We start from the raw sequence: 57,671 nt of genomic DNA, 5'->3' as shown, positions 1-57,671 counted from the left end.
AGCAGCCGCGTACGGCGGAACAGCTGGCTAACGTTGCACGCGGCGGTTATGTACTGAAAGATTCTGACGGTACGCCGGAGGTGATCCTGATTGCCACCGGTTCGGAAGTGGGCATCACGGTAGAAGCTGCGGACATTCTGGCTGCCGCAGGCACCAAAGTACGCGTGGTTTCCATGCCGTCTGCCGATGTCTTCGACCAACAGGACGCGGCTTACCGCGAATCGGTTCTGCCGAAAGCCGTGACCGCAAGGGTTGCGGTTGAAGCGGGTATCGCCGATTACTGGTACAAATATGTCGGCCTCAATGGTGCCATTGTCGGCATGACAACCTTCGGGGAATCTGCGCCAGCCGAGCAACTGTTTAAAGCGTTCGGTTTTACCGCTGATAATGTCGTCGCTAAAGCGCAGGCATTGCTGAAGTAATTCTCTGTACTTGATTCCCTCTCCCCAGGAGAGGGATTTCCTCTTCATTGCGCATCCTATCTGACTTGATGAATCGCCCTCTCTCCGGTAAAGTCCCGTCCCTTCTTTGGCATGGGGAACAATGATGTTTATTGGATTTGACTACGGTACAGCGAATTGCTCCGTTGCAGTGATGCGTGACGATAACGCTCACCTTCTGGCGCTAGAAAATAACGATCCTTACTTACCCTCCATGCTTTGTGCACCGACACGTGAAGCGGTCAGCGAATGGCTGAACCGTCACGGGCAGGTTCCCGCAGGCAGTGATGAAAATCTGGCGCTGCTGCGTCGCAGTATCAGCTTTAACCGCGAGGAAGATATCCCGGTTAATGCCAACAGCGTAAACTTCGGTTTGCGGGCACTTTCGACCTATATGGAAGATCCGGAAGAAGTGTACTTTGTGCGTTCTCCCAAATCGTTCCTCGGCGCAAACGGCCTGAAGCCACAACAGATCGCCCTGTTCGAAGATCTGGTTTGCGCAATGATGTTCCACATCAAACGTCAGGCTGAGTCTGTCCTGCAGGAAAGTATTGAACAGGCGGTTATTGGCCGCCCGATTAACTTCCAGGGCATGGGCGGTGATGAAGCCAATGCTCAGGCACAAGGTATTTTGCAGCGTGCGGCAGAACGTGCGGGTTTTCGTGATATCGCTTTCCAGTTTGAACCGGTCGCGGCCGGTCTGGATTTCGAAGCCACACTGACCGAAGAGAAAACGGTGCTGGTTGTCGATATCGGCGGCGGCACGACTGACTGCTCGGTACTGCTGATGGGGCCACAATGGCGTGATAAAGCAGAGCGTCAGAACAGCTTGCTTGGTCATAGTGGTTGCCGCATCGGCGGTAATGATCTGGATATCATGACCGCATTCAAACAGCTGACTCCACAATTTGGTATGGGCAGTGAAACCCAGAAAGGTATCGCTATCCCGGCCCTGCCTTACTGGAATGCCGTCGCGACCAACGATGTTCCGGCGCAACTGGATTTCTATAGTGTGGCGAACGGCCGCATGTTACGTGATCTGATCCGTGATGCAGCGCAGCCTGATTTGATCAAACGCCTGCTGAAAGTTCAGCAACAACGTCTGAGCTACCGTCTGGTTCGTGCAGCGGAAGAAAGTAAGATTGCATTGTCTGAACGTGAAAGCGTGACGGCAGCCATGGACTTCATTGAATCGGGTCTGGCAGAAACCATTACCCAGCAGCAACTGAGTGACGCGATTTCTCAGCCCCTGGAACGTATTCAGGAGCAGGTCAGTCTGGCACTCGCCAGCAGCGAAATTAAACCGGATGTGATTTACCTGACCGGTGGCAGTGCACGTTCACCGTTGCTGCGCGCCGCTTTGCAGGCGCAGTTACCCGGGATCCCGCTGGTTGGAGGAAATGATTTCGGCTCGGTTACGGCAGGTCTGGCACGCTGGGCCCAAACGTTATTCCGTTAGGATTTAAAGAGACCGATAAACGCAAACCGCCTGAATCCAGGCGGTTTTTTATGGTTCAGAGCCAGGACTTACCAGGCACTGGCATCATTTAACGTCCTGATATCAGACTCATCCAGCTTCAGGGTCGCAGCCTGCGCCAGTTCGTTTAGCTGTTGCAGAGAGGTCGCACTGACAATCGGTGAAGTGATACCCGGACGGGCAATCTGCCAGGCCAGTGCTACCTGTCCCGGCTGAGCACCATGCTTACCGGCAACCTGATCCAATCCGGCCAGTATTTTCAGGCCACGCTCATTCAGGCAACGCGCAATAACACTTTCACCGCGTTTACTCTTCCCTGCATCGGCCCTGGTACGGTACTTCCCGGTCAGAAAACCGGCTGCCAGGCCATAGAAGTTGATGACACCTAAGCCGTTATCCGTCACGACTTTTTCCAGCGCTTCTTCATATACTTTACGGTCATACAAATTATATTGCGGTTGCAGCGTTTCATAACGCGCCAGTCCGTTTTCCTGACTGACTTTCAGCGCTTCAACCAGACGTGGTGCGCTGTAGTTGGATGCCCCAACGGCACGCACTTTCCCTTCTTTAATAAGCCGGTCAAACGCCGCCATGGTTTCAGCCAGCGGTGTATCGGCATCGTCATCATGTGACTGATACAAATCAATATAATCCGTTTGCAGACGCTTCAGCGAGGCCTCTACCGCCTCTTTGATATAGCGTGGCGACAACCCGACTTTTCCCTCACCCATCGGTTTTCCGACTTTGGTGGCGAGAATAATCTGGTCACGCTTACCGGTTTTTTTCAGCCAGTTACCGATAATGGTTTCGGATTCGCCCCCTTTATTACCTTCAACCCAGCTCGAATAGACGTCAGCTGTGTCAATGAAATTCAGTTGATGATCCAGCAAGGCATCCAGCAGGTTAAACGAGGCTGCCTGATCGACGGTCCAGCCAAATACATTGCCACCGAAGGTTAACGGCGGCACCTGGATACCTGTACGACCCAGTTCTCTTTTGTTCATCATTATCTCCCTTTTAAACGCTCAGATCAGACTTACTTTGCATGCGAACGGTTGATGGTCAAAGGTCAACCTTAGCATTTTGATATAAAATGTCAGGCTGAAAGCTATTCTTTATAGTCAGAAGTATTGTCAAAAAATGGGAAAGACTCTCCTTATTTCCTCCATTTTCTGCTGAAACATTCTGGCTACACTGTAAGCCGGTCTGCAGGTTAATTCCCGCCTGAAATACCGCAACAATGATTGTGCTGATGTGATGACTCATGAAATCTGAAAACACTGACACTTTACCTCCTTCCACGCCGCTGCCAGCTTCAGTTCGCTGGCAATTATGGATCGTCGCCTTTGGCTTTTTTATGCAGGCCCTTGACACTACGATCGTTAATACTGCCCTGCCGTCGATGGCCCGCAGTCTGGGTGAAAATCCGCTGCACATGCATTCGGTCATTGTGGCTTATGTGCTGACGGTCGCGGTGATGTTACCGGCGAGTGGCTGGCTGGCGGACAAAGTCGGGGTTAAGTGGGTATTTTTTTCAGCCATTGTGCTGTTCACGCTCGGTTCGCTGCTGTGCGCACAATCGGAAAGCCTGCGCGAACTGGTGATGTCACGCATCGTTCAGGGGATTGGCGGCGCGATGATGGTGCCTGTTGGCCGGCTAACAGTGCTGAAAATTGTCCCGCGCAGCGAATACATGGCAGCGATGACAATGGTGACATTGCCCGGTCAGGTCGGCCCGTTACTGGGCCCGGCGTTAGGCGGTTTTCTGGTGCAATATGCAAGCTGGCACTGGATTTTCCTGATCAATTTGCCGGTCGGTCTGGCCGGATGCATCGCCACATTAATGATCATGCCGAACTATAAAATGCAAACCCGGCGCTTTGATATCAGCGGGTTTGTTATGCTGGCAGTGTGTATGGCCACGCTGACGCTGGCGCTGGAAGGCAGCCGCAGCATGGGGCTGACGGCGCTGGAAATCGTATTACTGGTCATCGCCGGTGGTGCCGCGCTGGGCATTTACTGGTTACATGCTCGCGGTAATCTTTCAGCACTGTTTTCCTTGCGCCTGTTCCATACACCGTCTTTTAAAATTGGCCTGACCGGCAGCTTGCTGGGGCGTATCGGCAGCGGCATGCTGCCGTTTATGACACCGGTCTTCCTGCAACTTGGGATGGGCTTTACGCCCTTCCATGCCGGACTGATGATGATCCCAATGGTGCTGGGCAGCATGGGGATGAAACGCGTGGTGGTCCGGCTGGTTAATCAGCTGGGTTATCGTTCGGCACTGGTCAGCGCCACATTGCTGCTGGCATTGATTACCCTGATTTTTCCGCTGGTGGCGATTTACGGCGCCGTATGGATGATCCCGATTGTGCTGTTCTTCCAGGGAATGGTGAACTCGCTGCGCTTCTCGTCGATGAATACCCTGACACTTAAAGATTTACCGCCACGCCTTGCCAGCAGTGGCAATAGCTTACTGTCGATGATCATGCAATTGTCAATGAGCCTCGGTGTCAGCGTTGCCGGTTTACTGATTGGCCTGTTCGCACACCAGCAAGCAATGACACCTGACAGCAGTACCCTGCACACCGCTTTTCTGTATTGCTATATGTCGATGGCGCTGGTGATTGCCCTGCCTGCCTGGGTATTTTCCAAAGTGCCGCCTGACAGGCAGAAAAACGCCATCATTAACCGGCGTCGTGCGGCGGCCGCTTCCCCCGATCCGATGAGAAAATCATGAAACCTGGTATCACCGCCAAGCTGTTTATGGCCATCTTTTGTACCTGCGCACTGGTGTTGATCATCATGAACTGGGGCGTGCGGATGAGCTTCGAAAGAGGCTTTATTGACTATATCCGCCAAAGCAACGAACAGCGCGTCGAACTGTTAGCGGACACGTTGCAGGAGCAATACAAGCAGCATGGCAGCTGGGAGTTTCTGGAAACAAATGATCGGTTGATCTACCAGCTGATGCGCTCATTTGAACAAAACAGCAGTTCGAAAATGCCGCCACAGGGCTGGCGGACAAAATTCTGGATCCTCGACAGTCACGATCGCCGGATCGGCGGTTACGATCAACCGGTCCCGCCCGATCTGCAAGGGCCGCGTCGCGTGATGACCGTCAATGGCGTGATCATCGGTTCAGTGATTTCCACGCCCGCTGAGCGCCTGACCCGCGATGCCGATATCAACTTCGAGCGTCAGCAGAGCCGCACCAGCTGGATGATTGTCGCTTTTACCGCACTGCTGGCCGCCGTCGTAACCTGGGTGTTATCTCGCGGTATGCTCGCGCCGGTAAAACGGCTGGTTAATGGCACCCATCAGCTTGCTGCGGGAAATTTCAGCACCCGCGTGGAAGTCGACAGTGAAGATGAACTGGGGAAACTGGCGCAGGACTTTAACCAGCTGGCAATGACGCTGGAGAAAAACGAACAGATGCGCCGGGCATTTATGGCAGATATTTCCCATGAGTTACGCACCCCGCTGGCGGTATTGCGCGGTGAGCTGGAAGCCATGCAGGATGGTGTGCGTAAAATGACCGTCGGTTCACTGGAATCGCTGCAATCTGAAGTGGCGATTCTGACCAAACTGGTCGATGATCTGCATCAGCTTTCTCTGTCAGATGCCGGTGCGCTGGCTTATCGCAAAGTCGATACCGACGTTGTACATCTGCTACAACTGGCCGAGGCCGGCTCGCGTGAACGTTTCCACAGCAAACAGTTAACGCTCAACAGCCATCTGCCGGAAAGTGCTGAAGTCTTTGGTGACCCGCAGCGGCTGTCGCAGCTTTTCAATAATCTGCTGGAAAACAGCCTGCGCTATACTGATCCGAATGGCGGCCTGGAAATCCTGGGAGAAATCTGTGAAAAAACGCTGAATCTGATTTTCCAGGACAGCGCGCCGGGCATCAGCGATGAGCAGCTCATCCGTATTTTTGAACGGTTTTACCGTACCGAAGGCTCGCGTAACCGCGCCAGCGGCGGCTCGGGTTTAGGTCTGGCAATTTGCCAGAATATCGTCGAAGCCCACGGCGGGCAGATCAGCGCAAGCCACTCCCCGGCGGGTGGCGTACGCATTACGGTCGTCCTGCCTCTTTCTGTCCCACATGGCCCGAGAAACTGAATGAACGACTCTGCATTGTCCGGCCCTGCGCCGTTGAAAATCCTGATCGTGGAGGATGAGCCTAAACTCGCCCAGTTACTGATTGATTATCTCGAAGCGGCAGGTTATGCCACGCAGTGGTTACCCGACGGCAACGACGTGGTTACGCTGGTTAAAACCCAGCCCCCGGCACTGATTCTGCTGGATCTGATGCTGCCGGGCAGCAGTGGTTTAACGATATGCCGTGACATCCGCCAGTTCTCCGATGTGCCGGTCATGATGGTGACTGCCAAAACGGAAGAAATTGACCGTCTGCTCGGGCTGGAAATTGGCGCAGATGATTATATCTGTAAGCCTTATAGCCCGCGGGAAGTGGTCGCGCGCGTGAAGGTTATCCTGCGCCGTTGTGTGCGTCCGGATGAGCACGTGACAAAAGATACCGGCCTGCATATTGATGAGGCTCGCTTTCAGGCCACTTTTCAGGGACACGAACTTGAGCTGACTCCGGCGGAATTTCGTCTGCTAAAAACCCTGTCTGTGAAACCCGGTTATGTCTTTACCCGGGAAGTGCTGCTCAATAATCTTTATGACGATTACCGCGTTGTGACGGATCGCACCATCGACAGCCACATCAAAAACCTGCGCCGTAAGCTCGAATCACTTGATGGTGAAAAGGCATTTATCCGCGCGGTATACGGCGTCGGTTACCGTTGGGAAGCGGAGCCTTGCCATTTAGTTTAATGTTCTTCGGGCCGGCAACTCAGGTTTGTAAAGTTACTGGAAGTCTGTCGGCCAGCTCACATTTCATACCTTAAATTTCCGCTATCGCCGCGAAAAAGTCTCCATTAACTACACTTATTTCTGAAAAATAACCCCTCTTATGGAGATTACCTTTATGGCTAATAGCCACTATGAGCTGATTAAGGCGAGGAACGGGCAATATCACTTTATCCTTAAAGCCGGTAACGGAGAGATTCTTCTCACCAGTGAAATGTATGCCAGCAAAGCATCAGCGGAAAACGGCATCTTATCGGTACAAAACAACGTCTCAGAAGAAGCCCAGTACGAGATCAAACCCACGAAAGACGGGCAGTTTTACTTTGTCCTGAAAGCAAAAAATCATCAGGTCATTGCCATAAGCGAGATGTACACCGCACCCCGCACCGCTAAAAAAGGGGTGCTGTCCGTTATCAAAAACGGGCTAAGCCCGGAGATCCGTGATCTCATCCAGCAAATCGCCTGACCTCGTTATCCTGAGGTTGCTACATTTCCTGCTGCAACCTCAGGATCCAAAAATTGATCTGCCCCGGTAAAACTTCAAATACCCACACGAACTGGCTGCTTTTAAACAACTCAGACGTTACAATTCTGACCTTTCGTCGCCCCGCATCCGGGACGGCCCTGACTTGTGATCAGACTGAGATTGACTATGTTTACCCGCGATTCTTTTGTTCCGGAACTGCTGTCCCCTGCCGGCTCCCTGAAAAATATGCGTTATGCTTTTGCCTACGGTGCTGATGCGGTTTATGCCGGCCAGCCCCGCTACAGCCTGCGTGTGCGTAATAACGAATTTAACCACCAGAACCTGGAAACAGGCATTAACGAAGCCCACGCCCTGGGTAAAAAATTCTATGTGGTGGTCAATATCGCCCCGCATAACGCCAAGCTCAAAACCTTTATCCGTGATTTACAACCGGTGATAGATATGGGACCGGACGCCCTGATCATGTCCGATCCGGGCCTTATCATGATGGTACGCGAAGCGTTCCCGCAAATGGATATTCACCTCTCGGTGCAGGCTAACGCCGTGAACTGGGCAACAGTGAAATTCTGGAAACAAATGGGGCTGACGCGCGTCATTTTGTCCCGCGAGCTGTCGCTTGAAGAGATCGCTGAAATCCGTGCTCAGGTGCCGGACATGGAAATAGAAATTTTCGTGCACGGTGCACTGTGCATGGCGTATTCCGGCCGCTGTCTGCTTTCCGGTTATATCAATAAACGCGATCCGAATCAGGGGACCTGCACCAACGCCTGCCGTTGGGAGTATAAAGTTCAGGAAGGCAAAGAAGACGCCATCGGCAACATCGTGCACCAATACGAACCGATCCCGGTTCAGCAGGTAGAAGCCGCAGAACCCACGTTAGGCATCGGCCAGCCGACGGATAAAGTATTTATGCTGGAAGAAGCGATGCGTCCGGGTGAATACATGAGTGCTTTTGAAGATGAGCATGGCACTTATATTATGAATTCTAAGGACCTGCGTGCGATTCAGCATGTGGAAACCCTGACTAAAATGGGCGTACATTCGCTGAAAATAGAAGGCCGTACCAAATCCTTCTATTATTGCGCCCGCACCGCACAGGTTTATCGCCGTGCCATTGACGACGCAGTGGCCGGAAAACCGTTTGACCCGACGCTGCTGTCAACGCTGGAAGGCCTGGCGCATCGCGGTTATACCGAAGGTTTTCTGCGCCGTCATACACATGACGCACAACAGAACTACGAATACGGTTTCTCGGTCAGTGACCGCCAGCAATTTGTCGGTGAATTTACCGGTAACCGTAAAGATGGCTGGGCAGAAATCGACGTAAAAAATAAGTTCAGCGTCGGCGACAGCGTGGAAATGATGACGCCGCAGGGCAACGTTCAGTTCACACTCGACGCGTTACGCAACAAAAAAGGTCAGCCGACCGACGTGGCACCGGGTAATGGCCACTTCGTTTATGTTGCACTGCCGGAAGATGTCAGCCTGGAATTCGCTATTTTGTTGCGTAATCTGCAAGAAACCGACACCCGGAATCCGCATTCAAAATAAGGAATTCTTCGAAAATAAGAATTCGATCACATCTATTTTTAGAGTGGCTGGTTAATATGCATTCGCAATTTACTTCGAATGCAAAATAAAGCACCGGACTACACTAGGAACCACCTCCTTGGCCAGCTCAATCTCCCTTGAGCTGGCTTTTCTTTGAATATTCGGGCAACTTCTTGTACTTCCATTCATCAAACAAATAATCTCTTTCCTCCCTAAAAAAATAAAATATCTTTTGCAGATAAATAAGTATTTTATTGAATGACTTTAACTGAAATTATTTAATACCAAAGAGAACGCTTCACTGATTTATCCGATAGCCAAATACGGTCACAATCATCTATTGTTGTTATGTATAGATAAAAGGAGCATACATGACCACAGCACTGCTGATTTTAAACGGAAAAGGGGCCGCCATCGAAGAACTGCGCGAGGCGGTGAGCGCACTGCGTGACGAAGGCGTCAGACTGCATGTACGGGTCACCTGGGAGCAGGGTGATGCGGCTCGTTATGTCGCCGAAGCCGTTGGTCTTGGCTGTGAAACCGTGATCGCCGGCGGCGGTGATGGCACAATTAACGAAGTGGCGGGTGCGCTGGCGCAACTCAACGGTGTAAAGCCGGCGCTGGGAATTGTGCCGCTGGGGACGGCGAACGATTTCGCTACCGCCTGCAATATCCCCCCGGTGCCTGAGCAGGCACTACAGCTGGCGGTAAAAGGCAACGCTGTTGCTATCGATCTGGCACGCGTCAATAGTCAGCATTTCTTTATCAATATGGCCACCGGCGGCTTCGGGACGCGCATCACCACAGAAACTCCGGAAAAACTGAAAGCGGCACTGGGTGGCGTTTCGTATTTCATCCACGGGCTTTTACGTCTGGATACGCTCAAAGCGGATCGCTGCGAAATCACAGGCCCGGATTTTCAGTGGGAAGGCGATGCGCTGGTGATCGGCATCGGTAATGGCCGCCAGGCCGGTGGCGGACAACAGATTTGCCCGGACGCATTGATCAACGACGGCCTGCTGCAGCTCCGTCTTCTGACGTCAGAAGAGCTGCTGCCGTCATTCCTGCGCAGCCTGCTCAATAATGAAGAAAACAAAAATATCGTTTCCGTCAGCCTGCCATGGCTCGACATCACCGCGCCCCACGACATGACCTTCAACCTTGACGGCGAACCGCTGACCGGTAAACAGTTCCATATTGAGGTGTTGACTGGTGCCATTCAGTGCCGTTTACCCCCTCAGTGTGAGCTGCTCGGCTGATATCCCCCCTTCTCATTGTTCATTCTCTGTACTGTGATCCGTCTTGCAGTACAGAGGAATTCTGCTCTCCTTTTTGTGATCTGGTCCGATAAAACCCGTTTCGCATACTTGTATGGTAGATATACATTACTTAATTTTACGTGGCCGATGTCGCTGAATACTTCATTTATGAACTTCTGCGGGCACAAACGACGCATTTCTTTTTACGACTCTTATTTATCCGGTGACGGAATGCAGGGGTAGTATGATTAATCATCATAAAGAAAGACCGATATCGGTAAAAAATATGCTGGCCTACGGCGGGGGAGATTTCTTCGGCGGAGGATGTTTTGCGGTATTGGGTCTGTGGATAATGTTTTTCTATACCACCTATGCCGGATTAAGTCCCGCAGAGGCCGGTGCCGTTATTGCTACAGCACGCCTGCTGGACGCTTTTTTCGATCCGCTTATGGGGTATGTCACGGATAATTTCTACCGTAATGCGTGGGGTAAAAAATACGGCCGCCGAGGTTTCTTCTTCTTATTTGGTGCTCCGCTGATTATGGCAACCTACATTATTATGTGGGTCAGCGGCATGGGATTCTGGTATTACCTGCTCACTTATATTTTATTCTATGCCGCTTATACGCTGGCCATTGTACCTTATGAAACACTGGCAGCGGAAATGACCTCCAGCTTTAAAATGCGCACCAAACTGACTGGCGTGAGAATGTTTTTCTCTACCGGCGCCGCGATATTAGCCGCCTGGTTACCGGGTCGGATAATTGCCTATCTCGGTGAAGATTCATCATCATCGTTTCTGATTATGGGCGTCATTTTCGGCGTACTGTTTGCCGTGGTGATCCTGATGCTTTACTTTTACACATGGGAGCGCCCGATCCCGGTTGATGTCGCCGCGCCAAAACTCTCTTTTCGCCGCGACATGAAACATTTGTTTAAATCCCTGATCTCGACGATGAAAGTACGCACCTTCCGTCAGCACGTGGGGATGTATCTGGGCGGTTATGTCGCTCTCGACGTACTCGGTGCAGTGCTGGCCTACTACATTATTTTTGTCCTCGGACAAAACGCCGTGACGGCCTCGAATGCCATGACATTAATGACACTGGTACAGTTTGTCTGTGTCGCCCTGTTTATTTTCCTGTGCATGAAATTAGGTAATGGCGCATCTTACCGTATCGCACAGTTATTTATGTTAGCCAGTGTCGGGTTGTTTTTAGCCATCCATTTATTACAACTGCCGTTTAATATGGCGCTGATTTATCTCTCCGTCATTTTAATGGGTGTTGGCCGTTCAGGTACCAGTTATGTTTGCTGGAATATTTACAGTTTTATTCCGGATGTGGATGAAATGCTGACCGGAAAACGACGCGAGGGGATATTCGCCGGCGTCATGACTTTCGTACGCAAAGCCGTTCAGGCGGTGGCTTTATTTGGGGTTGGCCTGTTATTACAGCATTACGGATTTACCCCGAAAAGCGCAACACAACCTGCTGAAGCCGTGTACGGGATCACGCTGGTATTTGGTACAGGTTCAGTCATCTTCCTGCTGGTGGGTTTATACAGTTCAATGAAATTCCGTCTGACACGTCATAACCATGCGTTGCTGGTCAATGAGATTGAGCGCCTGAAAGCCGGCGGCAGTAAATATGATGTCACACCGGAAACCCGCTTAATTACCGAACAGCTGACCGGCTGGCCATACGAAAAATGTTGGGGTGATAATAATATTCTTAGCCAGACGGAAGAATTATCCACACTCACGCCAGATGATCTCTCAACCGGAGCCGACCATGCAAAGAATTGAATTCAGCCTGATGCAACAGACTATCTTTCACGCCCTGCAAAAAGCGGGACTTGATGAAGCAAGCGCACGTACCTGCGCACGCATACATACAGAGTCCAGTTGCGACGGCATTTCATCCCATGGCCTGAACCGTGTGGCGCGTTTTGTCGATTACGTCAATAAGGGCTGGATTGATATTCATGCCAAACCGGAGCTGGAAAAATCCCTTGGTGCCATCGCCATCTATAATGGCAACCGCGGTATCGGCATCACCAATGCCTTGTTTGCCGTTGATAAAGCGGCAGAGATGGCAAAGGAATACGGTGTCGGCATTGTCGCGCTGAAAAACAGCAGTCATTGGATGCGTGGCGGAAGTTATGGCTGGCATGCGGCACAACAAGGCATGGCGGCGATTTGCTGGACCAATACTGAATCCTGCATGCCCGCGTGGGGCGGCAAAAACACCCGAGTGGGCAACAACCCGTTCGTGATGGCCGTACCCCGTGCCAGAGGCCCGATCGTACTGGATATGGCAATGTCGCAATATTCCTACGGCAAATTACAGGTCACGCGGCTGAAAAATGAAAAACTGCCCTTCCCCGGCGGCTACGACAAAGAAGGTCATCTCACAGACGATCCTGGCCCTATCGAAGCCTCTATGCGTATTTTACCGACGGGTTACTGGAAAGGCTCCGGACTGGCCATTGTGCTGGATGCCATGGCCGCGCTGTTATCGGCCGGATCACCCACCAATGAGATCGACAAAATTGGCAAAGGCAGTTGCACCGGTGCCAGCCAGATTTTCATGGTATTTGACCCGACACAACTCGGGGGTGCCGAATTCACCGAACGCATGGCCGACAGCGTCGCAGACTACGTTAACCAGTCGGAACCTGCCGAAAACAGCCGCGATGTCCGTTATCCAGGCCAGACCGCTGCATCTAACCGTGAACAAAACCGCCGTCTGGGCATCCCGGTCGATGAAGCGGTATGGAACGAAGTTATGCGCCTGGCGGAATAGTCTCCGCTTTTTCCTGCCAAATAACGCCTGTTAACCGCAGGCGTTTTCTTTTTAATCCCTGCAACATTTCCCTCACAAAGTGTGATCCTCTCCGGCAAAAAACGCTAAACATACTTGTATGGTAGTTACCAAAAGGCGTATTTATAACCAAAGAAAATGCATCCTACTTTTACTGCAAAAGGTCGTAACCGATGAAAATCGTGAATGCTGAAGTTTTTGTCACCTGTCCGGGACGCAACTTTGTGACGTTGAAAATCACCACTGAAAGCGGGCTGACCGGCATTGGTGATGCCACACTAAATGGCCGCGAATTACCGGTCGCATCCTATCTGAAAGATCATGTGTGTCCGCAGCTGATCGGCCGCGATGCGCATCAGATCGAAGACATCTGGCAGTTTTTCTATAAAGGCGCTTACTGGCGTCGCGGACCGGTCACCATGTCTGCCATTTCTGCCGTGGACATGGCGTTATGGGACATCAAAGCCAAAGCCGCCAATATGCCGTTGTACCAGTTGCTCGGCGGCGCATCCCGCACCGGCGTCATGGTTTACTGTCACACCACCGGTCATTCCGTTGATGAAGTACTCGATGATTACGCCAAACATAAAGAACTGGGCTTTAAGGCGATCCGCGCACAATGCGGTGTACCGGGCATGAAAACCACTTATGGCATGGCGAAAGGCAAAGGTCTGGCCTACGAACCGGCGACGAAAGGCAACTGGCCGGAAGAGCAGTTATGGTCAACGGAAAAATACCTCGATTTCACGCCAAAACTGTTCGAAGCCGTGCGTAATAAATTTGGTTTCGATGAACATCTGCTGCACGACATGCACCACCGCCTGACGCCCATCGAAGCGGCGCGTTTTGGCAAAAGCATTGAAGAATATCGCCTGTTCTGGATGGAGGATCCGACGCCTGCTGAGAATCAGGAATGCTTCCGCCTGATCCGCCAGCATACCGTGACACCAATTGCCGTCGGCGAAGTGTTTAACAGCATCTGGGATTGCAAGCAGCTTATCGAAGAACAGCTGATCGACTATATCCGCACTACGCTGACGCACGCTGGCGGCATAACAGGTATGCGCCGCATCGCCGATTTCGCCTCGTTATATCAGGTGCGCACCGGCTCGCACGGCCCTTCCGATCTTTCGCCGATTTGTATGGCTGCGGCCCTGCATTTCGACCTGTGGGTGCCGAATTTCGGCGTACAGGAATATATGGGGTATTCCGAGCAAATGCTGGAAGTCTTCCCGCATAACTGGACGTTCGACAACGGCTACATGCATCCGGGCGAAAAACCGGGTCTGGGCATTGAGTTTGACGAAAAACTGGCGGCGAAATATCCGTACGAGCCGGCGTATCTGCCGGTGGCCCGTCTGGAAGACGGCACGTTGTGGAACTGGTAAAGGAGCGAAACATGAACAGCGTCGTTATTGAGCAACCTGGAAAATTAGTCATCGAGCAACGTGCTTTGCCGGTACCTGCCGCCGGCGAAGTACGAGTTCGGGTCAGTCATGCGGGCATCTGTGGTTCAGATGTGCATATTTATCACGGCCACAATCCGTTTGCGAAATACCCGCGGGTTATCGGCCATGAGTTCTTCGGCCACATCGACAGCACCGGCGAAGGCGTCGATACCGCACGTATCGGCGAACGTGTGGTGATCGATCCGGTAGTCAGTTGCGGGCATTGCTACCCGTGCTCGATCGGCCGCCCGAATGTTTGTGCAGAACTGCAGGTTATCGGCGTCCACCGCGATGGCGGTTTCAGTGATTACGCCTGTGCACCGGCGAAAAACGCCTATGTGGTGCCGGAAGTGATCCCGGACAAACTCGCCAGCATGGTCGAGCCGTTTACTATCGCAGCGAATATCACGGCATTTCTCAAACCGACACCGCAGGATACCGCACTGATATACGGCGCAGGTCCGATGGGACTGACGGTGATTCAGGTGCTGAAAGGGGTTTACGGGGTGCAGAAAGTCATTGTCGCTGACCGTATCGACGAACGGTTGCAGATGGCGCAGGCAAGTGGCGCAGACTGGATCATCAATAACAGCGACCGCAGCGTGACTGATGTGCTGGCTGCAGAAGGTATACGCCCGACACTTATCGTCGATGCTGCCTGCCATCCGGCGATCTTACAGGAGGCCATTCTGCTGGCGTCTCCGGCAGCACGTATCGGTATGATGGGTTTCTCCGGCGAGCCGAGCCTGATCACGCAGCAAAGTATCACCAGCAAAGAGATTTCACTGTTTTCTTCACGCCTGAACAGTCACCGGTTCCCGCAGGTTATTGAATGGATGGAGCAGGGAAAAATCGCGCCCGAAAAACTGGTGACGCACTGGATGCCCGCCAGTGAAGTAGAAGCGGCATTAACGCTGTTCGAGAAAGATCAGCGTTCCTGCTGCAAGGTTTTACTGACATTCTGATTTAGCGTTAATTTTTGCAACAAGGCGGGAAGGTTTCAAATATCTTCCCGCCTGCCGTACCTCATATTCTACCTATAAAAACGCAACACTATTAAAACGACACCTACAAGTGGAGCACGCATCTATGTTTAAGAACCTACGCTGGATCATCGTATTCCTGCTGTTTCTGGTTTATATGATCAATTACCTCGACCGCGTTGCGCTGTCGATTACTGTGCCTATGATAGAAAAAGAACTGACCATTAATCCCGAGCAATTCGGCATGATATTTGGCAGTTTCTTCTTTGGTTACGCGATATTTAACTTTATCGGTGGCCTGGCCGTGGATAAATTCGGCCCGACGCTGGTGATGGGATTAGCTGTCGGCTTATGGTCAGTATTTTGTGGCATGACCGCTATCGCGACCGGCTTTTATTCCATGCTGATTTTACGGGTATTATTCGGCATGGCCGAAGGCCCGATTTGTGCTTCGGCAAATAAAATGATCAACGGCTGGTTCCCGAAGAAACAGGCGGCAACCGCGATGGGCTTGCTCAGTGCCGGTTCTCCCCTGGGTGGCGCAGTGGCCGGGCCGATTGTCGGGTATCTGGCAATTTCCTTCGGCTGGCGTCCGGCGTTTATGGTCATTGCCAGTATCGGCATCGTCTGGATGGTGGTGTGGTTCTTTACGGTTGCGGATAATCCGCTGAAAAGCAAACGCGTTTCACCGGAAGAACTGCATTTAGTTGACGAAATGAAGAATGAGCATTTAAGTGAAGAAGAGAATATGGCGCAGGCTTCACACGGTCTTGGGTATTATTTACGTCAGCCGATTATTCTGGTTACTGCATTTGCCTTCTTCTGCTACAACTATATTTTATTTTTCTTCCTCAGCTGGTTCCCGGCTTATCTGGTACAGGCACATGGACTGAATATTAAAGAGATGAGCCTGACGACGGTTATTCCCTGGATTGTGGGTTTTGTCGGCCTGGCATTGGGTGGTTATATTTCTGATAAAATTTTTAATATTACCGGCCGCTTATTGCTGTCGCGTAAAATTATATTAGTGGTCAGCCTGTTAGCTGCGGCTGTTTGTGTCGCACTCGCCGGGATTGTCACCAGCGTGGTTCCGGCAGTCATCCTGATGTCAGTGTCTATTTTCTTCCTGTATACGACCGGTGCGATTTACTGGGCGATTATCCAGGATGTGGTGCATAAATCCCGAGTCGGCGGCACCAGTGGATTTATTCATCTGGTCGGCAGCGTCTCGGGTATCATCGGCCCGGTCGTGACGGGTTTCATTGTTCAAAACACCGGACGCTTTGACAGTGCCTTTATTCTCGCTGGCGGCGTCGCCGCGCTGGGCGCTATTTTGGTGTTCTTCGTGATTAAACCGCCAAAACACCTGCCCGACTCCACGCTGTCTCACAGCTGATGGTCTGAATGTGGATGTCGCTCCCCGTCAACGGGGAGCGCAGCCAATATTCAGTCAGGTTGCAGGATGGCGATTTTATTCGTCCACCCACACCCGCATTTCTCCCTCTCCGCGATTCGCCCAGGTAAAGTACGGTACAAAGGTCAGGGTTTGCGGCACAGTGTCTTCCACAGGCGGATTATAGTGATAAAGCGGCTGCTGACTGGCCTGAACGGATGCCCGGCGCCCGCCCTGAGCCTGCAATAATGTTTTACCGGCGAACAGTCCGCTGCCGGAAATCAGACGGAACGTTGCATCATGCGGCAGGCGGATGTTATGCAGCTCACTGCCGTTGTCAGCCTGCTCAAGGCAATACACCAGCGGCCCCCGCTGCACTGCCACTTTGCCTGCAACGTGCCGCAACAGCGCGTTGCCTTTCACACGTATCACCGGCATCGGCAGTATCATTTCAAGCCGATCGCCTTTCTGCCATGTCCGGGTCAGACGCAGATATCCATGTTGCGTCAGGCTGGCCAGCGCCAGCGGATTACCATTGAGCGAAACCTGCGGGCTGTCACACCAGTCGGGTAAACGCAATGCCAGTGTCGCCTCCAGCGGCTGATCGGTATCGACGTCAATCAGCACGCATTCTGTCCACGGGTAGCCGCCGGACTGTTTCAGCCGCAACGCTTTTCCGCCAATTGACGCTTCGACATCGCTGCCGATATACAGATTGATATCCACACCGTCCGGGCGCTGGGTATAGATATAGTGGCCGAGCGATGTCAGCAGACGCGCAATATTCGGCGGACAGCAGGCGCAGCCGAACCAGCGCTGACGCACCGGTTTTACATGGTCATAAATGTGGTTGAACGGAATGCTTTTCGGATGCACTTCCAGAGGATTGACATAGAAGAAATGTTTGCCATCAAGCGCCATCCCGGCCAGCACAGTGTTGTAGAGCGCCCGCTCCATCACGTCGGCATAACGGCTGTCAGGATCCATCTGCAACATACGGTTGGCGAACATCATCAGGCCAATCGATGCGCAGGTTTCGGTATAAGCCGTGTCATTGGGTAAATCATAATCGGAAGAAAAAGCTTCACCGCTGCTTTGCGATCCGACAGAACCGGTAATGTACATCTGCCGCCGGGTCATGTTTTCCCACACTCGCTGGCACACTTCGCGTTTTTCCTGATCCTGACTCAGCCGCGCCAGATGGGCCACACCGGCATACAGATACACAAAACGTACCGCATGGCCGACAGCCGTTGTCTGCAAGGCCACCGGCACATGCGCCTGGCTGTAGGCCTTGTCTTTCACCATCCACGCCGGTCCGTAGGTATTCCAGTGCGATGTTTTTCCACGTTTTTCATATTCGATATCGTAGAAATGCGGCTGTGTACCCCGTTGCTCAACAAAATAACGGGTCAGGTCAAGATAACGCTTTTCGGCGGTTTGTTCATACAGACGCATCAGTGCCAGCTCAATTTCCGGATGTCCCGGGTAGCCATGCAACTGCTTCTCACCCGGCCCGAAGACATGTGCAATATGATCAGCCAGCTTGCAGACAATCTCCAGCAAACGGGTTTTGCCTGTGGCCTGCACATAAGCCACACCGGCTTCAATCAGATGTCCGGCGCAGTAAAGTTCGTGACATTCAGCCAGATTAGTCCAGCGTTGTTGCGGCTCTTTGACGGTGAAGTAAGTATTCAGATAGCCGTCAGGTTGCTGCACCGCGCCGATCAGCTCAATCAGCTGATCGGCCGTTTCCTCCAGCGCGGGATCCGGCGTTTTCGTCAGTAAATACGCCACCGCTTCCAGCCACTTAGCAACATCACTGTCCTGAAAAACCATACCGTAGAATTCACCATCACTTTGCCCGGCGGCAATACGGAAATTTTCAATCGCGTGGCTTGGTTCGGCGTCGGCGACATCATCATTGAGCGCTTTCCACTGGTACGGCACCACCACCTCTTTCACCAGACGCTGATATTCCAGCCAGAACGCATCGGAAACATTCACCTTTTGCAAAGGCACTTCTAAAGAATCAACCGGAGAAAACGGCATACAACCTCCTGAAAAAGTTAAATTAAATTTTTGCGGCTAAATCGTGCGACATCCGCGACAGCAATTTGTTATCGAGTTTGCAAAACATCAGCGTTCCCGCCAGCAGCAGATGCATCGCCGCCGGTAACAGGGTTTCCAGCAACGTGATCCCGCCGAGTGATGCCGCAGTCTGGTGCTCTGCGCCAGCCTGATAAGAGACCAGAATGAAGACCAGGCTGATGATCCCGGCACTGGATGCCCAGGCCAGTTTGATAAAGAAGAGGTTGAAGGCAAAGTTCATGCCGGAGGAACGGATACCGTTTTTCCAGTGCCCGTAATCATCGGCGAACGCCATGATGGAAAAATGCAGCGGCAACGTGAACCCGAGGATCACGCAGTGTACAAAGATGATACCGAGCCACAATATCTGGTGATGTTCACCGGCAGGAACAAACCACAGCATCAGGGAAAACACCGCCAGTACCAGATTTGTCAGCATATACAGCCGCACGCTGTCGATGAATTTGGTCAGCTGATTGACGATGACCGCGCCGAAAATGGAAGCCAGTGTCACCATACCGAAGAACAGCGAAGCGTAGCCTGCCCCGCCTTTCAGCACATACGTGATGAAATACATGTAGCCGCCGCCGCGCAGATTGAACACATTGATCAGCAGGAAAGACATCAGTAAAACCAGCAACAACTGATCGTTTTTCAGCAATCCGCGGATGTGTTCTTTAACGCTGAACTGCCCGAGCAACGCAAGGGGCAGGCGTTCGCGCACGGTGAAGAAACACCACAGAAACATCACTACCGCCACCGCACACAGCAACCCCACGCCCTGCTGATATCCCAGTGCCGCATTGCCTTTACCCAACACCTGTACCAGCCACGGCAGCCCGACGGATACCATAAAGCCCGCTACACCGCACAGGACAAAGCGCCACGACTGACAAGACATCACTTCGCGATGATCGGTGGTCATGGTGTTAATCAGTGCGCAATACGGCACGTTGATTGCCGTATACGACACGGAAAGCAGGAAGTACGTGAAGAAGGCGTAGGCAATTTTGGCATCTCCACTCAGGCCGGGCACCGTAAAGGTGAGAAACCCGATCACGCCAACAGGTAACGCAATCCATAACTGCCAGGGACGAAAACGTCCCCAGCGACTTTGCGTACGGTCAGCCAGTATGCCCATCAGCGGATCGGAAATCGCATCAATCACCCGCAGGGAAATAAACAGCGTACCGACGATAGCAGGCGTCAGCCCGAAAACATCGGTATAAAAAAATGTCAGAAAACTGGTGATCAGACAGGTCATTATCGTGCCACCGGCATCACCTAATCCGTAACCGATTTTTTCACTGACCGAAAGTCTGGCATGGGCAGAAGTTATTCTGCTCTCTCCGTTTACCGTTGCAGAACCGGTATTAACTGAATCTGTTGGCATTATTTTTCCTCGCTTTTATATCGTTATTAATAAGCTGTAGGAACACAATAAATAAGGCTAATTATGGGTGTCAGCCCTGGATTTAAATAAGGTACGCCATAAATCTGGCATAATGGCCTCATGCCAACAAGAGGAGGATAAAGTAGTTAAACGGGACAATTCCGACTCACGATCAGAATCTGTGAAGCAGATCAAAACCTCTTTAAACCTGGCTGGAGATGCATGTTCTCTATGCTACTGTCAGGTATATCCAGCCTGATGAGTGCCTTAAAATGACTGAAATGCTTACGTTTCCCGTCAATATCCCGGTGAAAGTACAAAACGGCGGTTTGTTCATTTCCCGCGGAATAGGCACACATCCGACCCGGAAACTCAGTTCGCATGAATTAATTTATGTTGTCCGGGGCTCATTGTCTTTACAGGAAGAAAATAGCCGTTTTGATTTACACGAAGGAGAAAGTCTATTGTTATTTCCCGGCAGGGAACATAAAGGCGTCACCACCTTTGATGCTGATTTAAAATTTTACTGGCTGCATTTTGATATTGTGAAAGATATAGCAATAAATAATTCACAGCAAAATAATCCCTCTTTACAGCTGAATATTCCACAACATTGTAAAGTCAGGGACCGCGAAACGCTGCTAACGCTGTTCAGATTATTTTTATATGAACAGGAACGCGGCGGTAATTCTCTGGATCTGTTTCTGCTTTTGCTGCTAGAAGAAGTCTCGCGCACCTGGCCGGAAAATGTTGAACCGGGCGGCCCCGGCGTGGCGCTGGCCTATAAAGCCCGTCAGCTGATTACGACACAATTCCATCTGCCGCTGGGAGCCTCTGAACTGGCGGAACGGCTGCATTGTAATGCTGATTATCTCGGGCGGGTTTTCCGCCTGACCTTTCAGATGACGCTGACAGAGGCGCTGCATAAACAACGGGTCGCGGCAGCAGAAAAACTGCTACTGGCCAATACCGGCAATGTGGCGGACGTGGCACGCCTGACGGGGTTTAACGACGTGGCGTATTTTCGTCGGGTATTTCGTAAACTACTGGGCATTACCCCTGCGGCCTACAAAAAGCTGTATTGCCGTGAGCATATAAACTCCCAATAATTTGATAAAACCTTGCGCTAACAATCTCAAAAACATCAGAAAACTCATGTTAGTATTGGGGTCTTCCGACTTTAAAGACAACTTTTGCCCATGACAGACTCCTTTGAATTTCTCAGTAATGTGCCGGTTAATCAGCAGATTTATCGCACCTTGCGTCAGGACATCGTCACCTGTGCCATCGCACCGGGGGCATTCCTGTCGGAGAAAGAGATTTCCACACGCTTTAATGTGTCCCGTCAGCCGGTTCGCGAAGCCTTTATCAAACTGGCCGAAGCCGGACTGGTTCAGGTTTTACCGCAACGCGGTACGTATGTAATGAAAATTTCCTCCAAACGGGTCGCTGACGGACGTTTCATTCGCGAAGCCGTTGAAACCGCCGTGGTACGCCGTGCAGCCATGGTCGCTACGGACAAAGATCTGGCGCTGCTCGGACATAATCTTGAGCGTCAGACACTGGCAGCAAAGCGTCAGCAAACGCAGGAATTCCTGCTACTGGATGATGAGTTCCACCGCACGATCGCACAAATTATCGACTGCCGTCTGGCATGGGAAACCGTCGAGCACATCAAAGCGACAATGGATCGCGTCCGCTTTCTGACACTCAGCAAAGTGTCACCGCCGGAAAATCTGATTGCACAGCATTATGCGATTTTTGACGGACTGCAAGCGCATGACCCGGACGCCGCAGAAAAAGCCATCCGTATTCATTTGCAGGAAATGATTTCCACCATTACGCCCATTGCTGAACAAAACAGTGACTGGTTTGATGCCGAGTAAGTAAAGGGAGAGAGTACAACACAAGCAGTTTGCGACGGCGTTCAAATTTTGCGGGTTAGCCCTGAAATCTGTATGACAACTTGGTGTAAGCTGTAAACCACACCAATATCGTGGATACTTTTATGCCAGCCGCTGCCACACTGAAAAAAAGCTACTACAGTGCCGATCAGTCACTCTCCCTCTCCCAACTCGATAACGAGAAAATCAGTCAGATCGTCCGGGATCTGGACGTGGCAGAAAGCGAAAAAGAACATTACGTCACGGGCTGGATGGGCCAGAACAGCGTGGTCCTGGTGAGGAATTATCAGGACAAACGGGGCACGTCCAGCGGCCTGGTGATGTCGCGTGGCAATCGTTACAAACTCACCGTTCAGGCCATCACTTTCCGTATCCCCAAAGTGCTGCTGTGGGTCACGTTCCGCCGTAAGCCCCGCACCATGACCGTGATCGCCTATAACAAGCTGGGCGAACAGGCGACCGGCCTGCAACAGTTCATGCATGTGCAGGAGCCTGAACTCAGGGAGAAGCTGGAGCAGGACTGGCGTGAACTGAACGATTATCTCGGCATGGCCTGCTGGCAGATGGATAACAACCGCCCGCAATGGCGCCAGTTGCACGGCGAAATCACGTCGCAATCCCTCGTTTCGCTGGCTGAATCGCCATGGTTCAGCGGTAAAAAACTGCAAAAAGATGGCGAACTGGAAGGGCTGTGGTTGCACGGGCAGTTTATTGGCCGACGCAGCGGCGAACAGGCGGCATTGCTGCTGTCATGGAAAGACGAAGAGAACGACGATATTGCCAGCTATCTGTTTGAACGGATGTCAGCGGACAAAATTCGCGTGATGCTGCGCCCGCGTAAAGAAGAAAAATTCTATCCGCTGAACCCGTTTGATGCCGTGCATTTGCAACAGGCACTGACGAAATTCCGTCAGGCTGAACTGGCGCTGAGTGAAACCCTGCGCCTCGCATAATCTGTGGTTACCACCAGCGGTGGAAATGATGTACCGGCCCGATGCCGTGACCGACGTCAAGTGAATCGGCCTGCATCAGCGCCTGCTGTAAATAGTCTTTGGCTTCACGCACAGCACCGGCCCAGTGTTGATGACGCGGACGTAAAGCGGCCAGCGCGGCCGACAGCGTACAACCTGTGCCGTGAGTATGTCGGGTATTCACACGCGGCGCAGTAAACCGCTCGCGGGAACCCGGTGTAAACAGCCAGTCAGGGCTTTCCTCATCGCTCAGATGCCCCCCTTTCATCAGCACTGCGCCACATCCCATCGCCAGCAGTGCTTCTCCCTGCTCACGCATTTCGGTTTCGTTCACTGCGACCGCACATTCCAGTAACGCCGCCGCTTCCGGCAGGTTTGGCGTAATCATCGAAGCCTGCGGGATCAGCAAACGGCGCACCGCATCAACGGCTTCCGGCAGCAGCAAAGGATCGCCACTTTTCGCCAGCATCACGGTATCCAGCACCACAAACGGTGGCTGATAATGCCGGATCCGCTCCGCCACCGCTTCCACAATCTGGCTGTTTGCCAGCATGCCAATTTTGGTACTGTCGATCCGCACATCGCTCAGTACGGAATCAAGCTGTGCTGAAACAAACCCTGGCTCAATGTTATAGACCGACTGCACACCACGGGTATTTTGGGCTACCAGCGCGGTGATCACACTGGTACCGTACGCGCCAAGCGCCGAAAAGGTTTTTAAATCCGCCTGGATCCCTGCCCCGCCACTCGGATCAGTGCCTGCAATCGTCAGTGCATTAATACGTTTCATTGTCTGCCTCGCCGTTCAGCCATTCTTCGCCCATTAAATACAGATTATCGAGGAATTCAGGCGTGAAACTGCCCGGCCCTTTCACGGCCATACAGGCGCGTTCGCCCGCGCAGGACATCACCCGGCAGGCGGCGGCCACGTTATCCAGACGATCGCCCGGCAAAGCCGCAAAGGCGGCTACTACTGCGGATAGTGCGCATCCTGTTCCCACCACTCGGGTCATCATCGGGTGCCCGCCAGCCACAGCCCAACTGCGCTGGCCGTCGGTGACATAATCGGTTTCACCGGTGACAGCCACGACTGCGCCGGTCTCACGCGCCAGTTGCTGTGCGGCAGGTAAAGCAGAAAAGGAATCATCGCCGCTGTCAACGCCGCGCCCGGACGCACTGACGCCGCTGAGGGCCAGGATTTCGGAGGCATTGCCGCGGATTGCTGCGGGTTTAAGTGTGATGAGTTCACGACAGAATTCTGTACGCCAGTTCAGGCCGCCGACGGCAACCGGATCCAGCACCCAGGGCTTTCCGGCCTGACTGCCTGCCTGAATGGCTGCCAGCATTGCCTGCGCATGGGGATGTGTCAGCGTACCGACATTGACCAGCAGGGCATCGGCGATGGCACTAAATTGTGCCGCTTCGGCGGGATCAACCACCATCGCAGGAGACGCGCCCAGCGCCAGCAGGACGTTGGCGGTAAAAGATTGCACCACGTCATTGGTCAGGCAGTGAACCAGCGGCGCAGCAAAGCGAAGTTGTTTCAGAGAAGTGGCGGCTAAAGCGCCGGGAATGTAGGTAGGTCGGGTATTCATAAGTCTCCCTACCGGCGCTCAAGAAGGCGGTATCAGGAGAGATACCTGACTTCCCTACGCTGGCATAATCCAGATCAGGTAATACGGGTAAAATCTCAGCCCTGCTTTGCAGCGGGCACCCCGAGTCAAGGGAGCATTATTGGCGGCGGAGGTCAGAAGATCAATCAGCAAATGCGTTAAAAAAACAATCAGTGAAGCTTATTGAACTCATTCCGCTTCACTGGCAGTATCTGGGCACAGACCTGAATAACATACGTTGATGAAAAATTTCCTCAGGAGTCAATGCTTGCCCTCAACAATGACTGTACGCCCTTATCAAGAAGCAGACCGCCCGTTTTTACGTACGCTCTATCTGGCCTCGCGCAAGCACACCTGGACATGGCTGGAAGACGATTTTCAGCTGGAAGATTTTGACCGGGCAGTGCTCGGCGAGACAATACTGGTCGCAGAACGTGACGGACATTTACTGGGATTCGCCTCAATTTTCACTCAGGAAAATTTTTTGCATAACCTGTTTGTTGATCCGCAGTATCAGGGAACCGGTGCAGGTTCGGCATTGCTTCACGCTGCTGAAGAAACCTTTACCCGTCAGGGATCGCTGAAATGTTTAGCCAAGAGTAAAAATGCCGTCGCTTTTTATCTGTCAAAAGGCTGGACCATCATCTCTGCGGGGGACAGCCCAAAAGGTGAATACTATTTATTTCATTCACCAAAGAAATAATTGAGAAGAAAATGATTACCCCGAAAAACCTTATTTTCACGGTTCTGACGAATATCATTTTTTCTTTGTCGTTAAGAGGTTAAATTCCGCAGCAGTGCTATACATACGATGGCTTCCTTAAAAATTTCGAGGGTATGAATGAAAACAATTAAACTGATGCAGATTGCTGCAGTGACCGGTGCGCTGTTCCTGGCCGGTTGTACCAGCCATATTACCCAGACAGAAAAATACTCCGGTTTTTTAGGTGATTATTCCGGTCTGAAGGAAGTCAAAACTGCATCAGGTAATCCGGTGCTGCGCTGGATAGATCCTGCTTTCAAAAAAGCCAATTATTCTTATATCAAATACGAACCGATTAAATTCTACCCGGAACCGCAGCCAACGGAACAAATCGACAAAGCTACCTTGCAGGGGGTGCTGGATTACGCCAACAGCCGCATGAAACCGGCACTGGCAGAGCGCATGCCACTGACAGATCACGCAGGGCCGCGCACACTGATTTTCAAAGGTGCCATCACCGGTGTGAACACCTCGGCAGAGGGTTTGCAGTTCTATGAAGTCATCCCGGTCGCGCTGGTCATTGCGGGCACGGAAACCGCCACAGGCCATCGTACGCGTGATACTGAAGTTTACTTTGAAGGTGAGCTGATCGATGCCAGCACCGGCAAACCGGTGATTAAAGTCGTGCGTAAAGGCTTCGGTAAGCAGGTTGCCAACGATACTCAGAAAGTCACTGCTAACGATTTAAAAGTTGTAGTAGACAGCCTGGCGAACGATACCAAGCTGTTCAAAGAATAACTCCCGAAACAGCATAACAATGAGGGCAGCCAGAGGGCTGCCTTTTTTGTTTACCGGGAATGATAAACCTTCAGACTGAATCAGCGATAAATTCCCGTAACCACTGATGTGCCGGGTCACGGTGCGCACGTTCATGCCACACCATAAACATGTCAAAACCCGGTACATCAAGCGGGGCTTCGGTTATCTGCAAAGCAGGATTTCCCCGCACTAAACGTTCGGGCAACATCGCCACCAGATCCGTGGTCATCAGCACCTGAAGCACAAACAGGAAATGCGGTACTGACAAGACCACTCGCCGCGTTAAACCCGCCGCCGCCAGCGCGGTGTCGGTATACCCATAAAATCCGCCGCCGTCGGGTGAAACCATCACATGCTCCAGCCCGCAGAACTCTGTCAGCGTCACCGGCCCGTTGACGGACGGATGCTCTTTCCGGCTGACCAGCACATAGCGCTCGGCAAACAGGAATCTGCTGTGCAGCCCGTTTATTACCGCATCAGAGGTATGAAACGCCAGGTCCAGTTCACCCTGCTCCATTTTGTGGATAATCCGCGCAGGTGATGTTTCAAAAATAGCCAGCCGCGCGGAAGGTGCGGCCATACGCAATGCCCGTAAGGCCGGTAAAACGATAGTGGATTCGCCGTAATCCGCGGCACCCAGAGTCCAGGTAGGGTTCGCCTTTGACGGGTCAAAAACCTCTCCGGCAATGATCGCATTTTCCAGCGCGGCAAGGGCCTGCCGCAGCGGTTCCCGCAATTCGTCCGCACGCGACGTCGGTCGCATCCCCCGCGGCCCCGGCAGCAGCAACGGATCATCAAAAAATTGACGCAACTTAGCGAGCTGAACGCTGACCGAAGGTTGCGAAAGGTTACGGCGCTGCGCAGTTCGCGTGACATTTTGTTCAGCCAGCAAAACATCCAGCGTCAGCAACAAATTGAGATCCAGACGACCGAAATTACTCATCGCTATACCTGCTATATGATCAATTCATTTCAACTATACCTGACGACAACCTACTCTGCCTTTATCCCATTAACGGAGGTTTCGTCATGAATGTATTGATCGTCTATGCTCACCCTGAATCACACTCGCTGAACGGCTCGCTGAAAGATTTTGCGGTCAGCCATTTGCAGGCCAGCGGACACAATGTGCAGATTTCGGATTTGTATGCCATGCAATGGAAAGCCGTGCTGGATGCAGGAGATAACACCGAACCGTCGCCGGGGCCTTTTCACCCTTCGCAGGATTCTCAGCGCGCTTACAAAAATGGCACGCAAAGCGATGACATCGCCGCCGAGCAGGAAAAATTACAGTGGGCGGATACCGTGATTTTCCAGTTCCCGCTGTGGTGGTTTTCAATGCCTGCCATTATGAAAGGCTGGGTTGAACGTGTTTATGCTTATGGATTTGCCTATGGTGTTGGTGAGCATTCCGACACGCACTGGGGCGACCGTTACGGGGAAGGCAAAATGGCCGGAAAACGCGCTATGCTGATGGTCACCACCGGCGGCTGGGAACCCCATTACAGCGCGCGTGGGATTAACGGCCCGATCGACGACCTGTTGTTCCCGATCCACCATGGCATCCTGCATTATCCGGGCTTTACCGTGCTGCCGCCACTGGTGTTCTACCGCACCGGACGCATGGATGAGACCCGCTACGCGCAAATTTGCGGGGAGATGGCTCACCGGCTGGATACAGTAGAAAGCACAACGCCAATTTCATTTCGCCAGCAGAATGGCGGCGATTACGCTATACCGTCACTGATATTGAAACCGGAAATTACGCCGGGGAAAAGCGGGTTTACGGCGCATCTGAAATAATCCCCTGAGAGCATGCCAGGCATAAAAAAACGCCAGTGGATCTTGCGATCGCACTGGCGTTTTTACGGGCGTTCAGCCTTTATTCTTGCTAAATCATTCCCACTCAATCGTTGCCGGTGGCTTGCCCGAGATGTCATAAACAACGCGGGAGATGCCGTCGACTTCGTTGATGATGCGGTTGGAGCAGCGGCCGAGGAAATCATACGGCAGGTGCGCCCAGTGCGCGGTCATGAAGTCGATGGTTTCGACTGCGCGCAGAGAGACAACCCAGTCGTATTTACGACCATCGCCCATCACGCCGACAGAGCGGACCGGCAGAAAGACCGTGAAAGCCTGGCTGACTTTGTTATACAGGTCGGCTTTATGCAGCTCTTCGATAAAGATAGCATCGGCGCGGCGCAGCAGGTCGCAGTACTCTTTCTTCACTTCGCCCAGTACGCGAACGCCCAGCCCCGGCCCCGGGAACGGGTGACGGTAAAGCATGTCGTATGGCAGGCCGAGTTCCAGACCAATTTTACGCACTTCGTCTTTGAACAGCTCTTTCAGCGGCTCAACCAGACCCAGTTTCATCTCTTTCGGCAGACCGCCCACGTTGTGGTGCGATTTGATCACATGCGCTTTGCCGGTGGCAGAGGCCGCAGACTCAATCACGTCAGGGTAAATGGTGCCCTGCGCCAGCCATTTCACTTCATCCTGCTTGCAGGCTTCTTCGTCGAATACTTCAACAAAGACGCGGCCGATGATTTTACGTTTGGCTTCCGGCTCATCCACCCCTGCCAGCGCAGACAGGAAACGTTCTTCCGCCGCGACGTGAACAATATTCAGACCGAAACGGTCACCGAACATTTCCAGCACCTGATCCGCTTCGTTCAGACGCAGCAGACCGTTGTCGACGAACACGCAGGTCAGACGGTCGCCGATGGCGCGGTGCAGCAGCATGGCGGTCACGGAGGAGTCAACACCGCCGGACAGACCGAGGATGACGTGATCGTCGCCGATCTGCACACGCAGACGCTCAACGGCGTCTTCAATGATTTTTGCCGGCGTCCACAGTGCTTCGCACTCGCAGATATCCATGATGAAACGTTCGAGCATACGCAGGCCCTGACGGGTATGCGTCACTTCCGGGTGGAACTGCACACCGTAGAAGCGCTTTTCTTCGTTCGCCATAATGGCAAACGGGCACGTCTCGGTACTGGCAACGGTCACGAAATCAGACGGAATGGCCGTTACTTTATCGCCGTGGCTCATCCAGACATCGAGCAGCGGTTTGTTGTTCTCGCTCAGGGCATCCTGAATGTCGCGGATCAGCGCGCTTTCAGTCTGAACTTCCACCTGCGCATAACCAAATTCGCGCTCGTTAGAACCTTCAACATGGCCGCCTAACTGCATCGCCATGGTTTGCATGCCGTAGCAGACGCCCAGAACCGGTACACCGGCTTCGAAGACGTAGTCTGGTGCACGCGGGCTGTCATGCTCGGTTGTACTTTCCGGGCCGCCGGACAGGATGATCCCGTTCGGGTTGAATTCGCGGATTTGGGCTTCGGTTACGTCCCAGGCCCAGAGTTCGCAATAGACACCCAGTTCACGCACGCGGCGCGCAACAAGCTGGGTGTACTGGGAGCCGAAATCGAGGATCAGGATACGGTGCTTGTGAATATTTTCGCTCATGAGGGGGCGTTTTCCAGAAAGCAATAAAAGCGTTAAAACGGAATATTAATCAGCCCGGAAAATACGGGCTGGATATAAATTTGTAGTGACTCGATCCAGGCGCCCAGGAGGCAAAGCGGAGGCTGGCGAAAAAGCGCAGTTTACATAACGTAAATGAGCATTTTAAGCCAGCTTCCCACGCCGGATCGCCGACGCGCAGCAGCGACTGTGGGATTAAGAACCCATGCGGTAGTTCGGTGACTCTTTAGTAATGGTCACGTCATGCACGTGGCTTTCCTGGATCCCTGCACCGCTGATGCGGACAAACTCAGCCTTGGTGCGCAGGTCGTCGATGGTAGCACAACCGGTCAGCCCCATACAGGAGCGCAGGCCGCCCATTTGCTGGTGGATGATTTCTTTCAGACGGCCTTTATACGCTACGCGACCTTCGATACCTTCAGGTACCAGTTTGTCTGCGGCGTTATCCGTCTGGAAATAACGGTCAGAAGAGCCTTTGGACATGGCGCCCAGAGACCCCATGCCGCGATAGGATTTGTACGAACGGCCCTGATACAGCTCGATTTCGCCCGGAGATTCTTCCGTACCTGCCAGCATCCCACCCACCATCACGCAGCTTGCGCCTGCCGCGATGGCTTTCGCGATATCGCCGGAGAAGCGGATACCGCCGTCAGCGATGACCGGAATACCGGTGCCTTCCAGCGCTTCAACCGCGTCAGAAACAGCGGTAATTTGCGGAACGCCCACGCCGGTCACAATACGGGTGGTACAAATGGAGCCAGGGCCGATACCGACTTTCACCGCGCTCACGCCCGCTTTAGCCAGTGCCAGCGCACCTGCGCCCGTCGCGACGTTACCGCCGATGATTTGCAGATCCGGATATTTTGCGCGGGTGGCGCGGATACGTTCCAGCACGCCTTCGGAATGGCCGTGAGAAGAGTCAATCAGCAATACGTCAACACCGGCAGCCACCAGCGCATCGATACGCTCTTCGTTGCCCGCACCCGCGCCAACCGCAGCACCGACGCGCAGGCTGCCCTGCTCATCTTTACAGGCGTTAGGTTTACGTTCGGCTTTCTGGAAGTCTTTGACGGTGATCATACCGAGCAGATGGAATTGCGCGTCAACCACCAGCGCTTTCTCTACGCGTTTTTCGTGCATTTTCTGCAGCACGACTTCGCGGGCTTCGCCTTCTTTGACCGTCACCAGACGTTCTTTCGGCGTCATGACGGCGGTCACAGGCTGTTCCAGATCGGTCACGAAGCGCACGTCACGACCGGTAATAATACCGACCAGTTCGTTTTCTTCCGTCACGACCGGATAACCGGCAAAACCGTTAATTTCAGTGAGTTCTTTAACCTGACGCAAAGTGGTCGATGGCGTGACAGTTTTAGGGTCAGCAACAACGCCGCTTTCATGCTTCTTCACGCGACGGACTTCTTCCGCCTGACGCTCAATAGACATGTTCTTGTGAATGAATCCAAGGCCGCCTTCCTGTGCAAGAGCAATCGCCAGATTCGCTTCAGTCACGGTATCCATCGCTGCGGACAGCATAGGGATATTCAGACGGATTTTAGCGGTCAGTTGAGTACCGAGGTCGGCAGTGTTAGGCAGAACTGTGGAGTGGGCTGGAACAAGGAGAACGTCGTCGAACGTTAGTGCTTCTTTTGCGATACGTAGCATGGGCAATATCTCACCAAGGTGGATGCGGAAAAGATAAAATATTGCAGCGGGAGTATACAGGTGAGTAGGCATTTCGACCAGAACTATTTCAAAAACTTCTTGATTACCTTTTGCGGGCATGTAGTATCGTTCGATTAAGTCTCTGTATTTGAATTTGATCTGGATCACATGCCACTACCTTCTTCGCCTCCTATTTTTACCGTAAGCCGCCTCAATCAGACGGTCCGACAGTTGCTGGAAAACGAAATGGGTCAGGTCTGGCTCTCCGGTGAAATCTCAAACTTCTCACAGCCTTCCTCTGGCCACTGGTATTTTACGCTCAAAGATGACCGCGCTCAGGTCAAATGTGCCATGTTCCGTAATACCAACCGCCGCACCACATTCCGTCCGCAAAATGGTCAGCAGGTTTTGGTTCGTGCGACCATCACGTTGTACGAACCGCGCGGCGATTATCAGCTGATTGCCGAAAGTATGCAGGAAGCAGGCGACGGTTTATTGCAGCAAAAATTCGATCTGCTGAAACAGCAACTGGCCACCGAAGGTTTGTTTGATGCGCAGTATAAACAACCGCTGCCCTCCCCGGCCAAATGCGTCGGTGTGATCACCTCCGCCAGCGGTGCCGCATTGCACGACGTCTTAAATGTCTTAAAGCGTCGCGACCCGTCGTTACCCGTCATTATTTATCCGACCGCCGTTCAGGGCGCCGATGCCCCGGCGCAAATCGTCCGCGCCATTCAACTGGCTAACGCCCGCGAGGAAGTGGATGTGCTGATTGTCGGACGCGGTGGCGGTTCGCTGGAAGATTTATGGAGCTTTAACGATGAGCGCGTGGCACGGGCGATTTTCGCCAGCCGCATTCCCATCGTCAGCGCCGTTGGCCATGAAACCGACGTCACCATTGCCGATTTTGTTGCGGATTTACGCGCGCCGACACCGTCTGCCGCCGCCGAACTGATCAGCCGGAATCAGCTGGAATTGCTGCGCCAGATCCAGTCGCAGCAGCAGCGTCTCGAAATGGCGATGGATTATTATCTCGCCCAACTGACGCAGCGCTTCACGCGCCTGAATCACCGTCTGCAACAGCAGCACCCGCATTTACGTCTGGCCCGCCAGCAGACGGCGCTGTTCAGGCTGCGCCGTCGTCTCGATGAAGCCATGCAAAATCAGCTGCGTCAGATGCTGCGTCGCACCGACCGTTTACAGCAGCGCCTGACGCAACAGCAACCTCAGCCGCGCATTCACCGTGCCCAGCAACGGGTTCAGCAACTTCAGTACCGGCTGCAACAGGCGATGTCTTCACAACTGGCGGAAAGCCGTCAGCGTTTCGGCACTGCCTGTACGCAACTGGAAGGCGTCAGCCCGCTGGCGACCCTGGCACGTGGCTACAGTGTGACCACCACACCACAGGGCGCATTGCTGAAGAAAACCACACAAACAGCACCGGGCGATACGCTGAAAACCCGTCTGGCCGATGGCTGGATTGAAAGTGAAGTGAAATCGGTTGTGGTGGAAAAGAAAGCGCGGAAACGTGCGGTTTAGCCCGGAGTTGAGTTTAAAACCTTCTCCCGGCCTCCCCCGTCGCAGGGGGAGGCGCTAAAAACCCATCTGCCGCCTCCCTTTTGCAGGGAGGAGATTGAAAAGCTTACAGATTATAGCTATTTGTCTTCACACCATTGACCCACACTTCACGCGCTTCGCCTTGCGGCAGCACGATATCTAGGGTTTTCCACGCCGGTTTGAAATCACCGCGCTGCGTCAGCGTGATGTCGATTCGCTGATTGTCACTGACGATATCCCAGTTCAGCCACAGCGCATGATTCTGCTCCCAGCGATGGCTTTCGCCGTCATCTTCAAACAGCATGCCTGACGAGGTCGCCTGACCCGGTGCCGGATACACATGTAATTCACGCAGCGTATCTCTGCTGGCATCCACATGTGCCAGACGGCGGGATTGTGGCAATGCAGCACCGGCGCGCACCAGCAGCGGCAAACGATCCAGCGGCGCATCCAGCGTGATTGTCTGCCCGCCCGCAAACCATTCGCCAGTATAAAAATCGCACCAGCCATTGCCGTTATCCGGCAGATAAACCTGGCGTTCACGCTGTCCTTCATCAATCACACTGGCGACCAGCAAATCGCGTCCCATCAGGAAATCATCGGTTTCTGCGAAGGTATTTTTATCATGCTCATGATCGAGGAATGTCGGGCGCAGCATCGGCTCGTCATCCGCGTGAGCCTGCCACAGCAATGTATAGAAATACGGCAGAAGGCGATAACGCAGACGGATGGCATCGCGGATAAGCGGCGTCACCTGCGGATACATCCACGGCTCATTTACGGTGTGATCATCATTCCAGGAATGAATGGTGAAACGCGGATGCATGACGCCGTTTTGCACCCAGCGAACAAACAGTTCCGCATCCGGCTTATCACCCGAAAATCCGCCCACATCGTGCCCGACGTTATACAAACCGGACAAACTCATGCCAATCCCCATACGGGTGTTGTAACGCAGCGTTTGCCAGCTGGTGCGGTTATCGCCACTCCACGTCTGCACATAGCGCTGCATGCCGGAACATCCGGAACGGGAAATCAGGTAAGGGCGGGTTTCCGGCGCAAATTTCTGCTGTGCTTCAAAAGACGCACGCATCATGAGCAGCGGCATCACCGGACGAATGTGTTTAATAGCAATAGCCTTGCCGAAACCGTAGCAACGGGCATCACTGTCCCAGACTTCATATTCGTTATTATCGTTCCAGGTCGAACCGATGCCCTTTTCAAGTAACTGCTGCGTCACACCTTTCTGCCACCAGCGCACGGCACCAGGATGAGTGAAGTCGAGATGCGACCCTTCGTCATCCCAGAAGACAGAACGCTCCGGCTGATCGTTTTCGCTGTCGCGGATAAACAACCCCTGCCCGGCAACCTGTTCGTATTGCGGGTGATCCTGCAACAGACAAGGTTTAATATTGGCCGCCAGACGAATACCGGCGTCGAGAAACGCTTTCGACATCACTTCCGGCTGCGGTACTTTGTCGTAATTCCAGTTGAAAACGTAACGCTTATTGCCAATCGAGGTGTAACCCGATGAAAGCTGGAAGGAGTCACAGGGGATCTCGTGCTGCTGGCACAACGTGATGAACTTCATCAGCTGTTGCTGGGCATCCGGCGCATCGGTGTAATACATGGTCGAGCCGCTGTAACCGAGACTCCATTTCGGGCCAAAGGTGGTTTTACCGGTCAGGCGCACCAGTTTTTTGGTCACGTCGAGAGATGTCGGGCCGACAAACAGGTAGTAATCCAGATCGCCCGCTTCCGCACTGAAACGGCGATAAGGCAGATGGTAATTATCCAGTTCATTGCCGAGATCAAGCCAGACATTGCTGAGATTGTCGTAAAAAACGCCAAAGCTGACATTATTGCGCCGCGTCAGGGTAAACGGAATATGCTTGTACAGCGGATCGGTGCTGGCGGCGTTGTAGCCCATGGCATCAAGATTGCGCATTTCAAAACGACGGCCGCTGCGGTTGAGGTCACCGGCTTTTTCGCCAAGTCCGTACACGCCATCCTGCGCCTCGCGCAGCTGATAGTGTGCCGACGCGTCGTTTTTCACGCCAAGCATATAGGCGCCGGTTTTACGATCTTTCACCAGCGGCAACCAGACACCGGCCTCATTTTTATACTCCCACTCCAGCCATAGCGGCTGATGCACCGTGACGCGCAGCGCCTCAGTGGTCAATATCAGGCGTTCTTCGTCCTGTACGAGCTGATAACCCGGCAACGAAAAACCATCGTTGCTCAGGCGGTTGCGCCCTTCCCACGGCACATCATTTTGTGGTGCGATGCTCCAGGTACGATCCAGCGCCAACGCGCCGTTACGCCGGATGAATATGCGAATCAGCCCCTGTTCCAGCACCCGCAGAGAAAACAGATGCTGGCCATCAACACGCAGATCCACACCTGCATCGTCCTGCCCGGCCAGCTCCCAGTGTTTTAACGTCTTCATACTCCCTCCCTTTTTGCCGGATTGCGGCGTTCAGCGATCAGGGCAATCAGGAAAACTGCGCCGATCAAATCAAAGAAACCCATCGCGATAAACAGCGGATTGAAACCCATTTTGTCGGCAACCGCGCCGATCAGCAGTGAAAACAGAAAGCTGGCGATCCACGCCGAAGAACCGCGCATACCGTTGACGGTTGCCACCTGGCTTTTATCGAATGTTTCTACCACCACTGCGCTCAACATGCAGGAAATAACCTGATGGCCGAAGCCGCCGATGGAGATCAGCGCAATGGCGGCGTACGGGCTTTGTGTGACCGCCACCAGCGCCAGGGACAGCATCATAAATGCACCGGTGACGGAGCTGGCGACGATGGAATTAATGCGGGTGCAGCCAAAGACTTTGCGGTACAGCGTAGTGAGATATCCGCTGGCAATACTGCCGAGGTCGGCGGCGAGAAACGGCAGCCACGCGAACATCACGATATGTTTTAAATCCATCCCGCGTTCATTAGCCAGATACAGAGGTACCCAGAAACTGAACACCGCCCAAGCCGGTTCCGCCAGAAATGCCGGGATAGCAATACCGTAGAATTTCTTGTTTTTGCAGACTATTTTCAGTGATTTAATAAACGGCAGACGCGTTTGCTGTGGTTCGTTATCGGAGCGGATCAGCGCCAGTTCATCTTTACTGAGGTTCGGATGCGTTTCGGGTGAATGGTAGAACTTCCACCACAACAACACCCATAACATCGACAGGATGCCGCAGAACAGGAATGCACCACGCCAGCCGAACGAGATATGTGCAACCAGAATAATCGGCGGTGCCAGCATGGCACCAATCGAGAAGCCGACGCCGGCCCAACCGGCGGCGACCGGACGCTCTTTACGCGGGAACCAGTCGGAAATGGCTTTGGCATTAGCAGGCGTCGCCGCAGCTTCCGCACTCCCCATAAAGAAGCGCAGAACCGCCAGCTGGATCCAACTGCCCGCACCGGCGTGCAGCATACACACCACCGCCCAGACTGAGGCGCAAATCAGGAAGCCCAGCTTCAGGCCAATCACATCAATCAGCCAGCCGCACAATGGCTGAAAAAGGGTGTACGCCGCCTGAAATGCCGCGACGATGTAAGAATATTGTTCGGTGGTCATGTTCAGGCTGGTTTTCAGTTCAGCCGCCAGTAATCCCAGAGAATTTCGGGTGACGTAGTTCACTGTCACGCCGAGCAGGAACAGCGCCAGCATCCACCAGCGTAAAGCTTTTATTTTTCGGCGTCCTGCAACCGCCGCTGTCCCGGTGTTTATTTGAATTGTCATATCGGTTCTCCCACCCGTCGGCCTGGCCGCAGATGATGTGTTATGTGAGGTACATCTGCAGAGTAGGCAGCCGGTTCTGTGAGGGAAACGTGATTTTTTGCAAAAGCTTTCACGCTATAACTGCATAAGGAATTCAGGGAGGATAAAAGCTCACGGGAATCACAGCTTCAGATATGAAAATTTTTGCATGGGCCATTTTGAAGGAGATCACAGTTTGAAAGGAAAGTTAAATATCCAGCAAATTGCCGACCAGACCGGATTGTCGATCAGTACCGTTTCACGGGTTTTAGCCGGAAAAAATAATACCAGCAGCAAGGCGCGCGACAGCGTACTGGAATGTGCCAGGGCGCAGGGCGTTTTCGACGGCCTTTCGACCGGCAGGCTGATGCTGAACAATATTTTAATTTTCGCCCCGGCCCGGGCCTTTGATGTGCGCAGCGATATTTTTTACTACAAGGTGATCCAGGGCATTCTGGCTGCCACCGCCCGTCACGAAGTACGTGTCCGCTACTGCGCGATAGAAGAAGAAAACGCCGACGCCGCGCTGTTCATTGCCAAAATGACCGATCCGCAGACCGAAGCCGTCTTGCTGGTCGGCATCGACGATCCGCATATTCATCAGCTTGCGGCCGACATGGGCAAACCATGTGTACTGATCAACTGCCATGACCGGCATATGCGCCATGACAGCGTCAGTCCTGATCATCTGACGATGGGCGATTTTGCCTGCGACTACCTTTTTTCTCAGGGCCACACTCATATCGTGACCGTGCAATGCCTGCGTCGTCATACCATGGAACTGCGGCTCACCGGTATTAAACAGGCATTCACGCGCCATCATCAGGTTTTCAGTGACCGCCACCATTTGCTCAATACGTCAGGTTTTGGGGCGCAGGAAAGCGAACAGGCGCTGCTGGAATTTCTGGATGCCTTGCCGCCCGGCCAGCCGCTGCCGACAGCCATCCTGGCCGGCGGGGATTTTATGGCATCCGGTGTGGTTGCTGCGCTGGCAAAGCGCGGTTTTTCCGTGCCGGGTGATATCAGCGTTATCAGTACTGACGGGTTCAATCTGGCAGAAATTCATGACGTGCCGTTGACCGCGGTGCATGTGCCGCGCGATGAACTCGGTGCCGAAGCGATCTCCTTATTACAAAGGCGCATGATGCGCCCCGATGCGCCTTATACCACGCAGCTGTTGCAGGGAAAACTGGTGGTGCGTGAATCTGTCAGAAAAGCCAGCGGACGCGCCGTGACCTGTCATCCGCATACGTTGTATGACCCGCAGCCGGACAGATAAATCTCATCTTTAACGGACCTGGCGCTCAGCAGTCCTATACTGACGGTGACGGCTATTCATTAACCAGCTTTCAGTATCAGGCAGTCAGAACACCTTGTTTTCACCTTCGGGTGACTCTTGATAAGGAGATTCACGATGAATCACAGTTCAGCAAAGCGTTACCACAGCGTTATCCCGCCTTACATACTTAACCGTATTATCGAACACGGTTCAGAACCCCAGCGCAGATGTGCCAAACAAACCCTGGTACATGTGAATACGTTAATGGCACAGCCTTACGCCAAACCGCAGAAGATCGTGACAGCCAAAGCGGGTCAGGTAGAACGCGATATTTATGACGCCAAAAATACCACCCGGCTGCCGGGCGAATCCGTGCGCAAGGAAGGCCAGGCCAGTAACGGCGATGTGGCGGTGGATGAAGCCTATGATTATCTGGGCGTGACGTATGATTTCTTCTGGCAGGCGTATCAGCGTAATTCCCTCGACAATAAAGGTCTGGCACTGCTCGGCACCGTGCATTATGACAAAGGCTATCAAAACGCTTTCTGGAACGGACAGCAGATGGTATTTGGTGACGGTGATGGCGAAATCTTTAACCGCTTTACGATTGCTATCGACGTTGTCGGGCATGAGCTTTCCCATGGTGTTACCGAAACGGAAGCCGGTCTGGAATATAACGGCCAGTCCGGCGCGCTGAATGAATCACTCTCGGATGTGTTTGGCTCGCTGGTGAAACAATTCCACCTGAAACAAACCGCTGATAAAGCCGACTGGATTATTGGTGAAGGATTGCTGGCAAAAGGCATTCAGGGGACCGGCCTGCGCTCAATGTCTCATCCCGGCACTGCTTACGATGATCCGCTGCTGGGTAAAGATCCGCAACCGGCGGACATGAGCGGTTATGTGAATACCCGCGACGATAATGGCGGTGTGCATATTAACTCAGGCATACCTAACCGGGCATTTTATCTGGCGGCGACTAAACTGGGCGGGAATGCATGGGAACGTGCAGGTTACGTCTGGTATGACACGGTCTGTGATAAATCCCTGCCCAAAAATGCAGACTTTGCCACCTTCGCCCAACTGACTATTCAGCATGCGGAAAAACGATTTGACGCCTCCGTTGCACAAGCGGTTCGTGAAGCCTGGGAGCAGGTCGGAGTGATGTAAATGAAACCTTTAGATTCGCTGGAAAGTAATGCGGTGATTGAAATTTACCGCGAAGGCGGTATTGCGTTTATCCCCAAACTCAGCGGGCCGCGACGGGTTGAACTTTCAGGCATGAGCGATGATAAGCGGCGGGAAATCTGCCAGCTCATCAATCAGGCACTGCCCCATGCTCAGGAAAAAGAAAACGCCGGTCATGGAGACCAGCGTTATTTCCGGCTGGAGATTTATTATGCATCGGCAGAGCATTCAGCCAGTCTGGTTGTCATTATTCCTGAAACCGAAGCGCCCGAGGAACTGGTGAACCTATGGAAAGAGGCTCACCCTGACGATCACTCTTCCGAATAAGGCGAATACGTAAACTGTATCCGTTTTTTAGAAATCATCCCGTGCCCGTTTTGGCAGAAGTAATCTACCGCTCCGCAGGCTTTAAGCGCCTGCAACGGCTGCTGGCAATCTGGGCATAATGCGATTTGCGTAAAGTCGCCATGGTCAGCGTCACAATGAAAGTGACCGCTTACCCAGCTCATCGGCTGGCCGCAAACCGGACAAAGTGCATCCATCGTCTTTCCCTTCTAAATAACACCCAGCGTCCGCAGTAAATACAGACCCAGTGCGGTAGTGAAAAATGATCCGAGCGTGGTGACAGCAATAATATTAGCTGCCAGTGTCGCATTGCCGCCCATCGCGCGGGTCATCACGTAGCTGCCCGCTGCGGTCGGTGTACAGGAAAAAAGAAATATAACGCCGAGCGCCGCGCCGCGAAAGCCAAACAACCCTGCCCCGAGGGTCATCAGCGCGGGCACAAATATGACACGTGACGCAGAAGACCAGGCTGCCACGTTAGAACTGCGGAACATCGCCTGCCAGTCAAGGCTGGCACCGGCGCATAACATGGCCAGCGGCAGCGCCATACCTGAAATAAAGTCACCGGTGCTGGCAATGGTCGCCGGCATAGGTAAATGGCTGTGCTTAAACGCCAGCCCGAGGACCAGACCAATAATCAGCGGATTGGTGATAATGCCGCGCAAGATAGGCTTCATCCCGATGCTTTTCCCCTGCCCGCCTTTCAGGCTGCGGGTTAATGTAATCACCGACAGGACGTTGAACAAAATAACCGTCACAGCCAGATACATCGAGCCCAGCGCAATCCCTTCACTGCCAAAGGCCAGTGATGCATAAGCCAGCCCCGCGATACCGGTATTTGCCCGGAAGCCCCCCTGCACAAAAATGCCGCGCTCACGCGGGTCTTTCACCAGTTTTATCGCCACCAGTTCCAGCAACAGATAAGAAACTACGGTACCGATTCCCCCGTAAAGGGCGAGCGGCAGGTTTGAGCCTGAGGAATCATGCCCTTGTGCTACGCTGAAAAACAGCAGGCAGGGTAAGGCGATATTAAACACCAGCCGGCTGGCTTTCTCGTTGAAACTGTCGTCCATCAGGCCGGTGCGGCGCAGCACCATGCCCAGCAACAAGATCAGTAGGTTTGGGACCGTAACACCAAATGCAAAACTCCAGGTCTGCCAGAACATCCAGCCAGCTCCTTGCAGGGAAACGAAGACGAAAAAAAAGGGGCACATTCTATGCGCCCCGCCTGCAGATTATTTACTTTTTTTCAGGTGTGACATCAGGCGTTTACGTTTGCGCAGCTGATTTGGTGTCAGCGTATTACGCTTGCCTTCAAACGGGTTCTCACCCTCTTTGAACTGAATACGGATTGGCGTACCCATCACTTTCAGTGAACGACGGAAATAGTTCATCAGATAGCGTTTATAGGAATCGGCCAGGTCTTTCACCTGATTACCGTGGATCACCACGATTGGCGGGTTATACCCCCCGGCATGGGCATATTTCAGCTTCACGCGGCGACCATTCACCAGCGGTGGCTGATGATCGTCAGCCGCCATTTGCATGATACGGGTCAGTAAGGAAGTGCTCACACGCGTGGTCGCGCAGGTGTACGCCTCATTCACAGACTCGAAAAGGTTACCGACGCCGCTGCCGTGCAGGGCAGAGATAAAGTGAATGCGGGCGAAATCAACGAAGCCAAGGCGCAGATCCAGCTGATCTTTAACCTGAGCACGCGCTTCTTCGCTCATGCCATCCCACTTGTTGACCACAATAACCAGTGAGCGCCCGCTATTGAGGATAAAGCCTAACAGCGAGAGATCCTGATCAGAAATGCCTTCGCGGGCATCAATAACCAACATCACCACATTGGCATCTTCAATCGCCTGCAGGGTTTTGATTACTGAAAATTTCTCTACAGTTTCAGTGACTTTTCCGCGCTTACGTACACCGGCAGTGTCGATCAGAACATATTCACGGTCGTCGCGGTTCATCGGGATGTAAATACTGTCGCGGGTGGTGCCTGGCATGTCATAAACCACCACGCGTTCTTCACCCAAAATACGGTTAGTCAGTGTGGATTTACCTACGTTGGGACGCCCGACAATCGCCAGTTTGATGGGCAGAGACTGCGGGTCGAAATCATCTTCTTCGTCCTCAGGGATTTCATCACCGGTGGCTTCCTGTTCGGCCCAGTACGCCGCGTTGGCCTCTTCTTCGGTCAGTTCCACTTCTTCCGGCTTTTCACCCACGAACGGGATCAGCACATGTTCAATCAGCTGGGTGACGCCACGGCCATGTGAAGCCGCGATAGCATACACCTCGCCTAAACCGAGTGAATAAAAATCACCGGTTGCGCTGTCCGGATCCAGGCCGTCGGTTTTGTTCGCGACCAGGAAGGTCGCTTTTTCACGGCTGCGAAGATGTTGGGCAATGCCCTGATCGGCAGGCATCAGGCCTGCACGGGCATCGACCATAAACAGCACGATATCCGCTTCTTCGATAGCCAGCAGAGACTGCCCTGCCATGCGGGTTTCAACGCCGTCTTCCGTACCGTCAATACCGCCGGTATCTACGATGATGAATTCATTACCCTCAATTTCGGCACGACCATACTTGCGGTCACGCGTAAGCCCCGGGAAATCCGCAACCAGCGCATCACGCGTCTTGGTTAAACGGTTAAATAAAGTGGATTTACCCACATTCGGGCGCCCAACAAGCGCAACGACAGGTATCATTTTGAAGCCTCAATGTTTTTATGATGCATAGTATATATGGTGCTAAACGCAAATAGCTGGCCTGCGAAATCTCAATGCAAACCACTATAATTCAAACTGTTACGGCCTGATTCATCAGCCGTGATTACGCATATTTTATAATACGAAACGGCCCCTGAGCCATTCAGGAGCCGTTTTAAAGCCCGGGATCATCCGATCTCAGAGCCCGATGCCGGTCGCGGTATTAGCGGGTGAAGGAGTAAACTTCGCCACCTTTCGCTTGTACAACCAGCTTGTCGCTTGCCACAATCGGCGCGCTCAGGAAGCCGTCACTGTCGACTTTCTGCTGAGCAACAAAGCGGCCATCAGTGGTGTTGATCCAGTGCAGATAGCCCTCGGAATCGCCGACCACAATATAACCATTATACAGCACAGGTGCCGTCAGGTTACGGTGCAGCAATTCACTTTGACGCCATACGCTGACACCACCCTGAGTATCAAGCGCCATCACGCGGTCATCCTGATCAACCATATAAATATGGCCTGCGTCGACGATGATGTCATTCACAGAACCGACATCACGCTTCCACATAATCTGACCAGAACGCAGATCCATCGCCACCAGATTGCCATTGTATGCCAGCGTATAAATCACGCCATCAACAATAACCGGCGTGGTGTCCACATCGCTCAGACGGTCGATTTCAGTCGTACCGGTGGTCTGAGAAATACGTTGTTGCCAGATCAGCTGACCTTCTTTCATCAGCACGGCACTGACGCGGCCATTATCACCACCGACGATTGCCGCACCAAAGGCCACCGCAGGCGCTGATTCGCCACGCAGAGAAAGTGTTGGCATATCGAGGTTAGCGGTCCATTGAATGGTACCGTCGGATTCGTTCAGCCCCTGCAACATACCGTTGCCGGTGTGAACCAGAACCAGACCATCACTGACAACAGGACGGGACAATGCTTCACCCGCCACTTTGGTCTGCCAGGCGATTTTACCATCAGTTGTGTTCAATGCATAAACGATCGCTTTTTCACTGCCCACGTAAACGTGATCACCTGAAACTGTCAGGCCGCCTGAAAGCTGTGCTGAAATATTGCGGGAGAGGAAGCCGGTCTTTTCAGACAGATTCACGCTCCATTTTTCTTTACCACTGTCAGCGTCAAGTGCTTTAACCAGACCAAAACGATCAGCGGCAAAAATAGTGCTGTCCTGCCAGGCCGGACGCAGATTGGAATAGAATTCGCCAATGCCATCGCCTACGGATTTGCTCCACACTTGCGTCGGAGTAAATTGGTTCTCAACTTTTGGCAGCGGAGACATTTTGACCACGTCTTCTTCGCTGTTAAACAATGAACAGCCACTTAGCAGGGCAACAGAAACCCATCCTACCAAGAGTGTTTTACGCAATTGCATCGGGGTTCCCCTTAGCTGGCTAAGTTGTTCAATTTCATACGCAGCATGGTTTGCAGCGTTTGAGAGGGTTTAGAATCAATTCCTTTGCTGTAGGCTTCGCGCGCACCTTTTGCATCACCTTTGGCAAGCAGAACATCACCACGGATGCCTTGCTGCATAGCCGTCCAGCCTTCACCCTTCACGCCGTCTAACGTTTTGAGTGCATCATCAAATTTGCCTTGCTGCATCTGGACACGCGCCAGACGTAAGTTCACCAGCGAACGTAAATTATCTTCTTTGGCCTGACCTTGCGCCTGCGCTAATTGCTTTTCAGCATTGGCGAAATCACGGGTTTCGACAAAATGATCAGCCAGTTGCAGGGCGGCAAATACGCCGTAATTATTGTCATTGCTCTGCGCAAATTTTTCGAGATCAGCTACGCCTTTCGCGTTATTGCTGGTCAGCAACTGATTCGCTTGCTGGAAAGACGCAGAGGCTTCCGTCAGGGCTGAGTCCTGATGGCTCTGCCAGAAACGCCAGCCGCCAAGGGCTGCAATACCCAGAACAACGCCAATGGCCAGCGCTTTACCGTTTTCCGCAAAGAAGCGACGTACAGCATCAACCTGTTCATTCTCAGTGGTATAGACTTCCACAGTGTCCTTCTCCTTAACCCAACATCGAAGCCAGGCGCGCGACGATTTCGCTTTGCGCCAGCGTTTCTTGCGTTCCACTCTGCAGATCTTTAACGACGATCTGCTGGTTAGCGACTTCAGTTTCGCCTAATACCAGGGCCACACGCGCACCCCATTTATCAGCACGGGCAAACTGTTTCTTAAAGTTGCCGCCACCGTAGTTAGTCATGACTTTCAGCTCAGGCATTGCATCACGCAGTGTTTCAGCCAGTTGCATCGCTGCGCTTTGCGTGCCGGTACCGGATGAGATCACGTAGGCATCAACGATCGCCGGCGCTTTGAAGTCCGGGTTTACGGCCTGAACCAGTAAAACCAGACGTTCCAGCCCCATGGCGAAACCGACACCCGGTGTTGCACGACCACCGAGTTGTTCAACCAGACCGTCGTACCGGCCACCGGCACATACCGTACCTTGAGAGCCTAAGCTGTTGGTTACCCACTCGAACACGGTGCGGTTGTAATAATCCAGACCGCGCACAAGGCGCTGATTAATCGTATATGGGATACCAGACTGCTCTAAAAGTTCACACAGACCTGCAAAGTGTTCTCTTGATTCTTCATCAAGATAATCACCCAGTTCAGGCGCATCATTTAATAATGTCTGAATATCCGGATTTTTGGAGTCAAGTACACGCAGCGGATTGCTATACATACGACGTTTACAGTCTTCATCCAGCGTGTCTTTGTGCTGCTCAAGGAAAGCGACCAGCGCGTCACGATAGTTCGCGCGTGCCTCCAGCGAGCCGATAGAGTTCAGTTCCAGCGTAACGTGCTCAGAAATCCCCAGTGCGCGCCACCAGCGGGCGGTCAGCAGAATTAATTCGGCATCAATGTCAGGTCCTTGCAGGCCAAAGACCTCCACACCCAACTGATTGAACTGGCGATAGCGGCCTTTTTGCGGGCGTTCGTAACGGAACATTGGGCCGATGTACCACAGACGTTGTTCCTGATTGTACAGCAGACCATGTTCAATACCGGCGCGCACGCAGCCTGCCGTACCTTCCGGACGCAGCGTCAGGCTTTCGCCGTTGCGGTCGTCAAAGGTATACATTTCTTTTTCCACGACATCAGTGACTTCACCGATAGCGCGTTTAAACAATGGGGTCTGCTCTACAATCGGCATACGAATTTCGCTATAGCCGTAACTGCCGAGCACTTGTTTCAGCGATCCTTCAATACGTTGCCACAGTGCTGTGTCTTCTGGCAGGTAGTCGTTCATGCCGCGAATGGCCTGGATATTCTTTGCCACGTCAGTTCTCTATCGTTTTATAAAAAATGAACCCGATTATAGGGGCTTTGTGGCCTGTGGTTCAACGCACAACGCCATTGCCCCAGTCGGGTTCAATATAATGCAGATGTACGCTGACACCCGCAACCGATGTTACTTTTCAAGATGATTGATAACGATACGTTTACTCTCATCCATCAACGCCGCTTTGGCGCGAATTTTAGCTTCTAACTGGTCGATCATATCGTTGTTATCAAAGCGTTCTCTCTGACGAACACCGTCTTCATAGAAACCGCTTTTGTTATGACCGCCGGTCACGCCCAGGGTGGAAACCAGCGCTTCGCCCGGACCGTTAACCACACAGCCGATGATCGAAACATCCATTGGCGTGATGATATCTTCCAGACGTTGTTCTAATGCATTCACAGTACCAATGACATCAAACTCCTGACGCGAACAGGTCGGGCAGGCAATAAAGTTGATACCACGGGAACGGATACGCAGGGATTTGAGAATATCGAATCCGACTTTGACCTCTTCAACCGGATCGGCCGCCAGCGAAATACGCAGCGTGTCACCGATACCTTCTGAGAGCAGCAAGCCCAGGCCAATGGCCGATTTAACAGAACCTGCACGCAGACCACCGGCTTCGGTAATTCCAAGATGCAGAGGCTGAACAATCTGTTTAGCCAGCAGGCGATAAGACTCAACAGCCAGAAAAACGTCAGAGGCTTTTACGCTGACTTTAAACTGGTCAAAATTAAGACGGTCAAGAATATCCACGTGGCGCATCGCCGATTCCAGCAACGCCTGCGGCGTCGGTTCGCCGTACTTCTCCTGGATATCTTTTTCCAGGGAACCGCCGTTCACACCGATGCGGATAGGGATATTTTTGTCGCGGGCGCAATCGACCACGGAACGGATGCGGGATTCGTTACCGATATTACCTGGGTTAATACGCAGGCAATCAACGCCGTATTCTGCAACCTGCAGGGCGATGCGGTAATCGAAATGAATATCAGCGACCAGCGGGACATTAACCTGCTGTTTGATAAGTTTGAATGCTTCTGCCGCATCCATAGTGGGCACAGAAACGCGAACAATATCGACACCGACGCGTTCCAGTGATTTGATTTGTGCGACCGTCGCCGCGACATCTGTGGTGCGGGTGTTGGTCATCGATTGCACTGCAATCGGTGCTCCGTCACCTACAGGCACCTTGCCGACATAAATCCGGGTTGATTTGCGACGGGTAATGGGTGCTTGATTATGCATTGCTTCACTCTCCATCGTTGCCATCGTCTGACAAACTGCCGATTACTCGGCAGCTAAGGTCAGGCGTGCAACACGGCTTGATTTTACAAAACGACTTAAATCAACCGGCTTGCCCTGGAATTGGATATCTACCGCCCCCGGCGCACCGATTTTCAGTTTGTATGGCGCAGTGCCCTTCACGCTGAAGGTTTCACCGCCTTTCTTCATGCCACTGAACAGGGTTTTCCCTGACGCGTCATCAATCTGGAACCAGCAGTCAGCTTTAAAAGTAAAGGTCACAGCTTGTGGATCTCCCCCCGCGGCGGCTGCAGTTTGTGCATCACCGGTTGGCAGACCATTTTCAGGCGTAGCGGGCTGGCTGGTAGAGACAGCAGCAGGCGCCTGAGCGGCTGACGTGCCTGATACAGCAGGTGTATTGCTGGCGGCTACGCCCGGCGCGGTATTCAGCGGAATAGAATTCTGCGGTTGTGTTGCGTTTGCGGCAGGCGCCGGATCAGCAGGGGTATCTTCTGTTGTGGGTGCAGAATTCGCATTGTCGCCCAGAGGGATCGTTTGCACCTGACCATTATCCTGACTGAGCTGTGCCGATGACTGATCGGCCATTGTGGCGATTTCCTGCTGTTGTGCCTGATGATTTTGCCACCACCACGCACCGGTCAGGCCAATCACCACAAACACCACCAGCCAGGTAAAGCCCATCAGCCAGCCATCACGTTTTTTGCGAGACTTGCCGAGAGAGAACCCCTGCATTGAAGCCACTTTAGGCACTTTAATTGGGGCTTGTTTACCGATCAGACCTGATAATTCTTCTTCAGGAACATGAACCAGTTTTGCATAAGAACGCAGATAACCACGCAGGAAAGTCGGCGCAAGATCGGCCGGCGTCGTTTCTTCTTCGATTTGGCGAATAGTAGAGACTTTCAGACACAGGCGTTCTGCAACGGCCTGATGGCTGAGACCTAACTGTTCACGAGCCTGACGCAGACGTTCGCCTGTGGTCAGTTTTGCATTATTTTCTTGAGGGGCTTCAGTATTCATTGGCTAAGAACTGCTGGTACTGTTTAGATTGTGGATAACTACGCGCAAGTTGCTTACCGTAGCGTTGAACGCTATCCGGATTGCCCGCTAACGCAGCGAATCGAATTTGTAACATGAGGCTGTCGGCAGTGGCTGGCAGAACATGTTGGTATACATCCAGTAATAATTTCGCCTGAGCGCGATTCCCTTCTCCAAATTCTTTGGTTGCCTCAGTCAGCAAGGGTGCGCCTTTATCGGGATCCACTTTCAATGCCCGGCTTAGTAACACTCGCGCTTCCTCATTCTGATTGGCCTTCAGAAAACAGTAGCCTGCATTTTCCAGACTGTCAGCAACCTGACCGTAATCAGGCGCATTAGCTGCGGCGCTAAACTGCTGTTGTGCGGGTACATACTGCCCTAAACTACACAAAAACGCACCGTAATTATTTAAGACCGTCCCATTTTGCGGCGCAAGCTGCAACGCTTGCTGGTAGCGGGTTTGTGCGGCTTTCTGATTGCCGTTTTTTTGCTCGTAAAGGGCCATACCAAGCTGTGTCCGATAATCCTGCGGCGCACCGTCAACGGCTTTTTGCAGATTCTGTCTGGCCGCCTCCATGTTCCCCTGTTTCAGATACGCCATGCCCAGCTCCAGACGCGTTTGTGCTGCGCCACTGGCCGGTGGTATTTCTTTAGGTGAACCGGAACAGCCAGCCAGTAACGCCAAAGCCACACCTGTGACCATCCACATTCTCACACTGCCCTTCATTGCCATGCTTAATTCCCTTTACCCTGCCAGCGACAATAAAACAGTGGGCTTAACCAGAACGGCACGGCAAAGCCCTGCATATATCTTGGGATCAGACGGTTTTAACAGAAATCTGCTGCTCGCCTGCCATTTTTTTCTTCAACGTACGTTTGGTTCGGTCAATAACATCACCGGCCAGCTGCCCGCACGCGGCATCAATATCATCGCCGCGGGTTTTACGCACGATCACAGTAAAACCATAATCCATCAATACCTTAGAGAAGCGATCGATACGGCTGTTCGAGCTGCGGCCATACGGTGCGCCCGGGAACGGGTTCCACGGGATCAGGTTGATTTTGCATGGCGTATTCTTCAGACGTTCAGCCAGTTCATGCGCATGCTCGGTGCCATCATTGATGTGATCCAGCATAACGTATTCGATGGTGACGCGGCCCTGATTGGCATTGGATTTGCCAATGTAACGCTCAACGGCGGCCAGGAAAGTATCGATATTGTACTTGCGGTTGATCGGCACAATTTCGTTACGAATGGTGTCGTTAGGTGCGTGCAGAGAAATCGCCAGCGCGACATCAATCATATCGCCCAGTTTATCCAGCGCAGGGACCACGCCCGAGGTGGAAAGAGTGACACGACGTTTCGACAGGCCGAAACCGAAATCGTCGAGCATGATTTCCATCGCCGGAACCACGTTATTAAGGTTCAGCAAAGGTTCGCCCATCCCCATCATCACCACGTTGGTGATGGGACGTGTACCGGCCACTTTCGCCGCACCGATAATTTTTGCCGCACGCCATACCTGGCCGATAATTTCGGACACGCGCAGGTTACGGTTAAAGCCTTGTTGCGCCGTGGAACAGAAAGTACATTCCAGTGCGCAGCCAACCTGAGAGGACACGCAAAGGGTCGCGCGGTCACCGTCCGGGATATAGACGGTTTCGACCAGCTGTCCGCCCACCTGAATTGCCCATTTGATGGTGCCATCCGTTGAACGTTGTTCTGACGCGACTTCCGGTGCACGAATTTCTGCAACGCGGGCCAGCTTTTCACGCAAGGCCTTATTGATATCGGTCATTTGCTCGAAATCATCGCTGCAGTAGTGATACATCCACTTCATGACCTGATCTGCACGGAACGGTTTTTCGCCCATGTTGATGAAGAACTCACGCATTTGCTTGCGGTTGAGGTCAAGAAGGTTAATTTTTGCAGCAGCAGGCACGACAGTATTCACGGCTTCTGCGGAAACAGCGTTATTTTCAGACAAAGTTGGCTCGGCGGTGTTGGATTCTAACATGATGAAAATGGCCTCGTTGTTACACGTTATGGCGTATTGGAAGTGCAGAGCCTGACCTGACAGGAAACGGCTGGCCTGCAAATAAAATTGCGCCCCGAAGAGGCTGGCTCATTCGGGGCGCAACATTGTACAAATTTTAGGGCACGGTTGCCATGTTTGGAAAGTCGCAGTGGCAAAATTCTTGTGAATTTGCGGCACATCTTCCGGCAACGGTGACTCAAAAATCTTAACGCGGGCAGATTTCGCTTTCGGTGAAGAAGTAAGCGATTTCGCGTTGTGCAGATTCTACAGCATCAGAACCGTGCACAGCGTTAGCGGTGAAGCTGTCAGCGAAGTCTGCACGCAGGGTACCGGCCAGCGCGTTTTCCGGGTTAGTTGCACCCATGATGTCACGGTTACGCTGAACGGCATTTTCGCCTTCCAGAACCTGAACCATGATCGGGCCGGAGGTCATGAATTCAACCAGACCGTCGAAGAACGGACGGCCTTTGTGTTCTGCGTAGAAACCTTCCGCTTGTTCTTTCGTCAGTTTCAGCATTTTAGACGCGATGATGGTGAAGCCAGCACGTTCGAAACGGGCATAGATAGCACCGATGTCGTTGTTCGCTACGGAGTTTGGCTTGATGATGGAGAAAGTGCGTTCGATAGTCATGAAAAAACCTCTGTCAGACTTTTATAGGTAGGGCCGGTTAATTTAATGTTATACCTGCCGTAAAATGGCGGTGATTATAGGGAGCGAAGTTACGATTGCCTACCCGAATCACAACATTTAATTAAAAAAATGTGTGATTGATTCACTATCGAACCTAAACCACCTATTTCCCTTAAACAAAACAGGGGCAAAACGGCGTTTCCCCTGGTGTATCGTCACTTTTATGCCTGACCGGAAGAAGGAATGATATTGCGCAACCAGCTTCCCCACTTGCGCTGATAGAACGGCTGCGTGTGGCTGATCAGGTAATGGCTGATACCGCGCTCTTTTTCAGAAACGATACAGAAATCCACCGGACGATCGTCGGGAGAGGTTTCACTCGCCACATTGCCCGCCTCGCGGATCAGCGCATCGATCTCCTGTTCATCACCGTCCGCTTCAACACCGATCAGCAGGTTGGGCTGATCATCCACGGCTTTATCGTGGATCAGCGCCATAAATGCACGGCGCACCGGTTTCTTCCGGGCGAAAAGCGTAGTGAGCGCATCGATCATGGTAGAAGGATATTCTTCCGGCTGGCCGATCAGCAACTGGCTTTCTTTATCCAGCACCAGCTCAGACGGCGCATTCAGCCCGCCACTGTTCAGCAACAGCGTGACTTCGCCCGGATAAAATTCCTTGCCATATTCCGACTTGGGATTGAGAAACAATTCTTCCCCTTGCGTCATTTCAAACAGCACACGGGCAGGCAGCGCGACAAATGCCTGCTCATCCGGGCTTTCACCGGCACTGGCTTTTTCCAGAACGTCCACCGAGGAAAAGAAAGGAATAATCGAGCTGCCGTCCTGTTTTTCCCAGTGCAAAATATTCAGTTCACTGCCAGCGGTGATCGCCACACTGCCCTGCTTTTCCGCGTTATCCTGCCCTGCATCACCGAGCACAAACACAGTGGAATCCAGCAAGGTTTGATAAAACGCCGGACGCCACGCAGGCGCGGTGACAGACAGGCGAAGCAGCCGCTCCAGCTCGTTTTCACCGTCAGTTGCCGCAGCACCAGCAGGCAGATGATCGTGTGGGACACTCATGGTTCTTGACTCCGGTAATGGTATAAAACGGGGCACTGTTAAGCGCCCCGTTATGCTTCATGCAAATTTTACTGCTTACTTCGCTTTAGCTAACAATAAATTAGCCACAGTTCGCACGCCGAGACCGGTTGCACCGGCAGACCACTGATCCGCTGCGCTTTTACGGTACGTTGCAGAACAGTCAATGTGCAGCCAGCCTTTCTTATATTCCGTGACGAAATGAGACAGGAAGGCCGCCGCCGTACTCGCACCCGCTGTGTGTGCCGGACCGGCAATATTATTCAGTTCAGCAAAGTTGGATGGCAGATGAGAACGGTGGAATTCTTCCAGCGGCAGGCGCCAGAACGGTTCGTGTTCGGATTTTGCGCTTTCCAGCAGTTCACCCGCCAGTGCATCGTCAAAGCTGAACAGGGCGTGATAATCGTTACCCAGCGCTGTTTTCGCCGCACCGGTCAGTGTGGCAGCATCAATGATCAGTTCAGGATTTTGCGCAGACGCATCGATCAGACCATCGGCCAGCACCAGGCGTCCTTCGGCGTCGGTATTCATCACTTCAACGGTTTTGCCGTTGCGGTAACGGATGATATCACCGAGTTTCAGTGCATTACCGCTGACCATGTTATCCGCGCAGCACAGATACAGTTTTACGCGTTTGTTCAGGCCGTTAGCCGCTGCCAGCGCCAGTGCGCCGGTCAGGGTGGCTGCGCCGCCCATATCTGCTTTCATGGAATCCATGGAACCGCTTGGTTTCAGGCTGTAACCGCCGGTGTCAAAGGTAATGCCTTTACCGACCAGGCAGGCATAAACCGGCGCTTCAGCGTCTCCGCTTGGGTTGTAATCAAGCGCCAGCAAGACCGGCTGACGGTCAGAACCGCGCCCGACGATATGGATACCCATATAATTTTGCTGACGCAGGTCGTCGCCTTTGGTGATACGGTAGCTGACTTTGTCGTGACCAAATTCACACATCAGATCAACCGCGCGGGTGGCCAGTTGTTCAGGGGACAAATCTTCTGCCGGGGTATTAATGGTATTTCGTACCCAGTCGATGATTTTCAGCCGTTGCCTGAGCGTTTTCGCGTCATCTTCGGACAATTCGGCCCATTCAACATGGCGTGTTCCTTTCGGACCACGGAAGCCCTGCCAGAAAGCCCAGCTGTTTTCGAGATCCCAGCCTTCACCGGCCAGTTTAATATTTTTGACTCCCTGGCCGTCAATACGACGCGCGGCACGGGCAATGACCGTCAGCACATCGCCGCTATTGAGATGAATGGTCATCCCGGCAGAATCGGTGCTCAGTGTGGCTTTTTCGCCCCAGCGCGCATCGGCAGGCTGAGAAGAAAGGAATACGGACATTGCTTCATTGGTCGTGACTTCGGAACTCATAACAGCACTCCTGATGTTTTTTATCTTCAATGAATATTCATTTTCAATGACAGGCAAATCACCCTTTCATCGGGCGGCACTTCATTATTTTGTATAAACAGGGGGCAACTCACGCAGGCGACGGACAGATTTCACCACCAGCGCAATTGCATAATCAATTTCTTCTTCTGTGGTCCAGCGCCCGAGAGAAAAACGGATTGAGCCGTGTGCCAGCTCCTCGCTTAATCCCAGCGCACGCAGCACGTAAGAGGGTTCGAGGCTCGCGGACGTACAGGCGGAACCGGACGAAACAGCCAGATCCTTGAGCGCCATAATCAGAGATTCTCCTTCAACATCGGCAAAACTGACGTTGAGAATATTGGGCGCAGCATGTTCCGGCGCGCCATTGAGAAACACCCGTTCAAGCTGCTGAATGCCTTTCCACAGACGATCGCGCAGTGCGGACAGACGCGCCACTTCAGCGGTCATTTCTTCTTTGGCAATACGATACGCTTCGCCCATTCCGACAATCTGATGCACCGGCAAGGTACCTGAACGCATGCCGCGCTCATGACCGCCACCGTGGATTTGCGCGTCAATCCTTACTTTCGGTTTACGACTCACATACAGCGCCCCGATGCCTTTCGGGCCGTAAATCTTATGGGCGGAAAACGACATCAGATCAACCTGCAATTCGCTGAGATCAATCGCGATTTTCCCCACGCTTTGGGTTGCATCCACATGAAAAAGAATACCCCGGCTGCGGCAAAGCTCGCCAATTGTTGCGATATCCTGGATAACGCCGGTTTCATTGTTGACCTGCATGATGGACACCAGAATCGTATCCGGGCGCAACGCGGCTTCAATGGCTGCGGGAGGAATAACACCGTCGGCCTGCGGCGTCAGGTAGGTGACCTCAAAGCCTTCCGTCTCCAGCTGCGCGCAGGTGTCTAACACCGCTTTGTGCTCAGTCTGGCTGGTAATAATGTGGTGACCTTTCGCACGCTGTGCATGAGCCGCGCCTTTAATCGCCAGATTGTCAGATTCGGTTGCGCCTGACGTGAAGACGATTTCACGGGGATCCGCATTAATCAGCTCAGCAATCTGGTTACGCGCCACATCCACGGCCTCTTCTGCCTGCCAGCCAAAACGATGAGAACGGGAGGCCGGATTACCGAAAGTACCGTCCAGTGTCAGACACTGCATCATTTTCTGTGCAACACGCGGATCAACCGGCGTCGTGGCAGAGTAATCAAGATAAATAGGTAATTTCATGGCAGGTAGCTCCGGACTGCGCGTTCGGTTTCGAACGAAAGAATAAAAAAAACGACAACCAGTTTAAAACGGGTTCACAACTTCTTAAAAGGGAAATGACGCTTTGCGGGCACTAATCGGTAAGAAATGACGTCTGAACAGCAAAAGCCCGCGGAAATCTGCATTTCAGCGGGCTTTTAGTAACATCAAAATTCACATGCTCCCCTAAATCATTCGTGTCGCATCAAGGCGGCAACAGAGCACATCCCCGGGAGCATACACTAGTATGTGACCGGGGTTTGCGACAGCAGCCAACGCCGGGGCGGCGCGAAGGATGACGGGGATCAGGCTCGAAGATTGACGTTGATGGTTTCCATCTGACGGCCATTTGGCTGACGACGGACTTCACCGTTCTGACGGTCAGCCACTTCCAGGATTTCCTGGTTGTTGACCAGTTCTGCCAGTGTAATATTGTTCAGGAAGCCGCTGATGCGCTCGCTCAGATCACGCCATAAGGTGTGAGTCAGGCAACGTTCGCCATTCTGGCAGCCTTCTTTACCCTGACAACGGGTGGCGTCAACGGATTCGTCAACGGCCGTGATCACCGCGCCAACGGCGATATCACCCGAGTCTTTACCTAACAGATAACCACCGCCCGGACCACGAACACTGGCAACCAGACCATTTTTACGCAAGCGAGAGAAAAGCTGCTCCAGGTAAGAAAGGGAAATACCCTGACGCTCAGAAATGTCAGCCAGGGGTACTGGTCCTTCCTGGGAATGCAGTGCAACGTCGAGCATAGCGGTCACGGCATAACGGCCTTTGGATGTCAGTCTCATAGCATGGTTACCTGTTTAAAATGACTTAAAAATTCAATCGTGCGGAACATGTAAATGAGTCTGCCATTCCTGAGTAAATCAGTCAACTATTTAACCTAGTAATTTACTCAAGTATTATCTGACTCTATATTCCGCCCAGTTGTCGCCATTCACGGGTAAGAAGTAATCTGTTGATTAACAAGCAAAGGTTTGATGTTTATCCTCAACCCCTGGCGCTTACTCTTTGCTGCTATTGGTCTTTTCAATCGATGTCAGAATACCGCGCAGGATGTTTAACTCCTGAGATTCAGGTCGCGCACGGGTAAACAGACGGCGTAGTTTGCTCATTACCTGACCCGGATGTGCCTGACGAATAAAGCCGGTTTCCAGCAAGGTTTTTTCCAGATGCTGATAAAAACGCTCAAGATCATCGACCAGCGGATAAGGCGTTTCTTCATATTCAATCTGCGGTTTTGCCGCTTCCAGCAAGGCCAGATAGGCGACGCGCACTTCATACGCGATAATTTGCACGGCCATTGCCAGATTCAGCGAACTGTATTCAGGATTGGCCGGAATGCAAACGTGATAGTTACATTTTTGCAGTTCTTCATTGGTCAGCCCGACACGTTCACGACCAAACACCAGTGCCACCGGCGCGGTTTGTGCGGCTTTCGCGCTGAGCTCGCCGCATTCACGCGGTTCCAGCATCGGCCACGGCAAGGTGCGGGAACGCGCACTGGTGCCAATCACCAGGCTGCAACCGGCCAGCGCTTCATCCAGCGTATCAACGATGGTCGCATTACCGATCACATCGCTGGCACCGGCAGATAAAGAGATGGCCTGAGAATCAGGTTTCACCAGCGGATTGACCAGATAAAGACTTGATAATCCCATGGTTTTCATGGCGCGGGCGGTTGACCCCATATTGCCAGTGTGGGATGTTTCTACTAATACAATGCGGATATTGGGCAGCATAGGAACTCTTACCAGACGGAAAATCACAACAGCCTAACACAACGGTAGTTAATTTTCAGAACCCCTGCTATACTGCGCGCCGTTTCCAGTATTCCCGTTCTTTAACATCCTAGTTGGAAGATATCCATGCATCCGATGCTCACCATCGCCGTGCGCGCTGCGCGCAAGGCCGGTAACCTGATTGCCAAACATTACGAAACGCCAGACTCTGTAGAATCTACCCAAAAAGGTACCAACGATTTTGTTACCAACGTAGACCGCGATGCAGAACACATGATTATCGATGTCATTCGCAAATCCTATCCAAAACACACCATCATCAGTGAAGAGTGTGGCGAGCTGGAAGGCGAAGACAAAGATGTACAATGGATTATCGACCCGCTGGATGGCACCACCAACTTCGTTAAACGCTTCCCACATTTCGCTGTCTCTATCGCCGTGCGCATCAAAGGCCGCACTGAAGTTGCGGTAGTTTATGACCCGATGCGTAACGAACTCTTCACCGCGACTCGCGGTCAGGGCGCACAGCTGAACGGTTACCGTCTGCGTGGCACTCACGCGAAAGATCTCGACGGCACCATTCTGGCAACCGGCTTCCCGTTCAAAGCAAAACAACACGCAACCAGCTACATGAATGTCGTGGGCAAACTGTTCACCGAATGTGCAGACTTCCGTCGCACCGGTTCTGCTGCACTGGATCTGGCCTACGTAGCCGCTGGCCGCGTTGACGGATTCTTCGAAATCGCCCTGAAGCCCTGGGATTTCGCCGGTGGCGAACTGCTGGTGCGTGAATCCGGCGGCGTGGTGACTGACTTCGTTGGCGGCCATAACCACTTCTCGTCAGGTAACATTGTTGCCGGCAACCCGCGCGTCGTTAAAGGCATTCTGATGACCATGCGTGATGAACTGAGCGAAGCGCTGAAGCGTTAATCCCGCCGCTGAATGATACAAACAACAACGGACGTCCCACCGGGCGTCCGTTTTTTTATGCCTGCGGTTTATCCCCTGAATGGGCCGCCGGTTATCGGTGAAATATCACCGCCGCCGGTGCTGTAGAGCAAGATGCCCGCTCCCAGTAATATCATCCCGCCGGTCAGTGCCAGCAGCGACCAGGCAATCCGCTGCCACGCCGCAGGCGTACGGCTGGCGCTGAATTTGACGGCCAGCGCACGGCTGTAAAACACCAGTACACCGATAAGTGATACGGTCAGCGAGGTGCCGGCAGCCATAGTGATCGCCGAAATCACGCCCCAGATGTAGACGTCAATGACCTTGGCAAACAGCAAAACCATGATCGCGCCGGAACACGGACGTAACCCCATCGCCAGCACAATCGCTACCTTCGTGCGCAAATCATCACCCGCCTGAAGCTGCTGATCGCTGGGCACATGCTGATGGCCGCAGCCGCAATATTCATCATGAACATGCGTATTACTGACCGCCGGGGAAAGGCTGCGGATTTTCATCGCCGGTGGCCGGCGCAGATCTTTGAGGGTTTGCCACACCCGTTTGAGGGCTCGCCAGCACAACAGCAATCCGAGCAACATCACCAGAATGAAACTGCCCCGCTCCATCCAGAAACTGCTCTGATGCAGTTGTCGCGAAGAGAGCTGC

51 protein-coding genes and 1 riboswitch (2 of these 52 cut by a window edge) are annotated in these 57,671 nt (G+C 52.8%); of the genes, 24 read left to right on the top strand and 27 right to left on the bottom strand.

What is annotated here, in order from left to right; translation table 11 throughout:
• Together tkt and yegD are read left to right on the top strand one after the other, a co-directional pair.
• A protein-coding gene (tkt, locus tag J1781_RS16380) for a transketolase (protein ID WP_217158050.1) crosses the window boundary here: on the top strand, positions 1 to 422 show its final stretch. Its footprint begins 1,573 nt before the window's first position; the window shows 422 of its 1,995 coding nt (coding positions 1,574-1,995); the start codon falls outside the window, past its left edge; its stop codon occupies positions 420 to 422.
• Positions 423 to 546: 124 nt separating this feature from the next.
• On the top strand, positions 547 to 1,899 hold the full coding sequence (gene yegD, locus J1781_RS16375) for a molecular chaperone (protein WP_129952773.1): 1,353 nt from the start codon (positions 547 to 549) through the stop codon (positions 1,897 to 1,899).
• A 68-nt stretch (positions 1,900 to 1,967) separates the two neighbouring features.
• Here the strand turns inward: yegD and J1781_RS16370 are convergent, their stop codons facing one another.
• Entirely contained in the window at positions 1,968 to 2,921 is a 954-nt protein-coding gene (locus tag J1781_RS16370; RefSeq protein ID WP_129991779.1) for an aldo/keto reductase, read from the bottom strand.
• Between the two features lie 260 nt (positions 2,922 to 3,181).
• Between J1781_RS16370 and mdtD the strand changes: the two genes are divergently transcribed.
• The 11 genes from mdtD (at position 3,182) to J1781_RS16315 (ending at position 16,744) form a co-directional block, all read left to right on the top strand.
• Entirely contained in the window at positions 3,182 to 4,657 is a 1,476-nt protein-coding gene (gene mdtD, locus J1781_RS16365) for a multidrug transporter subunit MdtD (protein ID WP_129952179.1), read from the top strand.
• Positions 4,654 to 6,039: an envelope stress sensor histidine kinase BaeS gene (gene baeS, locus J1781_RS16360; protein WP_217219594.1), complete on the top strand. Its 1,386-nt coding sequence runs from the start codon at positions 4,654 to 4,656 to the stop codon at positions 6,037 to 6,039. Before mdtD ends, baeS begins: the two co-directional genes overlap by 4 nt.
• Entirely contained in the window at positions 6,040 to 6,759 is a 720-nt protein-coding gene (baeR, locus tag J1781_RS16355) for an envelope stress response regulator BaeR (RefSeq protein WP_129952177.1), read from the top strand.
• A 154-nt stretch (positions 6,760 to 6,913) separates the two neighbouring features.
• A complete protein-coding gene (locus J1781_RS16350) occupies positions 6,914 to 7,261 on the top strand; it encodes a YegP family protein (RefSeq protein ID WP_217233895.1) in 348 nt (115 codons plus the stop codon).
• Between the two features lie 186 nt (positions 7,262 to 7,447).
• Positions 7,448 to 8,833 carry a prephenate-dependent tRNA uridine(34) hydroxylase TrhP gene (gene trhP, locus J1781_RS16345; protein ID WP_129952175.1) on the top strand — a complete coding sequence of 462 codons (1,386 nt, stop codon included), beginning with the start codon at positions 7,448 to 7,450 and terminating at the stop codon, positions 8,831 to 8,833.
• 371 nt (positions 8,834 to 9,204) lie between these two features.
• Positions 9,205 to 10,092, top strand: coding sequence for a lipid kinase YegS (yegS, locus tag J1781_RS16340; RefSeq protein WP_129952174.1), 888 nt, complete (start codon positions 9,205 to 9,207; stop codon positions 10,090 to 10,092).
• 244 nt (positions 10,093 to 10,336) lie between these two features.
• On the top strand, positions 10,337 to 11,899 hold the full coding sequence (locus tag J1781_RS16335; RefSeq protein WP_217233894.1) for an MFS transporter: 1,563 nt from the start codon (positions 10,337 to 10,339) through the stop codon (positions 11,897 to 11,899).
• On the top strand, positions 11,886 to 12,899 hold the full coding sequence (gene yiaK / locus J1781_RS16330; protein WP_129952172.1) for a 3-dehydro-L-gulonate 2-dehydrogenase: 1,014 nt from the start codon (positions 11,886 to 11,888) through the stop codon (positions 12,897 to 12,899). The genes J1781_RS16335 and yiaK overlap by 14 nt, the downstream gene beginning before the upstream one ends.
• Positions 12,900 to 13,090: 191 nt before the next feature.
• On the top strand, positions 13,091 to 14,305 hold the full coding sequence (gene rspA, locus J1781_RS16325; protein WP_129952171.1) for a starvation-sensing protein RspA: 1,215 nt from the start codon (positions 13,091 to 13,093) through the stop codon (positions 14,303 to 14,305).
• 11 nt (positions 14,306 to 14,316) lie between these two features.
• Complete coding sequence (locus J1781_RS16320) at positions 14,317 to 15,330, top strand: Zn-dependent oxidoreductase (RefSeq protein WP_129952170.1); 1,014 nt, start codon at positions 14,317 to 14,319, stop codon at positions 15,328 to 15,330.
• Between the two features lie 124 nt (positions 15,331 to 15,454).
• Complete coding sequence (locus J1781_RS16315) at positions 15,455 to 16,744, top strand: MFS transporter (protein ID WP_217233893.1); 1,290 nt, start codon at positions 15,455 to 15,457, stop codon at positions 16,742 to 16,744.
• A 75-nt stretch (positions 16,745 to 16,819) separates the two neighbouring features.
• Here J1781_RS16315 and J1781_RS16310 read toward each other — a convergent pair whose 3' ends face one another.
• Positions 16,820 to 18,793, bottom strand: a complete 1,974-nt coding sequence (locus tag J1781_RS16310; RefSeq protein WP_217233892.1) for a glycoside hydrolase family 127 protein — start codon at positions 18,791 to 18,793, stop codon at positions 16,820 to 16,822.
• Between the two features lie 22 nt (positions 18,794 to 18,815).
• The gene (locus tag J1781_RS16305; RefSeq protein ID WP_129952167.1) at positions 18,816 to 20,225 is read right to left on the bottom strand and encodes an MFS transporter; all 1,410 of its coding nucleotides are present in this window, start codon (positions 20,223 to 20,225) and stop codon (positions 18,816 to 18,818) included.
• Between the two features lie 272 nt (positions 20,226 to 20,497).
• On the opposite strand from J1781_RS16305, the gene J1781_RS16300 reads away from it, so the two are divergent.
• From J1781_RS16300 to J1781_RS16290, 3 genes are all read left to right on the top strand, one after another.
• On the top strand, positions 20,498 to 21,334 hold the full coding sequence (locus J1781_RS16300) for an AraC family transcriptional regulator (RefSeq protein WP_217233891.1): 837 nt from the start codon (positions 20,498 to 20,500) through the stop codon (positions 21,332 to 21,334).
• 90 nt (positions 21,335 to 21,424) lie between these two features.
• Positions 21,425 to 22,111, top strand: a complete 687-nt coding sequence (locus tag J1781_RS16295; RefSeq protein WP_129952165.1) for a GntR family transcriptional regulator — start codon at positions 21,425 to 21,427, stop codon at positions 22,109 to 22,111.
• Positions 22,112 to 22,233: 122 nt separating this feature from the next.
• Entirely contained in the window at positions 22,234 to 23,082 is an 849-nt protein-coding gene (locus J1781_RS16290; protein ID WP_217233890.1) for a hypothetical protein, read from the top strand.
• A gap of 7 nt (positions 23,083 to 23,089) precedes the next feature.
• Here the strand turns inward: J1781_RS16290 and thiD are convergent, their stop codons facing one another.
• Entirely contained in the window at positions 23,090 to 23,890 is an 801-nt protein-coding gene (thiD, locus tag J1781_RS16285; protein WP_129952163.1) for a bifunctional hydroxymethylpyrimidine kinase/phosphomethylpyrimidine kinase, read from the bottom strand.
• A complete protein-coding gene (gene thiM, locus J1781_RS16280; RefSeq protein WP_129952162.1) occupies positions 23,877 to 24,695 on the bottom strand; it encodes a hydroxyethylthiazole kinase in 819 nt (272 codons plus the stop codon). The genes thiD and thiM overlap by 14 nt, the downstream gene beginning before the upstream one ends.
• A 34-nt stretch (positions 24,696 to 24,729) precedes the next feature.
• Positions 24,730 to 24,828: riboswitch (TPP riboswitch) on the bottom strand.
• 165 nt (positions 24,829 to 24,993) lie between these two features.
• Between thiM and J1781_RS16275 the strand changes: the two genes are divergently transcribed.
• Together J1781_RS16275 and J1781_RS16270 are read left to right on the top strand one after the other, a co-directional pair.
• Positions 24,994 to 25,416, top strand: a complete 423-nt coding sequence (locus J1781_RS16275) for a GNAT family N-acetyltransferase (protein ID WP_205951575.1) — start codon at positions 24,994 to 24,996, stop codon at positions 25,414 to 25,416.
• A gap of 138 nt (positions 25,417 to 25,554) precedes the next feature.
• Positions 25,555 to 26,214, top strand: a complete 660-nt coding sequence (locus J1781_RS16270; protein ID WP_217233889.1) for a DUF3313 domain-containing protein — start codon at positions 25,555 to 25,557, stop codon at positions 26,212 to 26,214.
• Positions 26,215 to 26,284: 70 nt separating this feature from the next.
• Here J1781_RS16270 and J1781_RS16265 read toward each other — a convergent pair whose 3' ends face one another.
• A complete protein-coding gene (locus tag J1781_RS16265) occupies positions 26,285 to 27,178 on the bottom strand; it encodes a LysR family transcriptional regulator (RefSeq protein ID WP_217233888.1) in 894 nt (297 codons plus the stop codon).
• Positions 27,179 to 27,264: 86 nt separating this feature from the next.
• Between J1781_RS16265 and J1781_RS16260 the strand changes: the two genes are divergently transcribed.
• Positions 27,265 to 28,038 carry an NAD(P)H-dependent oxidoreductase gene (locus tag J1781_RS16260; protein WP_217233887.1) on the top strand — a complete coding sequence of 258 codons (774 nt, stop codon included), beginning with the start codon at positions 27,265 to 27,267 and terminating at the stop codon, positions 28,036 to 28,038.
• 93 nt (positions 28,039 to 28,131) lie between these two features.
• Here J1781_RS16260 and guaA read toward each other — a convergent pair whose 3' ends face one another.
• Together guaA and guaB are read right to left on the bottom strand one after the other, a co-directional pair.
• Positions 28,132 to 29,709, bottom strand: coding sequence for a glutamine-hydrolyzing GMP synthase (gene guaA / locus J1781_RS16255; RefSeq protein ID WP_013574385.1), 1,578 nt, complete (start codon positions 29,707 to 29,709; stop codon positions 28,132 to 28,134).
• Between the two features lie 213 nt (positions 29,710 to 29,922).
• The gene (gene guaB, locus J1781_RS16250) at positions 29,923 to 31,389 is read right to left on the bottom strand and encodes an IMP dehydrogenase (protein WP_015689478.1); all 1,467 of its coding nucleotides are present in this window, start codon (positions 31,387 to 31,389) and stop codon (positions 29,923 to 29,925) included.
• A gap of 168 nt (positions 31,390 to 31,557) precedes the next feature.
• Here guaB and xseA point away from each other — a divergent pair, with 168 nt between their 5' ends.
• Positions 31,558 to 32,928 (top strand): exodeoxyribonuclease VII large subunit, encoded by a 1,371-nt coding sequence (gene xseA / locus J1781_RS16245; protein ID WP_129952154.1) that lies wholly within the window; start codon positions 31,558 to 31,560, stop codon positions 32,926 to 32,928.
• 103 nt (positions 32,929 to 33,031) lie between these two features.
• Here xseA and J1781_RS16240 read toward each other — a convergent pair whose 3' ends face one another.
• A complete protein-coding gene (locus J1781_RS16240) occupies positions 33,032 to 35,395 on the bottom strand; it encodes a glycoside hydrolase family 31 protein (protein ID WP_217233886.1) in 2,364 nt (787 codons plus the stop codon).
• Complete coding sequence (locus J1781_RS16235) at positions 35,392 to 36,705, bottom strand: MFS transporter (protein WP_129955136.1); 1,314 nt, start codon at positions 36,703 to 36,705, stop codon at positions 35,392 to 35,394. Before J1781_RS16235 ends, J1781_RS16240 begins: the two co-directional genes overlap by 4 nt.
• A gap of 214 nt (positions 36,706 to 36,919) precedes the next feature.
• On the opposite strand from J1781_RS16235, the gene J1781_RS16230 reads away from it, so the two are divergent.
• From J1781_RS16230 to J1781_RS16220, 3 genes are all read left to right on the top strand, one after another.
• Positions 36,920 to 38,002, top strand: a complete 1,083-nt coding sequence (locus J1781_RS16230) for a LacI family DNA-binding transcriptional regulator (RefSeq protein ID WP_129955135.1) — start codon at positions 36,920 to 36,922, stop codon at positions 38,000 to 38,002.
• A gap of 135 nt (positions 38,003 to 38,137) precedes the next feature.
• Positions 38,138 to 39,172, top strand: coding sequence for a M4 family metallopeptidase (locus J1781_RS16225; protein ID WP_129955134.1), 1,035 nt, complete (start codon positions 38,138 to 38,140; stop codon positions 39,170 to 39,172).
• Complete coding sequence (locus J1781_RS16220; protein ID WP_217220807.1) at positions 39,173 to 39,517, top strand: protealysin inhibitor emfourin; 345 nt, start codon at positions 39,173 to 39,175, stop codon at positions 39,515 to 39,517.
• Here J1781_RS16220 and J1781_RS16215 read toward each other — a convergent pair.
• The 16 genes from J1781_RS16215 to trmJ all read right to left on the bottom strand — a co-directional run bounded on the left by J1781_RS16215 (position 39,502) and on the right by trmJ (position 56,057).
• Positions 39,502 to 39,732, bottom strand: coding sequence for a zinc ribbon domain-containing protein (locus J1781_RS16215; RefSeq protein WP_129955132.1), 231 nt, complete (start codon positions 39,730 to 39,732; stop codon positions 39,502 to 39,504). The genes J1781_RS16220 and J1781_RS16215 overlap by 16 nt on opposite strands.
• Before the next feature lie 12 nt (positions 39,733 to 39,744).
• Positions 39,745 to 40,701: an AEC family transporter gene (locus J1781_RS16210; protein ID WP_129955131.1), complete on the bottom strand. Its 957-nt coding sequence runs from the start codon at positions 40,699 to 40,701 to the stop codon at positions 39,745 to 39,747.
• 69 nt (positions 40,702 to 40,770) lie between these two features.
• The gene (gene der, locus J1781_RS16205; RefSeq protein WP_129955130.1) at positions 40,771 to 42,255 is read right to left on the bottom strand and encodes a ribosome biogenesis GTPase Der; all 1,485 of its coding nucleotides are present in this window, start codon (positions 42,253 to 42,255) and stop codon (positions 40,771 to 40,773) included.
• Between the two features lie 223 nt (positions 42,256 to 42,478).
• A complete protein-coding gene (gene bamB, locus J1781_RS16200) occupies positions 42,479 to 43,660 on the bottom strand; it encodes an outer membrane protein assembly factor BamB (protein WP_129955129.1) in 1,182 nt (393 codons plus the stop codon).
• A gap of 11 nt (positions 43,661 to 43,671) precedes the next feature.
• Entirely contained in the window at positions 43,672 to 44,292 is a 621-nt protein-coding gene (locus J1781_RS16195) for a YfgM family protein (protein WP_129955128.1), read from the bottom strand.
• A 13-nt stretch (positions 44,293 to 44,305) separates the two neighbouring features.
• Positions 44,306 to 45,580 carry a histidine--tRNA ligase gene (gene hisS, locus J1781_RS16190; RefSeq protein WP_217233885.1) on the bottom strand — a complete coding sequence of 425 codons (1,275 nt, stop codon included), beginning with the start codon at positions 45,578 to 45,580 and terminating at the stop codon, positions 44,306 to 44,308.
• A 132-nt stretch (positions 45,581 to 45,712) separates the two neighbouring features.
• Complete coding sequence (gene ispG, locus J1781_RS16185) at positions 45,713 to 46,834, bottom strand: flavodoxin-dependent (E)-4-hydroxy-3-methylbut-2-enyl-diphosphate synthase (RefSeq protein WP_129955126.1); 1,122 nt, start codon at positions 46,832 to 46,834, stop codon at positions 45,713 to 45,715.
• A gap of 42 nt (positions 46,835 to 46,876) precedes the next feature.
• Positions 46,877 to 47,872: a cytoskeleton protein RodZ gene (gene rodZ / locus J1781_RS16180; protein ID WP_217233884.1), complete on the bottom strand. Its 996-nt coding sequence runs from the start codon at positions 47,870 to 47,872 to the stop codon at positions 46,877 to 46,879.
• Entirely contained in the window at positions 47,862 to 48,599 is a 738-nt protein-coding gene (pilW, locus tag J1781_RS16175) for a type IV pilus biogenesis/stability protein PilW (RefSeq protein ID WP_377424890.1), read from the bottom strand. Before pilW ends, rodZ begins: the two co-directional genes overlap by 11 nt.
• 109 nt (positions 48,600 to 48,708) lie before the next feature.
• On the bottom strand, positions 48,709 to 49,908 hold the full coding sequence (locus J1781_RS16170) for a dual-specificity RNA methyltransferase RlmN (protein WP_129955123.1): 1,200 nt from the start codon (positions 49,906 to 49,908) through the stop codon (positions 48,709 to 48,711).
• Between the two features lie 226 nt (positions 49,909 to 50,134).
• The gene (ndk, locus tag J1781_RS16165; protein ID WP_015696252.1) at positions 50,135 to 50,560 is read right to left on the bottom strand and encodes a nucleoside-diphosphate kinase; all 426 of its coding nucleotides are present in this window, start codon (positions 50,558 to 50,560) and stop codon (positions 50,135 to 50,137) included.
• A gap of 221 nt (positions 50,561 to 50,781) precedes the next feature.
• Positions 50,782 to 51,645 (bottom strand): enhanced serine sensitivity protein SseB, encoded by an 864-nt coding sequence (sseB, locus tag J1781_RS16160; protein ID WP_217220811.1) that lies wholly within the window; start codon positions 51,643 to 51,645, stop codon positions 50,782 to 50,784.
• 75 nt (positions 51,646 to 51,720) lie between these two features.
• Complete coding sequence (pepB, locus tag J1781_RS16155; protein ID WP_129955121.1) at positions 51,721 to 53,031, bottom strand: aminopeptidase PepB; 1,311 nt, start codon at positions 53,029 to 53,031, stop codon at positions 51,721 to 51,723.
• Between the two features lie 84 nt (positions 53,032 to 53,115).
• The gene (locus J1781_RS16150) at positions 53,116 to 54,285 is read right to left on the bottom strand and encodes an IscS subfamily cysteine desulfurase (protein ID WP_217233883.1); all 1,170 of its coding nucleotides are present in this window, start codon (positions 54,283 to 54,285) and stop codon (positions 53,116 to 53,118) included.
• A gap of 323 nt (positions 54,286 to 54,608) precedes the next feature.
• A complete protein-coding gene (iscR, locus tag J1781_RS16145; protein WP_129955119.1) occupies positions 54,609 to 55,103 on the bottom strand; it encodes a Fe-S cluster assembly transcriptional regulator IscR in 495 nt (164 codons plus the stop codon).
• Positions 55,104 to 55,319: 216 nt separating this feature from the next.
• Entirely contained in the window at positions 55,320 to 56,057 is a 738-nt protein-coding gene (gene trmJ / locus J1781_RS16140) for a tRNA (cytosine(32)/uridine(32)-2'-O)-methyltransferase TrmJ (RefSeq protein ID WP_129955118.1), read from the bottom strand.
• Between the two features lie 126 nt (positions 56,058 to 56,183).
• Between trmJ and suhB the strand changes: the two genes are divergently transcribed.
• Positions 56,184 to 56,987, top strand: coding sequence for an inositol-1-monophosphatase (gene suhB, locus J1781_RS16135; protein ID WP_129955117.1), 804 nt, complete (start codon positions 56,184 to 56,186; stop codon positions 56,985 to 56,987).
• A gap of 68 nt (positions 56,988 to 57,055) precedes the next feature.
• Here suhB and J1781_RS16130 read toward each other — a convergent pair whose 3' ends face one another.
• A protein-coding gene (locus J1781_RS16130) for a nickel/cobalt transporter (RefSeq protein WP_217233882.1) crosses the window boundary here: on the bottom strand, positions 57,056 to 57,671 show its 3' portion. Its footprint extends 404 nt past the window's final position; the window shows 616 of its 1,020 coding nt (coding positions 405-1,020); its start codon lies off the right edge, out of view; the stop codon is at positions 57,056 to 57,058.

The sequence above is a fragment of the Rahnella perminowiae genome, from assembly GCF_019049695.1.
GTDB classification, from domain to species: Bacteria; Pseudomonadota; Gammaproteobacteria; order Enterobacterales; family Enterobacteriaceae; genus Rahnella; species Rahnella perminowiae.
This window is presented reverse-complemented; position numbering and strand designations above follow the sequence as displayed.

What these genes read in the sequence shown, in the direction of transcription:
- yegD (WP_129952773.1), top strand. Translation starts at nt 547, where the DNA reads ATGTTTATTGGATTTGACTACGGTACAGCGAATTGCTCCGTTGCAGTG.
- J1781_RS16370 (WP_129991779.1), bottom strand. Translation starts at nt 2,921, where the DNA reads ATGAACAAAAGAGAACTGGGTCGTACAGGTATCCAGGTGCCGCCGTTA.
- mdtD (WP_129952179.1), top strand. Translation starts at nt 3,182, where the DNA reads ATGAAATCTGAAAACACTGACACTTTACCTCCTTCCACGCCGCTGCCA.
- baeS (WP_217219594.1), top strand. Translation starts at nt 4,654, where the DNA reads ATGAAACCTGGTATCACCGCCAAGCTGTTTATGGCCATCTTTTGTACC.
- baeR (WP_129952177.1), top strand. Translation starts at nt 6,040, where the DNA reads ATGAACGACTCTGCATTGTCCGGCCCTGCGCCGTTGAAAATCCTGATC.
- J1781_RS16350 (WP_217233895.1), top strand. Translation starts at nt 6,914, where the DNA reads ATGGCTAATAGCCACTATGAGCTGATTAAGGCGAGGAACGGGCAATAT.
- trhP (WP_129952175.1), top strand. Translation starts at nt 7,448, where the DNA reads ATGTTTACCCGCGATTCTTTTGTTCCGGAACTGCTGTCCCCTGCCGGC.
- yegS (WP_129952174.1), top strand. Translation starts at nt 9,205, where the DNA reads ATGACCACAGCACTGCTGATTTTAAACGGAAAAGGGGCCGCCATCGAA.
- J1781_RS16335 (WP_217233894.1), top strand. Translation starts at nt 10,337, where the DNA reads ATGATTAATCATCATAAAGAAAGACCGATATCGGTAAAAAATATGCTG.
- yiaK (WP_129952172.1), top strand. Translation starts at nt 11,886, where the DNA reads ATGCAAAGAATTGAATTCAGCCTGATGCAACAGACTATCTTTCACGCC.
- rspA (WP_129952171.1), top strand. Translation starts at nt 13,091, where the DNA reads ATGAAAATCGTGAATGCTGAAGTTTTTGTCACCTGTCCGGGACGCAAC.
- J1781_RS16320 (WP_129952170.1), top strand. Translation starts at nt 14,317, where the DNA reads ATGAACAGCGTCGTTATTGAGCAACCTGGAAAATTAGTCATCGAGCAA.
- J1781_RS16315 (WP_217233893.1), top strand. Translation starts at nt 15,455, where the DNA reads ATGTTTAAGAACCTACGCTGGATCATCGTATTCCTGCTGTTTCTGGTT.
- J1781_RS16310 (WP_217233892.1), bottom strand. Translation starts at nt 18,793, where the DNA reads ATGCCGTTTTCTCCGGTTGATTCTTTAGAAGTGCCTTTGCAAAAGGTG.
- J1781_RS16305 (WP_129952167.1), bottom strand. Translation starts at nt 20,225, where the DNA reads ATGCCAACAGATTCAGTTAATACCGGTTCTGCAACGGTAAACGGAGAG.
- J1781_RS16300 (WP_217233891.1), top strand. Translation starts at nt 20,498, where the DNA reads ATGACTGAAATGCTTACGTTTCCCGTCAATATCCCGGTGAAAGTACAA.
- J1781_RS16295 (WP_129952165.1), top strand. Translation starts at nt 21,425, where the DNA reads ATGACAGACTCCTTTGAATTTCTCAGTAATGTGCCGGTTAATCAGCAG.
- J1781_RS16290 (WP_217233890.1), top strand. Translation starts at nt 22,234, where the DNA reads ATGCCAGCCGCTGCCACACTGAAAAAAAGCTACTACAGTGCCGATCAG.
- thiD (WP_129952163.1), bottom strand. Translation starts at nt 23,890, where the DNA reads ATGAAACGTATTAATGCACTGACGATTGCAGGCACTGATCCGAGTGGC.
- thiM (WP_129952162.1), bottom strand. Translation starts at nt 24,695, where the DNA reads ATGAATACCCGACCTACCTACATTCCCGGCGCTTTAGCCGCCACTTCT.
- J1781_RS16275 (WP_205951575.1), top strand. Translation starts at nt 24,994, where the DNA reads ATGACTGTACGCCCTTATCAAGAAGCAGACCGCCCGTTTTTACGTACG.
- J1781_RS16270 (WP_217233889.1), top strand. Translation starts at nt 25,555, where the DNA reads ATGAAAACAATTAAACTGATGCAGATTGCTGCAGTGACCGGTGCGCTG.
- J1781_RS16265 (WP_217233888.1), bottom strand. Translation starts at nt 27,178, where the DNA reads ATGAGTAATTTCGGTCGTCTGGATCTCAATTTGTTGCTGACGCTGGAT.
- J1781_RS16260 (WP_217233887.1), top strand. Translation starts at nt 27,265, where the DNA reads ATGAATGTATTGATCGTCTATGCTCACCCTGAATCACACTCGCTGAAC.
- guaA (WP_013574385.1), bottom strand. Translation starts at nt 29,709, where the DNA reads ATGAGCGAAAATATTCACAAGCACCGTATCCTGATCCTCGATTTCGGC.
- guaB (WP_015689478.1), bottom strand. Translation starts at nt 31,389, where the DNA reads ATGCTACGTATCGCAAAAGAAGCACTAACGTTCGACGACGTTCTCCTT.
- xseA (WP_129952154.1), top strand. Translation starts at nt 31,558, where the DNA reads ATGCCACTACCTTCTTCGCCTCCTATTTTTACCGTAAGCCGCCTCAAT.
- J1781_RS16240 (WP_217233886.1), bottom strand. Translation starts at nt 35,395, where the DNA reads ATGAAGACGTTAAAACACTGGGAGCTGGCCGGGCAGGACGATGCAGGT.
- J1781_RS16235 (WP_129955136.1), bottom strand. Translation starts at nt 36,705, where the DNA reads ATGACAATTCAAATAAACACCGGGACAGCGGCGGTTGCAGGACGCCGA.
- J1781_RS16225 (WP_129955134.1), top strand. Translation starts at nt 38,138, where the DNA reads ATGAATCACAGTTCAGCAAAGCGTTACCACAGCGTTATCCCGCCTTAC.
- J1781_RS16220 (WP_217220807.1), top strand. Translation starts at nt 39,173, where the DNA reads ATGAAACCTTTAGATTCGCTGGAAAGTAATGCGGTGATTGAAATTTAC.
- J1781_RS16215 (WP_129955132.1), bottom strand. Translation starts at nt 39,732, where the DNA reads ATGGATGCACTTTGTCCGGTTTGCGGCCAGCCGATGAGCTGGGTAAGC.
- J1781_RS16210 (WP_129955131.1), bottom strand. Translation starts at nt 40,701, where the DNA reads ATGTTCTGGCAGACCTGGAGTTTTGCATTTGGTGTTACGGTCCCAAAC.
- der (WP_129955130.1), bottom strand. Translation starts at nt 42,255, where the DNA reads ATGATACCTGTCGTTGCGCTTGTTGGGCGCCCGAATGTGGGTAAATCC.
- bamB (WP_129955129.1), bottom strand. Translation starts at nt 43,660, where the DNA reads ATGCAATTGCGTAAAACACTCTTGGTAGGATGGGTTTCTGTTGCCCTG.
- ispG (WP_129955126.1), bottom strand. Translation starts at nt 46,834, where the DNA reads ATGCATAATCAAGCACCCATTACCCGTCGCAAATCAACCCGGATTTAT.
- rodZ (WP_217233884.1), bottom strand. Translation starts at nt 47,872, where the DNA reads ATGAATACTGAAGCCCCTCAAGAAAATAATGCAAAACTGACCACAGGC.
- pilW (WP_377424890.1), bottom strand. Translation starts at nt 48,599, where the DNA reads ATGTGGATGGTCACAGGTGTGGCTTTGGCGTTACTGGCTGGCTGTTCC.
- J1781_RS16170 (WP_129955123.1), bottom strand. Translation starts at nt 49,908, where the DNA reads ATGTTAGAATCCAACACCGCCGAGCCAACTTTGTCTGAAAATAACGCT.
- ndk (WP_015696252.1), bottom strand. Translation starts at nt 50,560, where the DNA reads ATGACTATCGAACGCACTTTCTCCATCATCAAGCCAAACTCCGTAGCG.
- sseB (WP_217220811.1), bottom strand. Translation starts at nt 51,645, where the DNA reads ATGAGTGTCCCACACGATCATCTGCCTGCTGGTGCTGCGGCAACTGAC.
- pepB (WP_129955121.1), bottom strand. Translation starts at nt 53,031, where the DNA reads ATGAGTTCCGAAGTCACGACCAATGAAGCAATGTCCGTATTCCTTTCT.
- J1781_RS16150 (WP_217233883.1), bottom strand. Translation starts at nt 54,285, where the DNA reads ATGAAATTACCTATTTATCTTGATTACTCTGCCACGACGCCGGTTGAT.
- iscR (WP_129955119.1), bottom strand. Translation starts at nt 55,103, where the DNA reads ATGAGACTGACATCCAAAGGCCGTTATGCCGTGACCGCTATGCTCGAC.
- trmJ (WP_129955118.1), bottom strand. Translation starts at nt 56,057, where the DNA reads ATGCTGCCCAATATCCGCATTGTATTAGTAGAAACATCCCACACTGGC.
- suhB (WP_129955117.1), top strand. Translation starts at nt 56,184, where the DNA reads ATGCATCCGATGCTCACCATCGCCGTGCGCGCTGCGCGCAAGGCCGGT.